Raw genomic sequence first — 57,542 nt, 5'->3', positions numbered from 1 at the left:
GATCGCCGACGCGCTTGACGGCCGGCCGTTGATCGTCCGCACGCTCGACATCGGGGCGGACAAGCCGGCACCGTATCTACCACAAGCTGCCGAGGAAAATCCGGCGCTGGGACTCCGCGGCATCCGCCTCCAGCTCGCGCGCCGCGACTTGCTCGATACGCAACTGCGCGCGTTGTTGCGGGTGAAGGCACCGCTCAAGCTGATGCTGCCGATGGTCGCCGACCGCGCCGAACTCGCCGAAACGCGCAGGGCGCTTGCGAAGCATGCCGCCGATCTCGGCATGGCGGCACCGCAGCTGGGCATCATGGTCGAGACCCCCGCCGCCGCACTCACCGCCGCCAGCCTTGCCGCCGAAGCAGATTTCTTCTCGATCGGCAGCAACGATCTCGCGCAATATACCCTCGCGCGCGACCGCACCAATCCGGCGGTGGCGGCCGGGCTCGACGGGCTGCACCCGGCGGTGTTGCGGCTGATCGACGAGACCGTACGCGGCGGCAACGCGCATAAACGCTGGACCGGCGTGTGCGGCGAGCTTGCCGCCGATCCGCAGGCAGCGCCGTTGCTGATCGGGCTCGGCGTCACCGAACTGTCGGTGCCGGGCGCGGCGGTGGCCGAGACCAAGGCGCTGGTCCGTACGCTCAACCTCGCACAGTGCCAGGCGCTTGCCGCCCGCGCACTGATCGCCGCCGACGCGCATGCCGTCCGCGCCCTCGTTTCGGAGCAAGGCCAATGAAGCTGTCGCTGCAATCGCTCCAGCCGCTCGGCCGCGCGTTGATGCTGCCGATCGCGGTGCTGCCGGTCGCAGGTCTGCTGCTGCGGCTCGGCCAGCCCGATTTGCTCGACATCCCCTTCATCGCCGCCGCCGGCGGGGCGATTTTCGACAATCTCGGGCTGTTGTTCGCGCTCGGTATCGGCGTAGGTATTGCGAAGGACAATAACGGCGCGGCGGGGCTGGCCGGGCTGGTTTGCTTCCTCGTTGCGACGCGCGGGGCGATGACCTTGCTCCACGTACCGCCTGAGACGACCGCAAACCTCGCCAAGGATATCGCCGCCCTCGCCGACGCGGCCTGGCGCGAAAAGGCGATCGCCAAGTTGTCGGTGCCGATCGGCATCGCCTCGGGATTGCTCGCGGGCGCATTCTACAATCGGTACGCGACGATACGCTTGCCCGAGTATCTGTCGTTCTTTGGGGGTCGGCGGTTCGTGCCGATCCTGGCGGGGTTCGCCGGGCTGGCGATCGCCGCGATCGTCGGGTTCGGGTTCGCGCCGATCAACGGCGGAATGGACACGCTGAGCACCGCCGTCGTCAATTCGGGGACGACCGGGCTGTTCATCTACGGCGTGCTCAACCGGTTGCTGATCGTCACCGGGCTTCACCACGTGATCAACAACGTCGCCTGGTTCATCGTCGGCGACTACAACGGCGCGACCGGCGACCTGAAGCGCTTCTTCGCGGGCGATCCCAGCGCGGGCGGGTTCATGTCGGGGTTCTTCCCGGTGATGATGTTCGGCCTGCCCGCCGCGTGCCTCGCCATGTACCGCGCCGCCTTGCCCGAACGGCGCAAAGCGGTGGGCGGGATGCTGAGCTCGATGGCGCTGACGGCATTCCTGACCGGCGTGACCGAGCCGATCGAGTTCAGCTTCATGTTCCTCGCGCCGTTGCTCTACCTGATGCACACGGTGCTGACCGGGGTGGCGATGGCGCTGATGCATGTGCTGGGCGTGCATCTGGGGTTCGGTTTTTCGGCCGGGTTCATCGATTACGTGCTGAACTTCGGCAAATCGACGCGGCCGCTGCTGCTGATCCCGGTCGGGCTTGCTTATTTCGCGGTCTATTATGCGACGTTCCGCTGGGCGATCACGCGGTTCGATCTCAAGACACCGGGCCGCGAGCCGGAGGTAGTGGCGAGCGACGCTGCCGCCTTGCCAGTCGAGCGCGGTAAGGCGTTCGTGATGGCGTTGGGCGGCGCGAGCAATCTGGCGAGTATCGACGCCTGCACGACGCGCTTGCGCTTGGTGGTGCACGACCAGACCAAGGTCAGCGAAGCGCAGCTAAGAACACTGGGCGCCAAGGGATTTATTCGGCCGACCGTACAGGGACTGCAAGTCGTACTCGGCCCGATCGCGGATTCGGTCGCGATGGAAATGCGCGATGCGGCGGGGCCGTTGACCGCCGTTTCGGAGAGTGCCGAAATAACCAAGCCGGGAGGATCCGTCGAGATCGGTCCCTGGCTGGCGGCATTCGGTGGCAGGGACAATCTGGTCGGGGCGGGCGCCGCATCGAGCCGCTTGTGGGTCGATCTCGCCAACCCATCGCTGGCGGACGAAGCGGCATTGCGCGCGCTGGGCGTGCGGATGATCGCGCGGCCGAAGGCGAACGCGTTTCACCTCATCATCGGTGGCGACGTGTCGGGGATCGCGGCGGGGCTTCAGGCCACGTAGCCGCCGCGCGCGATCGCTTCCGCCAGAATCGCACGCGCAGGCGCGAGTTGCTCGGCATAGTTCTGCCACCGTCCGATCGAACGGTCGTTGAGCGGCTCCTGCACCTGCGCATAGCTAGGGGTCGGGGCGAAACGGCGGCTTTCGTGAAAGGCGAGCTGCGCGGGTTCCGCCGCCAAGCCGATATGCGCCATCAGCGCGTCGGTCTCGGCCTGTTGCGCGGCGACGAAGCTTTCGTATCGAACCGTGTGCACATTGTACCGCGTCAGCCACTCGGCTGTCAGTGGGTCCATCGCCGCGAAATGTGTTGCCGCATCCTCCAGCCGGTATCCGCAATCGAAGCCGTGGGTGAAATCGTGGCTCATCGCGGACACCATCACGTCGAGCGGATGTCGCTTCACGACAACGAGCGGGGCGGCGGGGAAGACTAGCCGCAGCAACGGCAGATACAATTCATTGAGCGGCATCTTGTCGGTGAAGAATGCGGCGTCGCGATCGATCAGGCCGAACGCCGCGGCGCGTGCGAGATAATGGTCGCGTAGCTCGGTCGCCGAGCTGATTCCTCGCTCGACGAGGGCGCCGAGTTCAGCGACGAACGGCAGTTCCCCGCCGGCACGAATGCGCGAATGGCTCGCAAGCACCTGTTCGGTCAGCGTTGTGCCTGAGCGCGGGAAGCCGAGCATGAAAATCGGTTGGGGTACGTCGCCCCGCAGCGACGCGGGTTCAAGCGAGGCATCGGAGAACAGCGCTCGCTGCTCGGCAACAAGTCGCGCCACGCCGGCGCGATCGTAGTGACGCCCCGATCGCGCCGCGAGTGCCGCTTTACCCGCCGTGAAATCCACCCAGGCTTCGTCGAACCGGCTCGCCCTGTCGCGCAACCGCCCGCGCTGGAGCAAGGCGGCGCCCGACAAGTCGCGTTCGGCATCGAGCAGAGCCAGTCCCGCGCGCCAATCCACCGTACGCGACAGCAACGTCGCGCGTTGCAACGTCACGTCGCTGCCCTGCGCCTTCGCCAACCGCTCGGCGCGGTCAAGCATGGCGGTCGCTTCGTCATAGCGCCGCGTCTGTTCGAGCAGTTCGGCCAGCCAGGCGATCGGCGGGAGCGTGTCGGGCATCGCGGCGACCGCTTTGCGTAGCAGCGGCTCGGCGGCGTCGAGCGCGCCCTGCCGGTGCAGATTACGACCGAGATTGGCGAGCAATTGGGGGTGCTCGCCAGCAACCGCGATCGCGTGGCGCAGCAACGCGGCGCCCTCCACCAGCTCCTCGCGCTCGGACAGCAGATTGCCCAGCATCATCGCCGCGTTGGCATTGTCGCGATCGGCGGTCAGCGCGGCGCGGCACACCGTCTCGGCTTCTGACAAGCGCCCGGCCTCGAACAGCAATTCGGCGAGGTCGTCATACGGCCAGCGCCGCTCCGGCGCGACGGCGATCGCCCGCCGCAGCCACATTTCGGCACCTTGTTCATCTCCCCCCGAGCGTCGCGCCAGCGCCATGATCTCGATTGCGTCGAGCGTTTCGGCATCCTCGGCCAGCACCGATCCCGCCAGTCGTTCGGCGTCGCCTAGCCGACCGGCGCCGAACGCCGCGCGGGCGTCGGCGATACGGCGATCGGTCTCAGCGCTGGGCAAGCGGCACCATGGCTGAGCGATAGAGCGACGCCACCCGAAAGTCACCGCGAAGTCGCTGGTTGAGAACGTTCACACTACAGCTTGACATGCTCCGTCCGCTGCGCGACCGCCGGGGTTCCGGAAGCGGCGAGACCGATCGGGAGAGGTTGGATGTTCGGGCCGATAGCTGTTGCAATGGCGCAAGTCGCCAGCCTCGCCGCGACCAACTATTCGGTCGATGTGCCGATGTCGGCGCCCGCCGCGAAACCGGATTGGGCCGACGAGTTCGACGCCAAGCGGATCGACGCCGCCAAATGGCGCTTCGACACGTCGCGCAACAAGCAGGGCTGGTTCAACAACGAGAAGCAATATTACGCCGCCGACCGCGCAGAGAATGCGCGGATCGAGGGCGGCGCGCTGGTCATCGAGGCGCGACGCGAGCGTCTGAGCACCAAACGCGACTGGGGCGGGCAAGACTATAGCTCGGCCAAACTGGTCAGTCGTCGGGCGTATGGATACGGCTATTACGAGGTCCGCGCCAAGCTGCCATGCGGGCGTGGGACATGGCCGGCGATCTGGCTGTTGCCATCCACCGGAACGTGGCCCGATCAGGGCGAAATCGACCTGATGGAAATGGTCGGCTGGCAGGCGAACGTCGTGCATGCGACGCCGCACAGCGGCTTGTTCAACCACACCAAAGGGACGCAGCGCGGCGCCGAGGTCACGGTGCCGACGGCGTGCCGCGAATTTCACCTTTATCAACTCGACTGGCGACCTGATGCGATCACGATCGGCGTCGATGGGCGCGGCTATATGCGGGTTGCGAACGATCAGCCGGGCGGGCTCGGCGCGTGGCCCTTCGTGCGGCCGTACAACCTGATCCTCAATGTTGCGGTCGGTGGCGATTGGGGCGGGGCGAAGGGCGTCGACGATACCGTGCTGCCGCAGCGGATGACGATCGACTACGTTCGCTACTGGGCGCGATGAAAATAGGCGTCGAGTACATCGGTAGCGAGCGCGAGCCGCTCGTCATGATCGACGATTTCGCCGCCGATCCCGATGCCTTGCGCAGCATCGCGATCACCGCGCGGTTCGGCCCGGCGGCGCATCACTACCCGGGAATCCGCGCCGATCTGCCGGCCGACTATCCGCCGGTGCAGGTGCCGATCATCGCCGACGTATTGCGGGATGTGTTCGGTCAGCCTGGCGCGGTCGAGGTCATCGATGCGAGCTATTCGATCGTCACCACGCAGCCTGAGGACCTGTCGGTTAACCAGCGTCTGCCGCATTGCGACGCGTTCGATCGTGGCCGAATAGCGTTGGTCCACTACCTTTCGCCGGACGGCGGGGACGGTACTGCGTTCTTCCGTCACCGCTCGACGGGATTCGAGACGGTCGATCGATCGCGTGCGGTCATCTATACCGGACAGCTCGACGCCGAACTGCGCCATGGCGGGCCGCCGCCCATGTCCTATGTCGCTGCCGATACGCCGCTGTTCGAACGGACGATGCTGGCCGAGGCGCGCTACAACCGCGCGCTGATCTATCGCAGTTACGCGCTGCACAGCGGGGCGATTTCGCGGGGCGCATCGTTGTCGCCAGATCCCGAGACCGGGCGGTTGACGATCACCGGCTTCCTGTCGATCGGAGGATAAGGATGGCGTTAAGTCCCACACGGCGATCGGTCGTCGCGGGCATCGCCGGGACGATGATCGCCGGCCGCGCTGGCGCCATCGCGACGCGCGATCCCGATCTCGGCCCCAACGTCCTGATCGTCGATCCGTCGATGCCGCGCGCAGCCGTACAAGCTAGGCTCGACGCGACCTTCAAGGCGATGGAAAGCGCGCATTTCAGCGACGAGCGCCACGCGATCCTGTTCAAGCCCGGCCGCTACGAGCTCGACGTCAATGTCGGGTTCTTCACGCAAGTCGCCGGGCTTGGTGCGCTGCCCGGCGATGTCGAGATTGCGGGGCATGTCCATGTCGAAGCCGATTGGCTGAAGGGCATGGCGCTCGACAATTTCTGGCGTGGTGCGGAGAATCTCAGCATCACGCCGCCCGACGGCATGGATCGCTGGGCGGTGTCGCAGGCGGCGCCGTATCGGCGCATCCACCTGCGCGGCGATCTGGTGCTCGATGACGGTGGCTGGTCGAGCGGCGGATTCATGGCCGATTGCCGGATCGACGGGATCATCCGTTCGGGCAGCCAGCAGCAATGGTTCACCCGCACCAGCGATATTCGCCGCTGGGAGGGGTCGAACTGGAACATGATGTTCATGGGCGTCGATGGCGCGCCCGCGACGAGTTTCCCCAAGCCGCCCTATACCAACATCGCGACAATGCCCGTGATCCGCGACAAGCCGTTCCTGCATGTGACGAAGGCGGGCGACTGGGCGGTGTTCGTGCCGGCGGTGCGTCGCGATGCGCATGGCGTGAGTTGGGGCGACGGTCTGCCGCCGGGCACGTCGATCCCGCTGTCTCGCTTCCTGATCGCGACACCGACCATGACCGCGCGGCAGATCAATGCGGCACTGGCGCGGGGCAAGCATCTGTTGCTGACGCCGGGCATCTACCGGCTCGATGCGCCGCTGCGGATCGAGCGCGCCGACACCGTCATGCTCGGGCTTGGGCTGGCGACGTTGCTGCCGCAGAACGGCAGCAAGGCGATCACCGTCGCCGACGTGCCGGGCGTCGTGCTTGCCGGGATGCTGATCGACGCCGGGCCGGTGATGTCGCCGGTGCTGGTCGAAATCGGCCCGCGCGGATCGAACCGCGATCACCGCGCCAACCCGACGTCGTTGTCCGACGTCTTCTTTCGCGTCGGCGGGGCGGTGCTCGGCACGGCGGACACGTGTCTGGAGGTCAACAGCCACCACGTCATCGGCGACCATATGTGGATATGGCGCGCCGATCACGGCGATCGCGCCAACGGTCGGGTCGCGGTCGGCTGGGACAGGAATGTCGGCAATCAGGGGCTGGTCGTGAATGGCGACGACGTGACGATGTCGGCTTTGTTCGTCGAGCATTTCGAGAAATACCAGACCTTGTGGAATGGCGAGCGCGGGCGGACCTGGTTCTACCAGAACGAACTGCCCTACGATCCGCCCAGCCAGGCCGCCTACATGGCCGGGACGACGCGCGGCTGGGCGGCGTACAAGGTCGCGAACACCGTCTCCGACCACCAGGCGGTGGCGATGGGCATCTATGCGAACTTCACCGCGGACCCGAGCATCGTGCTCGAAAGCGCGGTCGAGGCGCCCAGGAAGCCCGGCATACGCTTCGCCAACCTCACGACGATCTCGCTCGGCGGCGGCAAGGGAACGATCGCGCACCTGGTCAACGATGCCGGCGAGGCGGCGCGACCGGGGGCGATCAAACAAACGTTGGTCAGCTATCCCTAGCGCCGGCCCCGTACGGCGAGGATCGCGAGCCCGCCGCAAAAGGTCAGCACGACCAGCACCAGCATCAGCAATCTGAAATCGCTCGGCGTCGCCAATGCCCACGTCAGAAGCGGTCCGAGCAGCGACGGCAGCGTGTTGGTCAGGTTGAGCAGCCCGAGGTCGCGCCCGCGATGACGCGGGTCTGGGAGCAGCTGGATCGAAAATGCATTGTGGAGCGGTAGGAACACGCCCGCCCCCACCGAATAGATCGCGAACGAGATCGCGCCGCTGGTCCAATCGCCGGCGAAAGCCATGCCCAGCAAACCCAACGCAGCCACGGCCGCCGCGCCGAACAGGAATGGCTTGCGGCGGTCGATCCGGTCGGACAGCCGTCCGATCGCGACGGCCACCGGCAAGGCGATCGCGAAGGATAATGTCAACAGATGCCCGATATTCGGCGGCAAAGCGCCCGTTGGTTGGGATGCCTCGATGCTCTCGAAATAATAGAGCAGATAAAGCTGGAGAATGACGCCCGAAATCTGGACGAGCAACCGCGCCGCCCAGGCGAAGGCGAGATCGCGGCGCGCCCCGACCACTGCGGCGCGCGGGGAATCCACGATCGGTAGCGGTTGGCTGCGCGTGATCAGTAGTGGGGCGATGCAGGTGGTGAAGGCGACGACGACGATCGCCAGCCGCGACCCCTCGCTCAGCGTGCTCATGCTGACGACCACCGCCAGCACCGCCGACGAAATCGGATTGGCCAGCGCGAGCAGCCCGCCGGTCAGGCCGTTCTGCGCATCGGGAATCTCGTCGGCCATGATCGCGTAGAGCGGATTGAGCGTCGCGTTGAGCGCGGCCTGAAACGCGATCGTCGCCAGGATGATCGCGGTCGGCGTCGGCGCGACCGCGATATAGGCGTAGGACAGTGAAGTCGCGACCACGCCGCCCGCTACCCAGCGCCGCCGCCCGCCGCCGCGCGCGACCGATCGATCGCTTAGCCAGCCGAACAGGATGTTGGACAGGCCTGCCGCGGTCGATCCCGCGATGACCGTCGCGGTGATCAACGTGATACGCCCATCGCCCACGACCGCTTCGATCTTCATCGGCAGCAAGAGCGTGAGGAGCGGCAGGAAGCCGATCACCCCGCCGGCATTGGCGATCGCATAGATCAGCAGGAAACCGAGCGAGCGGTTGCCGCCGGTCGGCAAGGGGGCGGCGCGGCGCATCATCGACCCATCGATGATGCGCGCACCCGCAGAAATCGGCAACTAACTTAAGGCTTCATCGTCGCCGGATCGATCTTGACCGTCGTCGTCATCCCACGATCGGTCGCATCGTGCGCCAGCGCGACGCGATACGTTCCGCCCTTGATCCGCCAGCCGGGCAGCGCCGTGTCGAAATCGGCGAGAATGCGCGGCTCGGCGGTCAGCGTCACGCGGCGTCCTTTACCCGGCTTCAGCGTCACGCGCTGGAATCCCGCAAGCCGCATCGGCGTGCTCGATCCGTCGCGCGACACGTAAAGCTGCGGCACGTCGGCGCCGGCGCGCTTGCCGGTGTTCACGACTTCGAACGACACGGTCAGTGTCTTCCCGCCGCTCACCGTCAGGTTGCGATAGGCGAAGTTGGTGTAGCTGAGCCCGTAGCCGAACGGGAATAACGGCGTCTGCTTCTTCTTCTCGTACCAGCGATAGCCGACGTCCGATCCCTCGATATAATCGACCGGATAGCTCTCGCGCTTGTCGAGCCCGACCGGGGCGGAGCGCGGCGCCTGGTCGGGGGTCGCCATGAAGGTGATCGGCAGCCGGCCCGACGGGTTGACCTTGCCGGTCATGATATTGGCGATCGCCTCGCCGCCGCGCTGGCCGGGATACCAGGCCTCGACCACAACCGGCACGCGCGCGAGCCACGGCATTAGCACTGGGCCGCCGGTCTCCAACACGACCGCGGTCTTGGGTTGTGCCGCAGCGACCGCCTCGATCAGTGCGTCCTGGCCGTAGGGCAGCGACAGATCGGGGACGTCCTGCGCCTCGGTCGCCCATTGCGTCGCGAACACGATCGCGAGGTCGGCCTTGCTGGCGGCGTCGGCGGCAGCGGCCTTGTCCTGCCCGTCGACGAAGGTGATCACGGTGCCGGGCATCGCCGCGCGCAACGCCCTGAGCGGCGACGAATTGTGGTACGTGATCCGCGCGAACGAGGCCGCCGCGCCGCTGCTCAGCGGAATCTCGACCGGCACGCCGCCGACCGACCGCACCTGGCTCGACCCGCCGCCCGACAGCACGCCGACGTCGGCGCGCCCGCCGATCACGACGATCCGCTTCACGCCGGCGAGCGGCAGGATGTTGCCCTCGTTCTTGAGCAGGACGATCCCGGCCTCCGCCGCGCGTTCGGCGACCAACGCGTTCTTGGCGTAGGGGATCGGCAACAGCTTTTCGGGGACCGGATTGTCGTACAGCCCGGTCTCGATTAGCCCGGTCAGATAGCGCACGACCATGTCGTCGAGCCGCTTCTCGCTGACCTTGCCCGACGTGACGTCCTCGCGCAGCGGCGCGTCGAAGAAGATTTTGCTGTCGAGCTCCTGGCCCGATTGCTGGTCCAGCCCGTTATTGGCAGCCTTCGCGCTAGAGTGCACCGCGCCCCAATCGCTCATCACCCAGCCGCGATAGCCCCAGTCGCGCTTCAAGACCTTGTTGAGCAGCCAATCGTTCTCGCACGCATAGTCGCCGTTGACCTTGTTGTACGCGCACATCACCGATCCGGGATTGCCCTTCTCGATCGCGATCTGGAACGCGAGCAGGTCGCTTTCGCGCAAGCTCGCTTCGTCGATCCGCGCGTCGAGGATGTGGCGGCCGGTCTCCTGCGAATTGAGCGCGAAATGCTTGATCGTCGATACGATGCGATTCGACTGGACGCCCTGGATGTGCGCGCCGGCCATCAGGCCCGCGAGCAACGGATCCTCGCCCAAATATTCGAAGTTGCGGCCGTTGAACGGGTCGCGCGTCAGGTTGACGCCGCCCGCGAGCAGCACGCTGAACCGCTTGGCGCGCGCTTCGGACCCGATCATCACGCCGCCCGCGCGGGCGATCGCGGGATCGAAGCTCGCCGCGGTCGCGAGGCTGGACGGAAGCGCGGTCGCGACGTCGCCTTTGCGCTGTTCGATCTGGTTGGCGACGCCGAGCGACGCGTCGCTCTCGCGGATCAGCGGTACGCCCAGCCGGGGGATGCCGTCGATATGGCCGGCCGACGGGATCAGTTCGTTGGTCGTCTTGCCCTTGGCGGCAGGCGGGAACAGGCCGTGAACCAGCGCGATTTTCTCGTCGAGCGTCATCTTCGCGACGATCGCCTCGGCGCGCGCGCGAGCGTCTGTCGATCGGGACACGGCCGGGGCACGCTCCGCCTGCAAAGCCTGTGCGCCAGCGACCGCCAGCAACGATGCGCCCAGCAGCATTGCTGCGATCCGATTCGACATCATCCTCTCCCCGTTACGCGGTGACCCCCGTGCGCAGCGTTGCTCGCTTGCCACAGGTTTTCCCAACCTCGCTCATAGACAGCACAGTTTGGGAACGTTCACAATCTATTATGGCCGGACACTTAGCTGCTTGACAAAATTCCGTGTGATTTTATTGTGAACGTTCTCAAACAAGCGCGGGCAGAACCGTGCGACAAAAATGGGGAGGTTCGATGCGCAGCTTCACAGCCGGTTCGCGTCTTTTTCTGAGTGTTTCGGCCATCGCGATCGCGGCGATGCCTCAGCTTGCGGCGGCGCAGGATGCGCCCCAGGCGCAGGACGCCCCGCAGGATCCTTCCACCGCCAGCGACACCAGCGGCGATATCGTCATCAGCGGTATCCGCGCCAGCTTGCGCAACTCGATCGCGATCAAACGCGATGGGCAGGGCGTGGTCGATGCGATCTCCGCCGAAGAAATGGGCAAGTTCCCCGACACCAACCTGGCCGAATCGCTGCAGCGTATTACGGGCGTGTCGATCGATCGGTCGAACGGCGAAGGCCAGTTCGTCACGGTCCGCGGCTTTGGCCCCGAATACAATCTCGTCACGCTGAACGGCCGTGCGATGCCGACTTCGACGATCGGCGACGGCAACAGCGCGCCGTCGTCGCGATCGTTCGACTTCGCCAACCTCGCGTCGGAAGGCGTCGCCGCTCTCGAAGTGTACAAGTCCGGCCGCGCCTCGGTGCCGTCGGGCGGCATCGGCTCGACGATCAACATCCGCACGCCGCGGCCGTTCGACAAGCCCGGCCTGCGCGGGTCGATCTCGGCCAAGGGCGTCTACGACCTGTCGCAGAACGGCAAGAACGACATCACGCCCGAAGTGTCGGGCATCATCAGCGACACGTTCGCCAACGACCGGATCGGCATCCTGCTGACGGGGTCGTATCAGAAGCGCAAGTCTAGCTCCAACACCGCCAATGTCGGCTGGCGCGACGGCTATCTCGGCAACGAGAACAATTGGGGTTCGCTGGCCATGGCGCCGGATCCCCGCGCCGCGAACATCACCAACCGCCCCAAGGCGACCGACGTCTACGAAGTGCCGCAAAACGCGTCGTACGACCTCAACGACATCAACCGCGAGCGGATCAACGGCCAGCTGACGCTGCAATTCCGTCCGGCCGACAATCTGACCGCGACATTCGACTACACCTATGCGCGTGAGACGGTCGAAACGCGCAATGCCAATGTCGGCATCTGGTTCAACCACAACGACACGTCGAGTTCGTGGACCAACGGTCCGGTCGCCGGTCCGATCTTCTACACCGAACGCTTCGGCCAGAACGAGGGCAAGGACCTCTCCTATTCGAGCGCGCTGACCGCGTATCGCAGCATCAACAAGTCGATCGGCGGCAACCTGGAGTGGAAGGCGCCGGGCGGCGTCACGATCATCCTCGACGCGCACCATTCGACCGCTGAATCGAAGCCGAACAACGTCTACGGCAACAGCGTTTCGGTCGGCACCGCGATCTTCGGCATCCAGAGCCAGACGGTGAATTTCGACAAGGACTTCCCTGTCATCTCGGTGACGATGTATCCGGCGAGCGACCGCCTCAACAAGGCGCTGATCACGCCGACCGGCAACGCGTTCCGCAACTCGTACTTCAAGGACGAGATCAACCAGTTCCAGATGCGGGGCAAGTACGAGCACGACCAGGGCTTCTTCGACTCGCTCGATTTCGGCCTGGGCTATCTCGATAACAAGGTTCGCTCGGCCTATAGCGTGTTGCAGAACGACACGTGGGGCGGCTTGCCCAACGGCGCCGCAACGGTGCCCGACGACATCTTCAACCTGGTCACCATTCCCGACAAGTTCACCGGCATCAGCGGTTCCGGCGACCCGGCGGTGATCCCGTCCTTCTACAACTACAATTTCGAACGGCTCGTCGGAATCCTCGACCAGGCGTACGGGATCTGCGGCGGCGACGGGAACTGCCTGACGCCGTTCACGACCGATCGGCGCATCCGCGAAAAGACGATGTCGGCTTATGTCCAGTTCAACGGCAAGTTCGACGCCTTCTCGCGTCCCGGTCACCTGATCGCGGGCCTCCGGTACGAGAATACGGTGATCAAGTCGTCGGCGCTGGTGCCGATCCCGGTCGGATCGCGCCAGAATTCGGCCAACGAATTCAACATCCTGTACGCGACGCAGAACAGCTTCACGACCTTCTCCGGGTCGTACAACGAATGGCTGCCGTCGGTCGATTTCGACATCGAGCCGCTGAACAACGTCAAGTTCCGCGCGTCGTACAGCCACACGATCACCCGGGCCGGTTACGACCAGTTGCAGGGCGGCCGCACGTTCGATCAGCTGTTCCGCATCGGCGGCGGTACCGGCGGTCAGGGCAATCCGGGGCTGGTCCCGTACAAGTCCAAGAATATCGATGCGTCGCTCGAATGGTATTACAAGCCTGACAGCTACATTTCGGCGGGCTTCTTCCACAAGAACGTGTCGAACTATATCGGCACGACGCAAGTCACGGTCACTGCACCGGGCGTGACCAACCCGGCGCTCGGACCGCGGACCGCCGCGGCGCTGGCCGCGCTCGGACAGAACGCGACCTACGCGCAGATCGCCGCCTATATTTCGGCCAATTATCCCGGGACCGTGACGCCGCAGGGCTTCATCCTCGGGACGGCGGCTGACCCGCTCGTACCGTTCGTCATCTCGCAGCCGTTCAACAGCAAGGACACGGCGACGATCAACGGGTTCGAGTTCGCGGTGACTCACACGTTCTGGAACACCGGCTTCGGCACGATCCTGAACTATACGATCGTCAACAGTAACCGCGACTACAACAACACGTTGCCCGCCAGCATTTCGCAGTTCGCGATAAACGGCGTGTCGAACAGCGCCAACGCTGTCCTGTTCTACGACAAGAACGGGTTGCAGGCGCGTGTCGCCTATAACTGGCGCGACAAGTTCCTTGCGGGCGGCGGAACCAACCCGTTCTACATCGAGGCGTACGGCCAAGTGGACGCGAGCGCGAGCTTCGAGGTTGTCAAAGGCGTGACGATCTTCGCCGAAGGCATCAACGTGCTGGGTGCCGACCGTCGCGGCCATCGCCGGTCGGAACGCAACGTCACCTTCGTGACCAGGCAGGATGCCCGTTACGCGGCGGGCCTGCGGTTCTCCTTCTGATCAACCTCTTCACAGTTCGATCCTCCACTAAGCCACCCTCATCGCGAGGGTGGCTTTCTTTTCATCCCGGTGGCAGGTCGCAGAGATAGAGAGTCGGAAATAAGCGCCGCGTGGAAACTCCCGTGAACAGGCCCGTGAACCGGATCGTGATCGTCGGCGGCGGCACCGCCGGCTGGCTTGCGGCCTGCCTGATCGCCGCACGGTCGGATACGGCGGCGGCCATGCCGATCTCGGTGACGCTGATCGAATCTCCCGACGTTCCGACGATCGGCGTGGGCGAAGGCACCTGGCCGACGATGCGCCGGACGCTAGAGCGTATCGGAATCGCCGAGGCCGAGTTCCTGCTCGCCTGTGATGCGTCGTTCAAGCAGGGGTCGCGGTTTGACGGCTGGCTGACGGGCGCGGCGGGTGACCACTATTTTCACCCGTTCACCCCGCCGGTCTCCGGCGATCCGCGCGGCGTCGTGGCGGCGTGGCAAGCCGACGCGGAGCGGCCGTTCGCCGAAGCGGTGTGCGCGCAGCCGGCGATGTGCATGCGAGACTTGGCGCCGCGCCAGCGTGCGATGCCCGATTATGCCGGCGCGCTGAACTACGCTTATCACCTCGATGCGGGGAAGCTTGCTGCCTTGCTCGCGAAGCACGGCGTCGAGCGGCTCGGCGTGCAGCATGTTCGCGACCATGTGACCGCCGTCGAACAAGCCGTGGATGGCGACATCGCCGCGGTGCGGACGCGCGACAACGGCGCGGTTTCGGGCGACCTGTTCATCGATTGCACCGGCCACGCCGCATTGCTGATTGGTGGGACCTACGGCGTCGATTTCATCGACCGCAGCGGCGAATTGTTCAACGACCGCGCGCTCGCGGTGCAGATGCTCGTCGCACCCGGCAGCGCGATCGGATCGCAGACCAACGCGACCGCGCACGAAGCGGGCTGGATCTGGGACATCGGTCTGCCGACGCGGCGCGGCGTGGGGTGCGTCTATTCGTCGCGGCACATGAGCGACGATGACGCGGCGGCGACGCTCCAGGCGTATCTGCGCCGTGCCGGCTTCGACGACATCCCTGCCTTCCGCCGGCTGAGTTTCACCTCCGGGCACCGCGCGCGGTTCTGGGAGCGCAATTGTCTTGCGGTCGGCCTGTCGGCGGGGTTCCTCGAACCGCTCGAGGCGTCGGCGATCGTGATGATCGAATTGTCGCTCAACGAGCTGCTCGATAATTTTCCCGCCACGCGCCCCCTGATGGATGTGCATGCGCGACGCTTCAACGACCTGTTCCGCTATCGCTGGGATCGCGTCGTCGAATTCCTCAAGCTGCACTACGTCCTCAGCCGCCGCGACGAGCCCTATTGGCGCGAGCATCGCGACGCCGCGAGCATCCCGCCGCGGCTCGCCGATCTCCTGCGCGTATGGGCGCACCAGCCACCATCGATCGCCGACTTCCCGGCGGTTGAGGAAATCTTCCCCGCGGCAAGCCATCAATACGTGCTCTACGGCATGGGCTTTCCGCCGCCCGCGGCATCGCCGATCGAGCTCGACGCCGCCGTGCCGTCGCTATCGCAGGTCGATCAGCGCGCCCGGTCCCTGGCCGCCAGCCTGCCCACCAACCGCGCCTATCTCGACGACCTGCGCGCCACCAACCTTCCCGCCGATCTGGATTTGACCGCCTGACATGACCGACCACGCGCTTCTCGATTCGACCACACACCGCGACCTGCGCGTCCGGACCGCGCGCGGCGCCGAACTGGGCGACGCGGTGATGGCATGTATCACCGTGCCCGACGAGTTCCGCCAGGTGCAGGACGACTATCCGATCCTGTTCCGGCTCGACGTCGAACGCGACAATTTCACCGCGCTCGCGATGTTCGGGTTCGAGAATGGCGAGAATCTGTACCTCGACGGCGATCGCTGGGATGCGTCCTACATTCCGCTCGCGATCGGGATTCAGCCGTTCCTGATCGGCGGCACGCCCGACGAGACGGCGGACAAGCAAGTCCATGTCGATACGGCCAGCCCGCGAATCGCCGTCGGCGAAGGCATGCGCGTGTTCGACGAGGACGGGCGACCGACGCCGTATCTCGAATCGATCGCCGAAAAGCTCGGCGCGCTCGATGCCGGCTATCGCGGGACCAACGATTTCTTCGCCGCGCTGCGCCGCCACAATCTGCTCGAGCCGCTGACGCTCGAGATCACGCTCGACGACGGGTCGATCAACCGGCTGGTCGGGTTCCACGTGATCGACGAAGCGCGGTTGTCCGAACTCGATGCCGCGACGCTCGGCGAGTTGAGCGAGGCCGATCATCTGATGCCGATCTTCATGGCGGTGGCGTCGATCGGGCGACTGCGCGATCTGATCGCGCGCAAGAACCGACGGAACGCCAATGGCTGAAGCCGATCCCGGCATCTTCGGCACGCTGGCGCGCATCCCCGAGGTCGCGATCGACGGACCGGCGGCGCTCGACGCGCAACTCCGCGCGGCAAAGGGGCCGTTCGTCGTCCGCGAATTGGTCGCGGACTGGCCCTTGGTGCAAGCCGGTAAGAGTTCGGCCCGCGAGGCGCGCGACTATATCGCCCGTCGCCGCCGCGACCGGCCGTTCACCGTGTCGGTCGGTGAGGCCGGCAGCGACGGGCGGATGTTCTACGACGCCGCGATGGCGATGAATTTCCGCACGATGCGCGCGAAACTGCCCGAGATCTTTGCCAAGATCGATGAGCTCGGCGACGAGGAATTGCCGATCTACCTCGCGTCGATCGATCTGCACGAATATTTCGACGGCCTGCACGAAGCCAACCATGTCGATCTTGGCGACCGGGTCACGCTCGACAGCATCTGGATGGGGACGCGTACGCGGATCGCCGCGCATAACGACATTCCCGACAACCTCGCCTGCGTCGCGGTCGGGCGGCGGCGGTTCACGTTGTTCCCGCACGAACAGTTCCGGAACCTCTACCTCGGTCCGATCGACAACACGCCCGCCGGTCGCGCGGTCAGCATGGTCGATTTCCATGCGCCCGATCTCGGCGCCCACCCCCGCTTCAGTGAAGCGCTGGCGCATGCGCAAGTCGCCGAACTGGCGGCCGGCGACGCGCTCTACATCCCGGCGATGTGGTGGCATCATGTCGAAGGGCTCGATCCGTTCAACGTGCTGGTCAATTACTGGTGGCGCGAAACGCCGCGCTGGCTCGGCCAGCCGCAGGACGCGCTCAACCATGCGATCCTCGCGATCCGCGACTTGCCCGACGATGCGAAAGCGCGATGGCGCGACCTGTTCGACTATTACGTGTTCGGCAATGGCGACGACGTCACCGCCCATATTCCCGAGGAAGGACGCAGCATTCTCGCTCCCTTGAATCCTGAGACGGCGGGTCGGATCCGTGCCTTCCTGTTGCGGCAGCTCAGCCAGTGAGCGAGGGGATGCACCGCCCGCGCCGGATCGTCATCGCCGGCGGAGGCACCGCGGGCTGGATGGCCGCCGCGGCGATCGCGCGAACGATGGGCCGCACTGTCGAGGTGACGTTGGTCGAATCCGATATGATCGGGACGATCGGCGTCGGCGAATCGACCATCCCGCCGCTGCAGGTGTTCAACCGCCTGCTCGGCATCAACGAAGCCGATTTCATGCGCGCGACGAGCGCGACCTTCAAGCTCGGCATCCTGTTCGACAATTGGAAAGAGCAGGGTCACCGCTACTTCCACTCGTTCGGGTTCACCGGAAAGGACCATTGGTCGGCGGGCTTCCAGCACTTCTGGCTGTACGGCCGGGCAAAGGGGCACAGTCAGTCGTACGACGATTATTGCCTCGAAGTGATCGCCGCGCTGGGCGGTAAGTTCGCCCACTTGCCCGACGACGGGATGAATTACGCCTACCAGCTCGATTCGACAGCCTATGCCGCGTTCTTGCGCGCGATGGCCGAAAGCGACGGGACGACGCGCGTCGAGGGTAAGATCGCGCGGGTGGAACTCGACAGTGAAAGCGGCGACATCGCGGCGCTTGTGCTCGACGCCGGGACGCGGATCGAGGGCGACCTGTTCCTCGACTGCACCGGTTTCCGCGCGGTGTTGATCGAGGGTGCGCTGCACGCCGGGTTCGACGACTGGACGCATTGGCTGCCGTGCGATTCCGCGATCGCGCTACAGACCGAAAGCGTCGGGCCGGCGGTGCCCTATACCCGCGCGATCGCGCACGATGCCGGGTGGCAATGGCGCATTCCGCTACAGCATCGCACCGGCAACGGGCTGGTCTATTGCAGCCGGTATCTGAGTCAGGACGAAGCGCTCGCGCGGCTGCTCGGCAATGTCGAGGGCGAAGTGCTTACCAAGCCCAACATCCTGAAATTCGGCGCCGGCGCGCGGCGCAAGCAATGGCACCGCAACTGCATCGCGATCGGCCTGTCGAGCGGGTTCATGGAGCCGCTCGAATCGACCAGCATCCATCTGATCCAGCGCGCCATATTGCGGCTGATCCGGATGATGCCGAACCATTCGATCAGCGACCGCGACATCGCCGAATTCAACGACCAGCAGTTCGAGGACATGCGCCAGATCCTCGATTTCCTGGTGCTGCACTATAAGGCCACCGACCGCCGCGACAGCCCGTTCTGGCGCCAGTGCGCGGCGATGGATATTCCCGACAGCCTCGCGCAGAAGATCGAATTGTTCCGCGAGACGGGCCGAGTATTCCGCAAGAACGAGGAATTGTTCGCCGAGAATAGCTGGGTGCAGGTCATGATGGGGCAGGGGATCGTCCCCAGGACCTATCACCCGGTCGCCGAAAAGCTGACCGACGACGAGCTCGACCGCTTCCTCGGCATGCTGCGCGAAACGGTAAGGAAGACCGTCGCCACGCTGCCCGATCACCCGGCGTATGTCGCGCGATATTGCGGTGTACAGCAGCCCCAGCCTGCCGCTACGGCATAGGGACCTATGGCGCGCCGCAAGCAGAACGTTACGATCAAGCACGTCGCCGCCGATGCGGGCGTGTCGCTGCAAACGGTCAGCCGCGTCATCAACAAGGAACCGAACGTCCGCCCGGAAATGATCGAACGCGTCCAGGCGTCGATCGACAAATTGGGCTATGTCCCCTCGATCGCCGCGCAACGGATGGGCGGGTCGCGCTCGCGGCTGATCCTCGCGCTCAACGACCGCGAGCGGACGATCGAGGCGTGGCGGCTGCGCGAGGGTACGGACTGGGTCGATCAGATGCTGCTCGGCGGGATGCTGACCTGCGCCGAGCATGGCTATCGTATGATCGTCGAACTGGTCGATACGCATAGCGACCATATCGAGCGCGAGTTGCAGGGTGCGATCGCCGCGCTGCAGCCCGACGGCGTCGTCCTGACGCCGCCGCACTCGGAAAACCCGCTGATCGTCGACCTGCTGGTCGATCACAAGATCAGCTTCGCGCGGATCGGATCGATCAAGCCTGGGCCGGGCTTCGCGCTGACGATGGACGACGAGCGCGCGGCGCGGCTGGCGACCGAGCATCTGGTCGAACTCGGCCACAAACGGATCGGATTCATCGCCGGATCGATGGAATACGAATTGAGCGGCTGGCGCGTCGATGGGTGGCGCGAGTCGATGGCCAAGGCTGGGCTGGCGACCGATGGCCTGCTCGCTCAGGGCGACTTCAGCTACGCATCTGGCACGGCCGCAGCGCGCGAATTGCTCGATGTCGCCAACCCGCCGACCGCGATCGTCGCGAGCAACGACCAGATGGCGCTCGCGACGCTCGAATATGCGCGCGAGCGCGGCATCGAGGTGCCGACCGACCTATCGCTGGTCAGCTTCGACGACACGCCGATCGTCCGCTTCACCCATCCGCCGCTGACCGCGATCGTCCAGCCGATCGCGGCCGTCTCCGCGCGCGCGGTCGAACTTATCATCGCCGACCAGGCCGGGGCGGAGAAGATCGACGAGCCGATCGTCGTCCCCGCGACGATCGTTCTACGCGCATCGACCGTGTCGCCACGGAAGGGTCGCGCGTAAGGGGTCGTCGCGGCGCGCGCTCAATACTGAATGCGTCGCGCCTTCACCCAAGCCGAGAACACGTCGAGCCGGCACGAAGCTACCGCGGACCGCGGCGGAGGTGGTCGGGCTGCGATTTGATCGAATGGAAGGCCGGGTGGCGGAGCGGGAGGGATTCGAACCCTCGATACGCTTTTGACGTATACTCACTTTCCAGGCGAGCGCCTTCGACCACTCGGCCACCGCTCCGCATTGCCGGAAGCGCTCGCCTCTAGGGAAGCACGCTCGCCTGCGCAAGCGCTTGCCCGTGCCGGCATCGCGTGGCAGCTTCCGGCCATGCCGATCCTCCTCCCGCTCGCCGCCGCGTTCTTCGCGCAAGCCGCCACCGCCAAGCCGGCCGTGAAGCCGCCGCTGTCGCCGGGGGAGATCGCCAATGCCGCACCGGCGGCGGCGTGGCGGACGATACCAGACGACGACATCGTCGTCTTCACGCTCGCAAACGGGCGCAAGGTGATCATGCAGCTCGCGCCGAGCTTCGCGCCGCGCCACGTCGATCGGATGCGGACGCTGGCGACCAGCAAATGGTGGGACGGCACCAGCGTCTATCGCGTCCAGGACAATTACGTCGCGCAATGGGGCGACGTCAGCGAGAAGAAGAAGCTGCCCGCGGGTGTCGCCGATACCGGGCCGGCTGAGTATGTGCGTACCGGCGGCGTGCCGACCGTGCGCATGACGCGGCCCGACAGCTTCGCCGCGATCGCCGGGTTCGATCCCGCCGGGTGGCCGGTCGCGTCGGACGGCAAGAAAAGCTGGCTGACGCATTGCTACGGCATGGTCGGCGTCGCGCGGGATTTGGCGCCGTCGATCGGGAGTGGGTCGGAGCTTTATACGGTGATCGGCCATGCGCCGCGCGCGCTCGATCGCAACATCGCGTTGGTCGGGCGAATCATCGAGGGGATCGACGCGCTGTCGTCGCTCGAGCGCGGTACCGGCAAGCTCGGTTTCTATGGCGACGCGCAGAAGCCGACGCCGATCGTCAGCGCGCGGCTGGCGAGTGCGCTGTCCGCCGGCGACCGGCCGCGATTCGAGTATCTGATGCCCGGATCGCCTGCCTTCGCGAAGTATCTCCACGCGCGTGAGAACCGCGAGCCGCCGTTCTTTGCGGTACCCGCGGGCGGCGCCGATATCTGCAACGTTCCGGTGCCGATCCGCCGCAAGACTTAAGGCAATCTGGCCCCGTACATACGAATTCTTGCCACGATCCACGCTGGCGATGCCGCATTCGCGCCCCATATCGAGCGCAGACGGCCCAGCCGAAAACGTGGGAATCGAGTAATGGTATCGCGCATCACGATCGCAATCGCGGCGGCCTTGGTCGCTTTCGCCGCCCAATCTGCCTCGGCGCAGGGGCCCGGCGTCGAGGGCGTGTGGAGCAACCCCAAGGGTAGTGTCCAGGTCAAGACCGGCACGTGTGGCGACAAACTGTGCGGCGTTGTCGTCTATGCCAGCCAGAAGGCGCAGGCCGACGCGAAGAAGGCCGGGGCCGAGCCGCTGATCGGTACGACGCTGCTGCGCGGCTATCGCGCGAACGGCACCGCGGAATGGGCCGGGCAGGTGTATGTCCCCGACCGCAAGGCGAGCTATTATTCGACGATCCAGCTGGTCGATGCGCAGACGCTTAAGGTGTCGGGCTGCATCCTGGGCGGCCTGATCTGCAAGAGCCAGCTATGGCACCGCGTGCCGAGCGGCGGCGCGATGGCCACGCGCTAGTTCGTCGTCGTCGCCGCGGCAAAGCTGCGTCGTCAGACCTCGCTGAAGCGATGCTGGCCGGGCTCAGCATTAGAAGGAAAATAGCGGCGCTATTTTCTGTGCTCAGCCTCAATTACCGACCCAGTCGGCGACTTCCCCCGCGACCTGATTGGCGGCCTGGTTCAGCGCCGGTCCGACCGTCGTGTAATCGACTGGGCTAATCGGCACGCGTGCCTCGAAGCGCTTCTTTTCGACCTTGTTGCCGTCGCCGGTGCGGATCAGCGCGCCGTCGAACGTCACCACCGCCTGGCCGGTCGAACCATCGACGCCGAAATTGCGGAGCTCGCCCGACAGCCGCGCGCCGGGGTCGCTGAACGCCTGCGCGCTCGACAGCACGACGCGGCCGGTCTTGGCGGAAATCGTGTCGGACATCAGCCGCGCGAACAGCCGCTGCGGCGCTTCGACCCAGGCAGCGTTGGTGACGTACGCGACCTGGTCGCCGGTCGTCACCGGAATGCGCGCGACCGCCAGGCTTTGCGGCACGGCGGGCACCAGGATGGTGATCGTTTTCGCAGTGGCGGAATTCTGCGTCGATCCGACCGGCAACGTGCTTGTCGCGGTCAGCGTCAGCAGCGCCTTGGGCGGCTTGCCCCCGAAGTTGAGGCAACCGGCGAGCGGCATGGCGAGGAGCAGCGGTAGGTAGCGCTTCATATCACTTGCCCTTGTAATCGGGGAGCTTGGGACTGCCGACGATCGACCCGGCGCCGCCGCGGTCGATCTTCTCGGCGACCGACGACAGCGACGCGGCCATTTCGCGCAGATCGTGGATCAGCTGGCTCATTTCGGGGACGGTCTGCTTCGAGAAACGCTGCAGCCCCGGCCGCGCATCGCCGATTGCACCGTCGAGCGTGTCCATCGACTTCTGCGCCGACGAAACCGCCTTGTTGAGGTTGGCGATGGTCGGCTTGATGTCGTTCGCCAGCACGCCGTTGGTCGTGTCGGCGAGCTTGCCGATCTGCTCGGATGCGACGCCCGCCTTCTGAATAGCTATCCGCGTCTCGGCCAGGGTGGCGGCGATTTCAGGCCCGCGGTCGGCCAGCGCCTTCGACAGTTTGTTCGTATTGTCGAGGATGCCCGCGATCGACACTTGGTTGCGGTCGCTGAGCAGGGCGGTGAGCCGCTCGGTCAGGTTCGTCAGCCGCTCGAGCAATTGCGGCGCGTTCGACAGCAGCGCGCCGAGACCGCCAGGCTTGGCCGGGATGATCGGTACGCCGAGCGGGCATGCGCTATTGTCGCAGCTGATCAGCGGTTTGCCCGTCTGCGCGCCGTCGAGCTGGACGGTGGAGGGGCCGGTGAAGCTACCCTGGATCGACGCGGTTGTACCCAGCAGGATCGGCGTCTTGTCATCGACCGACACGCGCACGCGGACGAATTCGGGCGATTTGGCATCGAGCGCGATGTCCTTGACCTGGCCGCTCGGCACACCCGAGAAGTTGACCGCGGAGCCTTTGGCGAGGCCGTCCACCGACTGTTTGAAGTAAACGTCGTACTCGCGTTTCCCTTCCGCGCCGAAGCGCGAAATCCACACCATGAACAGCGCCAGCACCGCGAGCAGGATCAGAACGACCCCGCCGACCAGCACATGGTTTGACCGCGTCTCCATTACTCAGCCCCTGCTTGTTGCAGCACGTCGCCCTGCGCTTCTTTCGTCGCGATCGCCGCGCGCCCCCGCGGCCCCTTGAAATATTCTTCGATCCACGGATGGTCCAACGCGATCAACTCGTCGATGGTGCCGACCGCGATCACTTTCTTGTCCGCCAACACCGCGACACGGTCGCAGATCGCATAGAGCGAGTCGAGATCGTGGGTGATCAGGAACACCGTCAGCCCCATGGTGCGCTGGAGCGATTTGGTCAGTTCGTCGAATGCCGCGGCGCCGATCGGGTCGAGACCCGCGGTCGGTTCGTCGAGGAACAGCAATTCGGGGTCGAGCGCGAGCGCGCGGGCCAGGCCGGCGCGCTTCTTCATGCCGCCCGACAGTTCGGCCGGGTATTTGGGGCCGGCATCGGGCGGCAGGCCGGTCATCACCACCTTGTACGACGCGATTTCGTCGAGCAGCACGGGGTCAAGATCGGGATAGAATTCCTTGATCGGCACCTCGACATTCTCGGCGACGGTCAAGGTCGAGAACAAGGCGCCGCCCTGGAACAGGATACCCCAGCGCTTGCGGATATTGGTCGCCTCGGTCTCTTCGCGGCCGATCGTCGGCTCGCCGAATACGGTGACCTCGCCCTCGTCGGGGGTCTGGAGGCCGATGATCGATCGCATCAGCACCGACTTGCCCGTGCCCGAGCCACCGACCACGCCGATGATCTCGCCGCGATAGACGTCGAGGTCGAGATCCTCGTGCACGATCTGGTCGCCGAAGCTGTTCTTCAGCCCGCGCACGCTGATGATGACGTCTTTCTTCGTCGCCATCACGGCCACCCGGCGGAGGAAAAGAACACCGCGAAAAAGGCGTCGAGCACGATCACCAGGAAGATGCCCTGGACCACCGCGGCGGTCGTCCGGAGACCGACCTGTTCGGCGTCCGCTTCGACCTGCATGCCCTGGAAACAGCCCGCCATGCCGATGATCGCACCGAACACGGGCGCCTTGATCAGGCCGATATAGACGTCGCTGATCGGCACGACTTCGCGGATCTGCTGGATATAGGTGACCGGCGGAATGCCAAGCGAAAGCCAGCACAACAGCCCGCCGCCGATGATCCCGATCAGCGCCGAATAGAAACCGAGCAGGATCATCATCAGCGTCGAGGCGAGCACGCGCGGCACGACCAACGCCTCCATCGGGGACACGCCGATCGTGCGCATCGCGTCGATTTCCTCGGTCAGCTTCATCGTGCCGATCTGCGCGGCGAATGCGGAGCCGGAGCGGCCCGCGACCATGATAGCGGTCATCAGCACGCCGAGCTCACGGAACGACAGGCGGCCGACCAGGTTGATCGTATAGATTTCGGCGCCGAACTGCCGCAGCTGGACCGCGCCCTGCTGCGCGATGACGATGCCGATCAGGAAGCTCATCAGCCCGATGATGGCGAGCGCGGAGACGCCGACCACTTCGAACTGCTGGACCGTCGCGTTGAAGCGGAACCGGCGGTGCGCGACGACCGCGCCGAACGCGAGCACGGTCCCGCCGAGGAAGCCGAGCAGGCCGTAGAGCGTCTTGCCGGCCTGCACCGTCGCGTCGCCGACCTCGCCGAGCACGCGCTGGAATGCGGGGACGTGTTCGCCGCGGATCCGCACGGGCTGGTCGGCAGCAACGACCTGGTCGAACAGATGCTGGCCGTCGGGCGTCAGCCCCTCGACCGCGGCGCCGTTCTTTTGCGCGAAACGATGGATCGTCCAGGCGCCGATCGTGTCGATCCGCTGGATTCCCGACAGATCGAGCCGCTCCGCCTCACCCTCATACGCCGCTAGCCGATCCGGCAGGTCGCCCAACTTGGCCAGCGACAAACTGCCCGAAAAACGCAGCGTGCCGGCGTTGCCGTCGTCGGTAAAGGCTGCGGCGTCGCTCATTCGACACGGACCATGGAAGATTATGGGTGGATCGGCAATAACATGGCGCGATGCACCGGCTCGCAATCTACGACATGGACAAGACGATCACGCGACGCGCGACGTGGACGCTGTTCCTGACCCACTATGCCCGCAGCCGCCCCTGGGACGGGATCGGCCTTTCGGCGGTGCCGGGACCGGCCCTGCTGTATGCATTCAAGCTGATCGATCGCGCGCGATTGAAGGAGATGACGCAGGCGCTGGTGATGGGCCGGCGCGCCGACCTCAAGACGGCGACCACGATCGCCGAGGACTTCGGGGCGCGGATCGCGGCCGAGGACGTCTACGACGAAGCGCGCGCGCGGATCGCCGCGGACAGGGCGGCGGGCTACCGCGTCGTGCTGGCGACCGCGTCGTACGATTTCTACGTCCGGCCGATCGCCCGCGCGCTTGGGATCGACGATGTCGTCGCGACGCCCTCGACCGTCGACGGCGAGCTCATGATCGCGCGGATCGCGGGCGAGAATTGCTATGCCGACGCCAAATTGCGGATGATCGAGGCATGGATGGCGAAGGAGGGGATCGCGCGGAGCGACGCGCAGATCCGCTTCTATTCGGACCATGTCTCTGACGCCCCGACGCTCGCCTGGGCCGACGAGCCGTTCGCGGTCAATCCGCACGCCAAATTGCGCGCGCTGGCGGTGGAGAAAGGCTGGCCGATCCTCGACTGGCGCTAGAATGCGACGTCGATGGTGTGGATCGCCACGCCGACCAGCCCGCCGACCAATGTCCCGTTGATCCGAATATATTGCAGGTCGCGGCCGACCGCATTCTCCAGCCGCCGCGTGATTGTCTGCGCGTCCCAGCCGCGCACCGTTTCCGACACCAGCCGTACGATCGCGTCGCCGTAATCGGCGGCGGTGCCGACCGCGGCGCGGCGCGCGAAGCGGTTGATCGTCGCAGCCAACTCGGGATCCTCCTGCAACGTTGTGCCGAGTTGGCGCAACGCTTCGCCGAAGCGGCCCGCCATCATCGAATCGGGGTCGCGCGCGATCTTGAGCATCGCGCCGCGCATCTGTTCCCAGATGCCCTGCCACCAATCCGACAGCGCGGGATTGTCGAGCATCTCGGCCTTGAACCCCTCGACCCGTGCCTGCATCGCCGGATCGTGCTGAAGGTCGTGCGCGAGTTGCGCGAGGCCTTCGTCGGCCTTGGCGCGCAGCGGATGGTCGGGGTCGGCCGCCATGTCGCGGATCATGCCGTCGAGCCCGGCGATGATCTTGTTGGCCAGCGTCTCGTCGAGCCCGGTGAAGCGCATCAGCGACCCCGCGCGTTCGTGCACCATCGCGCGGATCACCGGCTCGTTCGCCTCCAGCACCTTGGCCGACCATTTGACGATGCCGTCGAGCAAGGGAATATGGCGGTTCTCGGCGATCGCGGCGGCGAGCGCGTTGCCAAGCAGGGGCGAGACTTCAAGCGCGCGCAGACGTTGCGCGAGTGTCGTCCGCACCATTCCGCCGAGCCGCTCCTGATCGAGCGATTCGAGCATGTCGGCCGCCAGCCGCGACGCGCCCCGGCGCAACCGCCCCTCGGTCGCTCCTTTGGGGTTCGCCAGCCAACGCCCGGCCGCGCCCGCGACGTCCAAGCGCTGCATGCGCCGCGCGACCACACGCGGGATCAGGAAATTGTCGCGCAGGAAATTGGCGAGCGTATCGCCGATCCGATCCTTGTTGCGCGGCACGATCGCGGTGTGCGGGATCGGCAGGCCGAGCGGGTGGCGGAACAGCGCCGTCACCGCGAACCAGTCGGCCAAGCCGCCGACCATCGCGGCTTCCGCGAACGCACGGACGAAGCCCCAGGCGGGATGCTGATCGCCGAGCGCGCGCGCGATCAGGAACAACGCCGCCATCGCCAGTAACAGCGCTGTCGCGACGATGCGCATCCGGCGCAAGGCGGGCGGGATGGCGGACGAACCGGGCAGAGGAAGCGAGAGCTTCACCTGCGGCACAATCGCTCAATCGGGGGAAGGTTCAAGCCCTTCCCCGCGATTGCTTCATTCGGCGGGCTGAGGCCCCTCGCCATGATAGCCGATCGGCCGTGGCCCGGTGGGGCCTTCGATCACCGTCGATCCGTCGTCGCCGGGGCGATAGGTTAGCAGACGGCGGCCGAGTTTCGGCCCCAGCCATTTCTCGACACCCACCGCCAGGCTGAAGCTGGCGGGTACGATCAGCAGCGTGAGCACGGTCGATAGGATCAGGCCCCCGATCACGACGATGCCCATCGGCGCGCGCCACGATGCGTCGCCCGACAACGACACCGCGGTCGGCACCATGCCGGCGACCATCGCGACGGTGGTCATCACGATCGGCTGCGCGCGCTTGTGTCCCGCATCCTCGATTGCGACCAGGCTATCGATGCCCTTCTGCATTTCCTCCAGCGCGAAATCGATCAGCAGGATCGAGTTCTTGGCGACGATGCCGAGCAGCATCAGCAGGCCGATATAGACCGGCATCGAGATCGGCTGGCCGGTGATCCACAACGCGACCAAGCCGCCGAGCGGGGCGAGCAACAGTGACCCCATGTTGACGAACGGCGGCAGGACGCGGCGATAGAGCAGCACCAGCACCGCGAGCACCAGCAGCACCCCGGCCACCACCGCGACCAGGAAGTTGTTGATCATCTCGCCCTGCCACTTGGCCTGGCCGAGCGTCAGCTTCTCCACCCCGCTCGGCAGGTTCTTCATCGTCGGCAACGCGTCGATGTCCTTCCAGGCCTGGCTCGACACCAGCGGCTTGCCGGTCTTGGGATTGAGACCCAGATCGGCGCCGACGGTCAGCTGACGCTGCAGCTGGACGCGCTGGATCTTCGACGGGCTCGCGCCGAAGCCGATGTCGGCGACGGTCGATAGCGGTACCGATCCGCCGGTCGCGGTCGGCACGGGCAGGTTCTGGATCGTCGCCATCCGCGACCGGCTCGATTGCTCGAGCGCGACGGTGATCGGCACCTGGCGATCGCTCAACGAGAACTTCGCCTTGTTCTGCTCGATATCGCCCAAGGTTGCGAGCCGGATCGCGCTCGACAGCGCCTGCGTCGTCACGCCGAGATCGGCGGCGAGGTCGAAGCGCGGACGGATCACGAGTTCGGGCTGCTGGAGGTCGCCCTGGATGCGCGGCGCGACCACGCTCTTCAGCTTGGACATTTCCGCTACGATCTTCTGCCCGGTATCGTTGAGCAGCTTGGGATCGCTGCCGCCGAGCACGATCGTGATGTCGCGCCCGCTGGATCCCCAGCCCTGTTGCGAGCGGAACGACACGCGCGCGTCGGGAATCGCCGCCAGCGTCGTCGCGAGATCGCGCTCGAACTTCACGCTCGTCTTGTTCTTGTCCTTCTTGAAGATCGCGGTGACGCGGCCGTTGCCGACGAAGGCGCGGCTATAGACGTCCGCCACCTGCGGTTGCTTGCGCAGGATGTCGGTGACCTTGTCGACCACCGCCTGCGTTTCCGCCAGCGTCGTACCAGGCACCATTTCGATCGTCGCGGTCGAGGCGTCCTGGTCCTGGTCCGGCTGGAACGATTGCGGCAGGATCGCGAAGAACATCACCGTCAGCAACAGCGCGACCGCGCCGGCGACGATCGACGACCAGCGATGCTTGAGCGTCCAGCGCAGCGCGCCCATGTACGCGTCCATCAACCGGCCTTCGCCATGGCTCGCCTGGCCATGCGCCTTCAGGAAATAGGCCGCGATCATCGGCGTGATCAGGCGCGCGACGGCCAGCGACATCAGCACCGAGGCGACGACGGTCAGGCCGAAATTCTTGAAGAACTGACCCGACACGCCGGGCATCAGCCCGACCGGCAGGAACACCGCGACGATCGACATCGTCGTCGCCAGCACCGCGAGGCCGATTTCGTCCGCGGCGTCGATGGATGCCTGGTACGCCGTCTTGCCCATGCGCATGTGGCGGACGATGTTCTCGATCTCCACGATCGCGTCGTCGACCAGCACGCCCGCGACCAGGCTGAGCGCCAGCAGCGTCATCTGGTTGAGCGTGAAGCCGAGCAACTGCATGATCCAGAAGGTCGGGATCGCCGACAGCGGGATCGCGAGTGCGGAAATCGCCGTCGCGCGCCAGTCGCGCAGGAACAGGAACACGATCAGGACGGCGAGACCGGCGCCTTCCAACATCGCTTCGATCGCCGAATGATACTGCTTTTCGGCATATTCGGTTTCGTTGAAGATCAGCTTGAACTTGACCCGCGGATCCTTCTTTTCGAGGTCCGCCAGCGCCTTTTCGGCGCCGTGGAACACGCTGACGTCGGACGCGCCCTTGGCGCGCTGGAAGTCGAACGTGATCGTCTGGCGCCCGTCATATTGCGAGGCGGAGCGCTGCTCGGCGAACTGGTCCTGTACCGTCGCGATGTCGGACAGCTTGACCATGCGGCCGTTGCCGACCGAAATCTGGGTCTGACTGAGCGCATAGGCGTTCGCGGCGTTGCCGAGCACGCGGACCGACTGTTCGGACCCGGCGATCTCGGCGCGGCCCCCCGAGGCGTTGAGGTTGACCTGCCGGAGCTGCGCGTTGACCTGGCTCGAGGTCAGACCGAGCGATTGCAGCTTGGCGGGGTCGAGCTTGACGCGGATTTCGCGGTCGACGCCGCCGTTGCGGTTGACGGTCGCCATGCCGCTGACCGCCTGCAATTCCTTGGTGACGGTATTGTCGATGTACCAGCTCAATTCCTCGATCGACATGTCGCTGGTGATCGCGGCGTAGCTGGCCAGGTCGTTGCCGGTGGTGTTGGCGCGTTCGACCTGCGGCTCCAGAATGCCGTCGGGCAACGACCCGCGGATCTGCTGCAGCGCGCTGCGCACGTCCTCGACGGCGCGGTCGATGGGGGTGCCGATGTTGAGCTGTACGACCGTCGTCGAATTGCCTTCGGTGACGTTCGAATTGATCTCGTCGATGCCCGACAGGCTGCGGACCGCGGCCTCGACCTTCTGCGTGACCTGGTTCTCGAGCTCGGTCGGCGCGGCGCCGGGCTGCGAGATCGAGATGATGACGACCGGGAAATCGATGTCGGGGTCGTTGTTGACTTTCATCGTGGCGAACGCGACGAGCCCCGCCAGCGTCAGCATCATGAACGCGACGAGGCTGGGCACCGGGTTCCGGATCGACCAGGCGGAGATATTGCGGAAGCTCATGACCTCAGTTCCTCACACTCGCGCCCGTCAGGGCTTACGCAGGATCGGCTTGACCTTCTGGCCGGCGTTCAGGAACGCGCCCGCCGACAGCACGACGCGTTCGCTGCCGGTCAGGCCCGACACCACCGACACACCGCGATCGGACACTTCGCCGGTCTTGATCGCGCGGCGTTCGACCTTGTCGTCCTTGCCGACGATATACACGAAATTGCCGCTCGCGTCGGTCTGAATCGCCGAATTGGGCAGCACCGGCAGCGTGTTCGCGCCGCCATAGATCGATGCCGAGGCGAAGCCGCCCGGGCGCAGCGCCTTGTCGAACGGGATCGCGATTCGTACGATGCCGCGGCGCGACTGCGGGTCGATCACCGGCGAAATCTGCCAGATGGCGCCGTTGAACGTCTGGGTGCTGCCGACCGGGGTCACTTGCGCGCGGGCGCCGACGTTGAGGCTCTGGATATCGCCTTCGGACAGTTCGGCACGCAGCTCCATCTCGCCGCCCTTGGCCATGCGGAACAGCGCGCCCGATCCGGCGCTGACGATCTGGCCGGGCTCTACCGAGCGCGTCAGCACGAGGCCGGCGGCGGGTGCGCGAATCGCGAGCCGGCCGTTCGCCGCGCGCTGCTGCGACAGCGTCGCTTCGGCGACCCGGACGCGCGCATTGGCGGCGTCGCGCGTTGCGATCTTAGTCTCGAGATCGGCCTTGGAGATGAACCCCTTGCCGACCAGCGACTGCGCGCGATCGACATTGGATTGCGCGATCTTTGCATCGGCGCGAGCGACCGCGATCTGCGCTTCCAGGCTGTTCGCCGTCTGCACCTGGACCGAGCTGTCGACCGTCGCCAGCACCTGACCCGCGCCGACCCACTGGCCGGGCTGGACCAGGACGGCGGTCACGCGACCGCCTTCGCCGGCCACGCCGACGGGCATGTCGACGCGCGCCGCCAGGCTGCCGGTGCCGGTGATCGTGCGATCGACGACGTTGTTGCCTGGCGCGGCAACGGTGACGGGGGGCAATTGGTCGCCCTGCTGACCGCCGGCCGCGCCGGCGTCGGACGCGGGCTTGCTCGGCCGCATCATCACGAAAGCGGCGATCAGGACCAGGACGACGATGACGCCGGCGATGATCCACGTCCGGCGGCGCGACGGCTGCTCGGTCTCGTCGGTGAGCGCATATCTGCCGCTCGGCTCGTAGTTCATCTCGGCCACGTCCCCGTATACTCGTTTATCGAGGTTTCTCGGACCCCGGTGGAGCTGTGTTATACAAATAAAGCACCGACCTCAAGAGGCTCGGTGCCGAATGGCGCTCCTTTGCGCTTTTCGGCCATGAATCGCAACCCGCCACGCCCGTTTCGGGGAAGAAACGATTGCAACATTATTGCCTAAGGCAGAGGATCAGGCAGCGGAGTCGAACAAGGACTCGGCCCTGGGAGGGAGAAATCCGATGCCCGAACGATCGATCCTGGCGTGGCTGGCGATCGGCCTTGTGGTTGGCGTAATCGGAAAACTGACCGCGCCCGGACGGAAACCGGGTGGCTGGATGGCAATTATCTTGACCGGGATAGCCGGAGCGCTGCTTGCCGGCTTCGTCGCGGAAACGATGCGATGGACGACGACCGGGACGTGGCGAAATGATGCCGCGGCATCGCTCGGTGCGATAGCGGCGCTGGCGGTCCATCGGTGGCTGAAGAACCGGCAATCCCGATGACCGCCGTTCATCCTGCGTTGCAGGTCGCGATGCCAATGGGTTCGCGACGGACCTTTTCGTCTGCCTTTGGAGAGTAGAATGCGCCTGTTCGCCACCGCTTTGTTGCTGACGCTGTCACCGCTTGCCACGCTGCCCGCCGCGGCGCAGGTTGCGGCCGTGATCCCCGACGGCACGATCCTGGACGTCAGCGCGACCGGTAAGACGACCCGCGTCCCCGACATTGCGACGATCCGGGCCGGCGTGGTGACGCAAAGCGCCACCGCCGCGCAGGCGCTCGCCGATAACGCCAAACGCATGACCGGGGTGCTCGCCGCGCTGAAGGCTGCGGGCGTCCAGCCGCGCGACATCGCGACCTCGAACGTCTCGCTCCAGCCGCAATATCGCTACGAGAACAATCAGCCGCCGGCGATCACCGGATACCAAGCGTCGAACACGGTGTCGGTCCGCTTCCGCGACATCGCGAAGTCGGGGTCGATCCTCGATGCGCTGGTGGCGCAGGGTGCAAATCAGATCGACGGGCCCAACCTGTCGCTCGACCAGCCCGATGCGGCGCTCGACGAAGCGCGCGTCGATGCGGTCAAGCGCGCGAGGGCGCGGGCCGAGCTCTATGCGAAGGCCGCTGGGCTGACCGTCGTGCGCATCGTGTCGATCAGCGAAGGCGGCGAGGTGGCGGGGCCGCAACCGCCGGTGCTTTATATGGCGCGTGCCAAGGCTCAAGCCTCCGCCGACACCACGATCGCGCCGGGCGAAACCGACGTGACCGCATCGGTATCGGTTCGCTTCCTGCTCAAGTGACACGAAAAAGGGGCCGCTCCCGGCTGGGAGCGGCCCCTGATTTTCTCGGCTGACCCGATTAGCGGACGCGGCCGCGATTGATCAGGTTGAGCACCGCCAGCAAGATGATCGCACCGATCACCGAATAGACGAACGTCATCACGGTAATGGCTTCGTTGATCCCGACACCGAAGATCAGGTTGGCGATGACCGCGCCGACGATGCCGACGATGACGTTGAGCAGCAGACCCTGCTGGCCGTCCGTGCGCATAACGACGCTGGCGAGCCAACCGGCCACGCCACCCACGACCAACCAAATGATAATTCCGACCATTGCGACCTCCTGTTACGCGTCCGGCATTCGCCGGATTGTTACGACAGGATACGACTCTTTGTCGGAAATTTTGTTCCGTCAGCGTTCCGAACGACTGATATGGATCAGTACTTTTGCTGACGCTCGTAAAGGCTCTTATAGTGCTGAATGCGCGTCACGCGCAGCCCCGGCATGCCCGAACGATCGATCGCGCGCTGCCAGCCGGCGAATTCCTCGACGGTCAGGCTGTAGCGGTCGCAGACTTCGTCCACCGACAGCAGTCCGCCATTGACCGCGGCGACCACTTCGGCCTTGCGGCGCACGACCCAACGCGTGGTTTCGGGCGGCGGCAACGTATCGAGGGTCAGCGGCTCGCCGAGCGGACCGATGACTTTAGCTGGCCGTATTTTCTGGTTCTCGATCATTCGCTACCTCGATTTGGGTCGGGGGGACCCCAAACATTATTACCAATAACGACCGTTAGCGGCCGGACTTGAACATCCCTTGAAGCGGCTAGGTAAACGCGCCCTTCATTCTTGACTCCACCGCTCGATCCGCACGGCCTGACCCTCGTCGAACGCGCCCGATGCGGGACGGAACGGCAGGTCGGCGATCACCGCCGGCGCGACTTGCGCATGGGCGATCGCGGTCGGCGAGGCCGCCTGGCGCGCCGCCACCCCGACCAGCAGCACGGCGAGGTCGGGCGGCAATACCGCCACCGACGCATCGTGCTCGAATCGGAGATAGCTCAGGTCCACGCGTCACTCGTCGTTCGTCAAACAGACCGACTGTGTAGCGAGACGAGCCTAAAGCCCGGTAAAGATGCAGGTTAGAGTCTGTTAGCGTGCCCTAACAAACCCTGCCCACCGCTAGGCAAGCGCGCGCGGCATCACTATTGACCCAGCATCACCATGACCGTGGATTTCCAATTGGGCCCCGATTTGTCGGGCAAGCGCATCGTCGTCGCGATGTCGGGCGGCGTCGATTCGTCGGTCGTCGCGGCGCTGGCGGCGAAGAGCGGCGCGGAGACGATCGGCATCACGCTCCAGCTCTACGATCACGGCGAGGCGACCGGCCGCGCCGGATCGTGCTGTGCCGGCCGCGACATTCGCGACGCGCGCGCGGTGTGCGATCGGCTGGGCATTGCGCACTACGTCCACGACCATGAAAGCGCGTTTCGCGAAACGGTGATCGACCAGTTCGCCGACGATTACGTCGCGGGCCGTACGCCGATTCCCTGCGTCCGCTGCAACATGGGACCGAAATTCACCGATCTGTTCACGCTCGCGCGCGACCTTGGCGCGGATTGCCTGGCGACTGGGCATTATGTCCGCCGAGTCGAGGGGCCGGACGGTGCGGAGTTGCATCGCGCCGCCGATCCGGCGCGCGACCAGAGCTACTTCCTGTTCGCGACCATGCAGGATCAGCTCGACTTCCTGCGTTTCCCGCTCGGCGGTCTGCCCAAGCCGCGCGTGCGCGAACTGGCGGCGGAGCTCGGCCTGGGCGTCGCGGCCAAGCCGGACAGTCAGGACATCTGCTTCGTCCCCGACGGCGATTATGCGTCGCTGGTCAAGAAACTGCGGCCGGAAGCGGGAACGGGCGGCGACATCGTCGATCTGTCTGGCCGCAAGCTCGGCGAGCATCGCGGGCTGATCCACTTCACGATCGGCCAGCGCCGGGGCCTCGAGATAGGCGGCAGCCCGGAGCCGCTCTACGTCGTCCGCCTCGATCCGACGCGCGGCGAAGTGGTGGTGGGCCCCCGTGCGGCGCTGGCGGTGGCGTCGGCGCGGCTGAGCGACATCAACCGGCTCGGCGCGACCGATGGTGCGCTCAGCGTCAAGGTGCGCAGCCTCGCCAAGCCCGTCCCGGCGCGATTGGTCGGCGACCGCGTGCTGTTCGATATGCCCGAATATGGCGTGTCGCCCGGCCAGGCGGCGGTGCTCTATGCCGGCGACCGTGTGCTCGGGGGCGGCTGGATCGAGGACACGCAAGCCGCGGATAGCGCGCTCGCCGCCTGATTATTGCCCGCCGGTCGCCGCCTTGCACAAGGCGACCAGGTCGCGCTTGATCGACGCCCCGCTCAAATGCGCCTGCACCGATTCGTAGCGTTCGGCGGTCAGCTTGCGGCGGATATCGTCGACGCTGCGGCACGTGCCCGAGCGCGCGAGTTCGTAGGCCCGTTCGACGGTCGATAACTGGCGGTGCGATGGGTCGGTCACGCCGCGCCTCTAGCATCGTTTCGCTTCCGACCCGCACGTTTTCGGCTTGATTCAGGTAAGTAACCGAACCGATCCGGCCGTTCATCTGGCGCACAGCTTCGCGGGCGTAACCGGCGGCGATGATGACGGGCGATGCGACGGTAACGATAGCCGGTGCTGGCCGTCCGCTGCGTGTCGCCTTGTTCTCGGGCAATTACAATTACGTCAAGGACGGCTGCAACCAAGCGCTCAACATGCTCGCGGCGTATCTGCAGGATAACCACGGCGCCGAAGTTCGAGTCTATTCGCCGACCACCGCGACCCCGGCGTTCGATCCGGTCGGGACCTTGGTCTACGCGCCGGCCGTGACGATTCCAGGGCGCTCCGAATTCAAGCTGGCGATCGGCCTGTCGCCCCGGCTGCGGCGGGACCTCGCGGCATTCGCGCCCGATATCGTCCATGTCTCGGCGCCCGACTTCCTGGGCGTCGCCGCGCAGAAATGGGCCAAGGCGCGCGGCATTCCCGTCGTCGCCAGCCTGCACACCCGGTTCGAAACCTATTTCTCCTATTATGGCCTCAGCCTGTTTCGCGGCTGGGCAGAGCGGCACCTCGCGCGCTTTTATGGCCGCAGCGACTACGTCCTGGTCCCCAACCGCCCGATCCTCGACGAGATGGCGTCGGCGCGGTCGGATGGGCATGTGCGGCTATGGGGCCGCGGCGTCGATCGCACGCGGTTCGATCCGGCGCGGCGCGACATGCCCTGGCGGCGCGAGGTTGGGATCGGCGACAACGAGATCGCCGTGTTGTTCTTTGGGCGACTGGTGCTCGAAAAAGGCGTCGATGATTTCGCCGCGATCGTTCGGCGGTTGCAGGAACAAGGCATCCCCGCCCGCGCGCTGGTGGTGGGCGAGGGGCCGGCGCATGCGCGGCTCGCCAAGGCGCTGCCCGACGCCGTCTTCACCGGGCATCTGACCGGCGACGAGCTCGGCCGCGCGGTCGCCAGCGCCGACGTGATGGTCAATCCGAGCGTGACCGAAGCGTTCGGCAACGTCGTGCTGGAAGCGATGGCGGCGGGGCTGCCGGTGGTGAGCGCCGATGCGCCGAGCGCCCGTGCACTGATCGAACCCGGCGCGACCGGCGTGCTGTGTCCGCCCGGCGATATCGGTGCCTATGCCGATATGGTTCGCCAGCTGATCGCGTTGCCCGCCGAAACCCGCAAGCTGTCGATGGCCGCGCGCGCGGCGACCGCCGCCTTCACCTGGAGCGCGGCGCTGGCGGCGGTGGTGGCAGTCTATGCCGAGGCGGTCGACCCGTTCGTCTGATCGGGGAAGAAGCGTTCGATCACGTTCGATGCGAGCCGCGCCGGACGCAGCGTTTCGGCGTCGATGCAGCACCAGCTCGATTTGACCTCGGCCAGCACGTCCTCGCCGCGCTTGATGATCGTCTGGTAGAAAGCCCGCGCCCCCTGGACCTTTTCGAGCAGCACGGTCGCGATCACCTCGTCGTCGAGAAAGGTCGGCTTGCGATAGGTGATCTCGTGCTTCAGCGCGACCCATAACAGGCTCGCCACCGCATCGGCCGGCGCGATCTTGCGCCAATGGCTGAGTACCGCGTCCTGCACCCATTTCAGGTACGACGCATTGTTGACGTGCCCCATGAAATCGATGTCCGCCGGATCGATCGGGATCGGGTAGTCGTGCGGGAGAGCATGGTCGGTCACGCCGCGACCTTAGCAAAATCCCTTGTTTTCCGCCAGTTTTTTACGGGCGTCCGCTGACGCTACGGCATGGCCGTCAAAGCAGGAACGACCCTTCCATCACCGTCACGCAATTGCCGCCCAAGATGACGCGATCGCCATCAAGTCTGCACGTCAGATGCCCGCCGCGCTTGCTTGCCTGATACGCGGTGAAGCCGTCGCGGCCGAGGCGCTTGGCCCAATAGGGCACTGCGACGGCATGGGCGGAACCGGTCACCGGATCCTCGTCGATCCCGCCGCCCGGTGCGAAGGCGCGGCTGATGATGTCGGTCGTGTCGCCCGGCGCGGTCGCGATCGTCAGCAGATCGCCGTCCGCCGCGAGTGCGCGAAAGTCCGGCGTCAGCGCGCGGACCTGATCGGCATTTTCGAGCACGATCAGCGCATAGCGATGCTCATGCCAGAGCGTATCGACCGCATTATCGACACCGAGCGCGGCGACTTGGTCCGGCAGCGGCTTCGGGTTCGGCACCCAGGCAGGTAGTGCGAGGTCGTATCCGGCGCCGGCGCGCGATACTTCCAGCATACCGGCTTTGCGCGTCCGAAACCGCACGCGATCCATGTCGGGCGAAGCCGACAGCACGAAATGCCCGCTCGCCAAGGTCGCGTGGCCGCACATCACCACTTCGACCGCCGGCGTGAACCAGCGCAGGTCGAAATCGACGTCCTCGTCCCCCGATGCGACGATGAAGGCGGTTTCCGACAGATTGTTCTCCGCCGCGATCGCTTGCAGCGTCGCGTCGTCGAGCCAGTCGGCCAGCGGCATGACCGCCGCTGGATTGCCCGTGAACGGCGCGCTCGCGAACGCATCGATCTGCGCGATCGGCAATCTCATTTCATTCTCCCCTCTCGATCCGTTCGCCCTGAGCTTGTCGAAGGGCATGCCAAGGACACGTGCTTCGACAGGCTCAGCACGAACGGCAGCTTGGTTGTACCTAGAGGCGCTTCCCGAACCAATGCGGCGTCACGTCCATCTCCACCAGCGGATTGTCGGTATCGACATGCCCTTCGGGATCGACATGGATCAGCACCTCGACCTTGGGGAACGCACGGCGCAGCGCGCTTTCGACGCCTTCGACGACGTCGTGCGCCTCGCGCACGGTGATGTCGTGCGCGACCTCCATATGGAATTGCGCGAAATCGTGGCTGCCGGCGCGGCGGGTGCGGAAGTCGTGAATGCCCTTGATCCCCGGCTGGCGCGCGGCGACTTCGATGAACGCCTCGCGCTGGCTCTCGGGCCATTCCTTGTCCATCAGCATGTCGATCGCGTGGCTCGACGCCTGGAACGCGCCCCACGCCAGCCACGCCGCGATCAGGATGCCGAAGATCGGGTCGGCGCGGTGCCAGCCGAGGAACTGGTCGAGGGCCAGCGCGACGATCACCGATCCGTTGAGCAAAACGTCGGACTGGTAATGGACATTGTCCGCCATGATCGCGACCGACCCGGTCTTGCGGATGATCCTTCGCTGGTACGCGAGCAATATCATCGTCGCCAGGATCGCCACGACCGACACTCCGATGCCGAATTCGGCGCCCTGCGTCGGCGTGTCGCTGCCGAGCGCCGAGATCGCGCGCCAGGCGATACCGATCGCCGATACCGTGATCAGGACGACCTGGAACAACGCCGCCAGCGCCTCCGCCTTGCCGTGACCGAAGCGGTGGTCGTGATCGGCGGGCTCGGCGGCGAGCTTGACGCCATACAACGTGACGAGGCTCGCGAGCAGGTCGAGGCCAGAATCCGCCAGGCTGCCGAGCATCGCGACCGACCCCGTGCTCCACGCGGCATAAGCCTTGAGCGCGATCAGCCCGCACGCCATCGCCACGCTGGCGAGCGCGGCGCGGACGGCGAAGGGAATGGCGCGGCGTTGGTCTTCGGTCATGGGTACAGCAACCCTTCGGTCCAGCCGCCCTCGGCCCTATCGAATACGCGCCGTTCGTGCAGGCGATAGGCGCGGTCCTGCCAGAATTCGATATGGTCGGGCGTCAGGCGATAACCGCCCCAATGCGGCGGGCGCGGCACGTCGCCGCCCGCGAACTTGGCCTGCATCTCGGCAAAGCGCGCTTCGAACGTCGCGCGGTCGGCGAGCGGGCGCGACTGGTCGGACGCCCAGGCGCCAAGCTGCGAATCACGGCTGCGACTGGCGAAATAGGCGTCGGATTCGATGTCGGAGGCCCAGGTCAGCTCACCCTCGATCCGGATCTGGCGGCGCAGCGATTTCCAGTGGAACAGCAATGCGGCATGCGGATTAGCCGCGATCTCGCCTGCCTTGCGGCTCTCGCGGTTGGTGTAGAACACGAAGCCGTCGGGCCCATGCCCCTTCAACAGCACCATCCGGACCGACGGCCGACCGCGCGCGTCCGACGTCGCCAGCGCCATCGCGTTGGGATCGTTCGGCTCGCTGGCTTGCGCTTCGGCAAACCAGGTATCGAACAGGGCGAAGGGATCGTCGGCCATGCGCCGCCCTTAACGCACGACTCCGCGAAGGGGAACGACTCCCGCGCTGGCGAATTGAATCGCTTCCGCAACGGAGAGTTTCCCAATCATGGCAGCGCGCGCTTATTGGCAGGGACAGATCAGGCTCGCGCTCGTCTCGATCCCCGTCGAAATCTACACCGCGACCAAATCGGGCGCGCAGATCGCGTTCCACCAGGTCCACGAGCCCTCGGGCAAACGCATCAAGTACGAAAAGGTCGTGCCCGGCATCGGCGAGGTCGATCCCGACGACATCGTCAAGGGATACGAGCTGCACAAAGGCGACTATGTCCTGCTCGATCAGGACGAGATCGACGCCGTGAAGCTCGAATCGAAGAAGACGCTCGAGCTCACCCAGTTCGTCGACGCCGACGAGATCGACGTACTCTATTTCGAACGCCCGTATTTCGTCGTCCCTGCCGACGATCTGGCCGAGGAAGCGTTCATCGTGCTGCGCGAGGCGCTGCGCCAGTCGAAGAAGGTCGGGCTGGGTCAGCTCGCGATGCGCGGTCGGGAATATATCGTCAGCCTGAAGCCGTGCGGGCGCGGGATGGTGCTGGAGACGCTGCGGTACGCCGATGAGGTCAACAAGGCCCAGGGCTATTTCCGCGACATCCCCGATTCCAAACCCGACGAGGATCTGCTCGATTTGGCGACGACGCTGATCGAGAAGAAATCGCACAAGTTCGATCCGTCCAAATTCCACGATCGCTATGTCGATGCGCTGAAGGATCTGATCGCGCGCAAGTCGAAACAGAAGACCAACCGCAAGATCATCGAGGACAAGGACGAAGGCGGCGGGCGCTCGGCCTCGAACGTCGTCGATCTGATGGCGGCGCTCAAGAAATCGATCGAGAAACCGGCGGCCAAGGCTACCGCCAGGAAGCCGGCGGCCAAACATGCGCCGGCTAAGAAGGCACCGGCAAAGAAGCGTGCCTAGCCCCACATCGTCATCCCGGCGAAGGCCGGGATCGCTGGCGGCTCCGATGCAGCCGCCGCCGCCTGAGGCCCCGGCCTCCGCCGGGGCGACGATATTATTTGGCGCGACCAATGGCTGAACGCGATCCCCTTTCCACCTACAACAAGAAACGCGACTTCGCGAAGACCGCCGAACCGCGCGGCGAAGTGGCGGGCGCTGGTAACCGCTTCATGGTGCAGAAGCATGACGCGACGCGGCTGCATTGGGATTTGCGGCTGCAGGTCGGGGGCGTGATGAAGAGCTGGGCGGTGACGCGCGGCCCCAGTCTCAATCCCGACGACAAGCGCCTCGCAGTGCAGACCGAGGATCATCCGCTGTCCTATTCGGACTTCGAGGGGACGATTCCCGAGGGCGAATATGGCGGCGGGACGGTGATGCTGTGGGACGACGGCTGGTGGGAGCCGATCCCGGGCAAGTCCGCCGACGATTTGAAAGACGGGCATCTCCATTTCATCCTCCACGGCGAGCGGATGCAGGGCGAGTGGCTGCTGATCCGGCTGAAACCGCGCGGCAAGGAGCGCAACACCAACTGGCTGTTGCGCAAGATCGAGGACGATCATGCCGGCGGGTCGGACGATCTGGTCGAGGGCGCGGTGACGAGCGTGAAGACCGGACGGACGATGCAGGCCATCGCGGCGGGGACGAAGGCCAGGGAACTGGCGAGTTGGAAGAAGCTGCGGAAAGAACAATCGTCGCCCCGGCGTAGGCCGGGGCCGCAAGGTGGCAAGGATAAACCCGCGCAACGCAGCGGCCCCGGCCTGCGCCGGGGCGACGGGAAGCTACCAAAATTCCACGAACCGCAGCTCTGTACCCTGGTCGACAGCGTCCCGACCGGCACCGGCTGGATGCACGAGGTCAAGTATGACGGTTACCGCGCCCTGGTCGCGATCGCGGGCGGCAAGGCCAAGGTATTCACCCGCAGCGGCCTCGACTGGACCGACAAGTTTGCCGGCATCGCCGAAGCCGCGGCCGCGCTGCCGGTCGGATCGGCGCTGATCGACGGGGAAATCGTCGCGTTCAAGGCCGGCAAGCCTGATTTCTCGACGCTGAAGGACGCGATCTCGAACGCGGGCGAGATGACCCTGTTCGCGTTCGACCTGCTCGAACTCGACGGCGAAAAGCTCGACAAGCTCCCCAATATCCAGCGCAAGGAACGCCTGCGCGCGCTGATCGACGGCGAGGACGGGCGCCTGCAATTCGCCGAGCACATCGTCGGCGAGGGTGAGAAGCTGTTCCAGGCGATGTGCCGCGAGGGCTATGAGGGCGTGGTCTCGAAGCGCGCCGAGGCGGCCTATGCGGGCAAGCGGACGCAGAACTGGCTCAAGATCAAATGCCTGCAGCGCCAGGAATTCGTCATCGTCGGCTGGACCGAGAGCGACAAGTCGCGCGGGTTCCGCGCGCTGCTGCTCGGCGTGCATGAGGGCAAGGAGCTCCGTTACGCGGGCAAGGTGGGCACCGGGTTCAGCCAGGAATTGATGAACGACCTCCGCGCGAAACTCGACCGGCTCGAACGCAAGACGCCGACGGTCGAGGCACCGCGCGCGGCGACGCGTGGCGCGCATTGGGTGACCCCTAAACTGGTGGCGGAAATCGCCTATACCGAGGTGACGCCCGATGGCGTGCTGCGGCATCCCAGCTTCCTGGGATTGCGCGGGGACAAGGAAGCGAAGGACGTGGTCGAGGAAAAGCCCAAAGCCGCACCCAAGCCCGCGTCGCGCGTGACGATCACGCACCCCGACCGGCTGATTTTCCCCGATTCGGACGTGACCAAGGGCGACCTCGCCGCCTTTTACGACGCGATGGCGCCCGTCGCGCTGCAATGGATCGCCAACCGCCCGATCAGCCTCGTCCGCTGCCCGCAGGGGCGCGGCAAGCATTGCTTCTTCCAGAAACACGACGCCGGATCGTTCGGCGAGCACGTCAAACATATCGATATCAAGGAGAAGGACGGGTCGGTCGAACCCTATCTCTATATCGACGACGCCGATGGGCTGCTGACCTGCGTCCAGATGGGGACGATCGAGTTCCATGGCTGGGGATCGTCGGTCGGCGATGTCGAGAAACCCGACCGCCTGGTGTTCGATCTCGACCCCGACGAGGGACTCGGGTTCGACGCGGTCAAGAAGGCGGCAATGGATTTGAAGGGGCATCTTGCCGAAATCGGGCTGGTCAGCTTCGCGATGCTGTCGGGCGGGAAGGGCGTGCATGTCGTCGTGCCGCTGACACCGGAGGCCGACTGGCCGGCGATCAAGGACTTCGCCGATCGCTTCAGCCGCGCGCTCGCGCAGGCCGAGCCCGACCGCTTCGTCGCGACGATGTCCAAGGCCAAGCGCAAGGGGAAGATCTTCCTCGACTGGCTACGCAACCAGCGCGGAAGTACCGCGGTGTTGCCCTACGTCGCTCGCGCCCGCAGCGGTGCGCCGGTCGCGGTGCCGGTGACTTGGGCCGAGCTCGAGGATATCGACACCGCCGCGAAATGGCATGTCGGCGACCAGGCCGAACTGTTGGAGCGCGCATCGGGCAAAAGCCTCGCCGGCTGGGGCGTCGCGCGGCAGGTGCTGCCGGACCTGTAGGACATTAATCCATGTTGCCACGCAGCATGGATTCTGTTTCTGAAGCATCCGGGGGTTGCAACCGGATGGCCAGTCAGGCGACCAGCGAAGGATTGTTCGACGCGCGTGCCGAGGCGGCGCGCTGGCTGGCGGACTATCGCGGCCGAGCGGGGACTGGCGATGTCGTTGCGCACGGCGATCCTGCCGCCTGGGAGGCGGCCTTCGAGGAACTCGCGGTCGCGGCGGGCGACGATCTCGGTCACGCGCGCGGCCGCGTCCAGCGCCACGCCGAGGATATCGGCATGGGCTTCCGCGTCGCCGGCGACAGCGACGAACGGCCCTGGCCGGTCTCGCCGATCCCGCTGCTGATCGACGAGCGCGAATGGAGCGGCATCGCGGCGGGCGCCGCACAGCGCGCCGAACTGCTCGAGACATTGCTCGCCGACATTTACGGCGAGGGGAAACTCGTTGCCGACGGCGCGCTGCCCGCGGCGTTGATCAACGGTAGCCCCTTCTTCCTGCGACCGATGGTTGGGCTGACCCTGCCCGGCGGCCATCAACTCCAGTTCGTCGCGTTCGACCTCGGGCGCGGACCCGATGGCGAGTGGCGCGTGCTGACCGATCATGTGCGGACCCCGACCGGGGCGGGCTATGCGCTCGAAAACCGGCTCGCGACCTCGCGGACGTTGGGCGGGCTGCAGGGGCGGCTCAATATCCTGCGCCACGCACCGTTCTTCACCGCGTTCCGCGACGGGCTCGCCGAATCGTGCAAGCGGGTCGAGCCGCGCATCGGGCTACTGACGCCGGGCCGGCTCAACGCGAGTTACGCAGAACAGGCGCACTTGGCGCGCTATCTCGGCTTCCTGCTGGTCGAGGGCGCCGACCTGACCGTGGTCGAGGACAGGCTTTACGTCCGCACCATCGCCGGCCTGAAGCGGGTCGATGCGCTGTGGCAGCGCGCCGACCCACGCCTACTCGATCCGCTGGCGTTCGATTCGCACTCGCAGATCGGGGTGCCGGGGCTGATCGATGCGTTCGCCGCGCACAATGTGCTGATCTCGAACGCGCCGGGCGCGGGCGTGCTGGAGGCGCCGGCGATGCAGGCATTCCTGCCCGCGCTGGTCGAACGGCTGACGGGCGAGAAGCTCAAGCTCCCCAATATCGCGACGTGGTGGTGCGGTGACGATGCGGCGCGGGGGATTGTCGAGAAGCGACTGAGCGACCTTCGCATCGCTCCGGCGTTCGGCGTCAACCCGCTCGGGTTGCCCGACGGCGCAGTCCAGGGCGCGGATCTGTCGCCCGACCAGCGCAACGCGCTGCTTGCCGATATGGCGCGGCGGCCGCAGGATTATGCCGGGCAGGAAATGGTGCGGCTTTCCACCATGCCGGTGGTCGCCGACAGCGATCTCGTCGCGCGGCCGTTTACGCTCCGCGTGTTCGCGGCGCGCAAGGCCGATGGCGGCTGGACCGTCTTGCCGGGCGGGTTCGCACGGATCGGCGAGCATGCCGATGCCCGCGCGGCGGTGATGGGCGATGGGCTGTGGTCGGCCGATGTCGCGGTGCACGGCAAGCGTCCGGTCGCGCCAGACTCCGCGCTGATCGCCACCGACAGCACGCAGATCCGCCGCAACCCGGGGACGCTCCCCAGCCGCGTCGCCGACAATTTCTACTGGCTCGGACGCTATCTCGAGCGTGGCGAGGCGCTGCTGACGATCGTCCGCGTGATGCTCGGCAACTCGATCGACGCCGATGCCGGTGCGGCGCTCGATCACGAGACGGTCGGGCGAATGGCGGGGCTGGTCGTCGCGACCGGCGCCGCGGCGCACCCGGCGCAACTTCGGCGGCCCGATCTCGTCCAGTTGGCCCGCACCGCGCTCGATGCGGTCGAGGGCTGGCACAACATCCCCGCGATCAACCGGCTTGCGCGCAACATCGCCGGCGTGTCGCGCGATCGGCTGTCGGCCGATATGTGCCGCCTGCTCGATGCGCCGCATCCGACGAAGGGCAGCATGTTGGACCGCTGCGGGTCGCTCCAGCGCCGCTATGCCGCGCTGTCGGGGCTCGCCGCCGAACATATGGGCCGCACCGCATCGTGGCGCTTCCACGATCTCGGCCGCCGGGTCGAGCGCGGGGTCGTCGTCGCGCGGCTGGTGCGGACGTTCGGGATGGCGGGGGCGAGCGCCGACGACCTGTCCACGCTGCTCGACCTCGCCGACAGCCAGATTTCATACCGCCAGCGTTACCTGACCGGGATCGCGCGCGTGCCGGTGGTCGATCTCGTCGCGCTCGATCCGGGCAATCCGCGCAGCCTGGCCTATCAGGTCGACTGCATCGCCGCGCATCTCGACCAGTTGCCGGTTCTGCACGACGACGGCCTGCCCGAGGACCAGCAAGCCGAGGCGCTGGCGCTCAAGGCGCTGCTGGCCGCGACCAATGCGGTGAACCTCGACGCCGATCAGCTCGGCGAGGCCGAACGCCAACTCACGCGCCTGTCCGAAGCGATCGCGCGGCGCTATTTCCTGCAGGGCGCGGAACCTCTGCGCGCGGGCGGTCTTACGCTCGCATGAGATTTGGGGCGTGATCTACGACATCCGTCACGTCACGCGGTTCGATTACGGCCAGCCGGTCGCGTTCGCGCGGTGCAACTTGCGCCTCAAGCCGATCCATTGGTCGGGCCAGCGCGTCGAGCGTTACGCGCTGGCGGTCACCCCGGCAGGAGAGACTCGGCCGGCGCTGGCGGAGGCGGGCCTCGCCAACGTAACGCGGCTGGTCGTGCGCGAGCGGGTCCGCAACCTGACGATCGAGAGCGTCGCGCGTGTCGTGGTCGATCGGCTGATCCCGATCCCCGACGCCGGCGATCCTACGCTGGCCGAGGTAGCGAAACTCGCCCGCGCCGACCGCGAACTTGGTCCCGCCGGGCCCACCGCCTATCTCTACCCGTCGCCGCTAATCCCGCTCGACGCCGACATCGCCGCCTGGTGTGCGGAGGAACTCGCGCCCGATCGCGGCGCTCTGGAGGCGGGGATCGCGCTCGCCCAGCGCATCCAGCGCGATTTTGCCTTCGATCCCACCGCGACGCTGGTCGATACGCCGCCGCGCGAGGCGTTCCTTAAGCGTCGCGGGGTGTGCCAGGACCTCACCCAGATCATGATCACGGGTCTCCGCGCCGCCGGCCTGCCCGCGGCCTATGTCTCCGGCTATATCCGCACCATCCCGCCGCCCGGGCAGGAGCGGCTGATCGGCGCCGACGCGACCCACGCCTGGGTGCTGCTTTGGTGCGGGCCGCAGCGCGGCTGGATCGGGCTCGATCCGACCAACGGCATTTGGATGGCGGGCGACCATATCGTCATGGCGATCGGCCGCGACTATGCGGAGATCGCACCGATCGACGGCATCGTGCTCGGTTCGGGCGCGCAGAAAATGGATGTGTCGGTCGATGTCGCACCGGTGGGCGAATAGATTGCGGTTCGCGCGGCAATCCCCCAAATAGCGGGCCAAGATGGCAGCAGATCCCTATACCACCCTTGGCGTCGCGCGCGGGGCCGACGAGGCCGCGATCAAGAAGGCGTATCGCAAGCTCGCGAAGGAGCTTCACCCCGACCGCAACAAGGACAATCCCAAGGCGTCGGAGAAGTTCAGCCAGGTGACGCAGGCGTACGACCTGCTGACCGACAAGGACAAGCGCGCGCGGTTCGACCGCGGCGAGATCGACGCCGACGGCAATCCCAGCATGCCGTTCGGCTATGGCGGTGGGGCGCAGCAGGGCGGGTTCCGGCCCGGCCCGGGTGCGGACTTCGGCGGCGGCGGCGGGGCGGATTTCGAGGATCTGCTCGGCGGGTTGTTCGGGCGCGGTGGCGGTTTTTCCAGCAGCTTCGGGCGGCGTCAGCAGCCCAAAGGCGCCAACGCCGCCTACCGACTGTCGGTGCCGTTCGTCGATGCGGCGACGCTCGCGCCGCAGCGGATCACGCTGGCCGACGGCAAGACGATCGACCTCAAACTGCCCGCCGGGGTCGAAACCGGCACGCAGATGCGCCTCACCGGCAAGGGGCAGCCTGGCCCCGGCGGCGCGGGCGACGCGATCATCACGATCGAGATCCAGTCGCACCGCTTCTTCACCCGCGACGGCGACGATATCCGCATCGACCTGCCGATCAGCCTATCCGAAGCCGTGCTCGGCGCGAGCGTGCGCGTGCCGACCGCCGACAAGGCGGTGATGCTGACGATTCCCAAGGGCTCGACCTCGGGCAAGGTGCTGCGGCTGAAGGGCAAGGGGTTCCACAAGAAGAGCGGCGGGCAGGGCGATCAGCTCGTCACGCTGATGGTCGATCTGCCGGTTGATGACGACGCACTCGTTGAATTCGTCCAAGGCTGGCCGGGCAAGGACAGGAACCCGCGCGGCGGCATGGACGTCTAAGCAAGCGTGTCGCACCTCTCTACCCAGTCTCCGGAAGCGCGCGCCGTCCGCGGCGTCAAGGAGCGGGAGGGCAAGCCGCTCTGGACCCGGGCGTGGATCGTCACCAAGCGCGTCGTCATCGGCATCTTCGACAACGGTTTCATGTATGCCGGGAACCTCGCCTATCTCGCGCTGATGACGGTCTTCCCGTTCTTCATCCTGGCCGCCGCGATCTCGTCGCTGCTCGGCCAGAGCCGCGAGACCAAGCGCGCGGTCGAATCGTTCCTCTACACGCTGCCGCCGAGCGTCGGCGACATTCTGCGCAAGCCGATCGACGACGTGCTGGCGGCGCGCACCGGCGGACTGTTGATCCTGGGCGCGGTGGTCGCGTTGTGGACCGTGGGCAGCTTCGTCGAGACGATCCGCGACGTGTTCCGGCGTGCCTACGGCATCACGCTCGACAAGCCGTTCTGGCGCTATCGGCTGGGGTCGATGGCGGTGATCGTCGCGTCGGTCGTGCTCGCGCTGCTGGCCTTTCTGGTCCAGGGCCTGCTGACCATCGTCGAGCAATTCATCTACCGCGTGCTGCCCTGGGCGCAGGAGATCGGCGGCTGGGTCGGTGCGGCGCGATTGGTGCCCGCGATCGTGATGTTCGCCGCGCTCTACATGCTGTTCGCCGCGGTCACGCCGAGCAAATATCGGGTCAGCAAATGCCCGCGCTGGCCCGGCGCGCTGTTCACGACGATCTGGTGGATGAGCGCCACCGCGTTGCTGCCGCTGATCCTCGGCGGGCTCGGCGGGTACGATCTGACCTATGGCAGCCTGGCGGGCGTGATCGTCACCTTGCTGTTTTTCTGGATCATCGGGTTCGGCATCTCGATCGGCGCGCATTTGAACGCGGCACTAGCCGAGACGCCCCTCGACGACGTAAGGGTGTCGAAGACAAAGGACACGGAGGCTGTCGCAACGTGAACGGACTGATGCAGGGTAAGCGCGGGCTGATCATGGGCCTGGCCAACGACAAGAGCCTCGCCTGGGGCATCGCGCAGAAGCTGGCCGAACAGGGCGCGGAACTCGCGTTCAGCTATCAGGGCGAGACGATGGAGAAGCGCGTCCGTCCGTTGGCCGAACAATTGGGCGTCGCGCGGCTGTTCGATTGCGATGTCGGCGACATGGCGAGCCTCGACAAATGCTTCGCCGATCTGGCGAAGGATTGGCCGAGCATCGACTTCGTCGTCCACGCGATCGGCTTTTCGGATAAGAACGAGCTTCGCGGCCGGTTCGTCGACACGACACTCGACAATTTCCTGATGACGATGAACATCAGCGTCTATTCGTTCGTGGCGGTCGCTCAACGCGCGGCGGCGATGATGCCGAACGGCGGTTCGCTGTTGACGCTCAGCTATTACGGCGCGGAAAAGGTCATTCCGCACTACAACGTGATGGGTCTCGCCAAGGCCGCGCTCGAGACCAGCGTGCAGTATCTGTCGGTCGATCTCGGCCGCGACAATATCCGCGTCAACGCGATCTCTGCCGGGCCGATCAAGACGCTGGCGGCATCGGGGATCGGCGATTTCCGCCTGATCCTGAAATGGAACGAGCTCAACAGTCCGCTCAAGCGCAACGTCACGATCGAGGATGTGGGCGGGGCGGGGCTGTACCTGTGCAGCGACCTGGCGAGCGGCGTGACGGGCGAGGTCCACCATGTCGATGCCGGCTACAACGTGATCGGTATGAAGGCGGAGGACGCGCCGGACATCGCCTTGGTCTGACGGCCGGCAAAAGGGGGAGGGGCATATGTGGGTGACATTCGGCGTGATCGTCGCGGTGGCGGTGTGCATCGCGATCTATCTGATCATCGGGTCGATGCGGCACGGCGCGACGTTTCGCGAAGTCCTGCCGCCTGCCGCGTTGCTCGCGTTCGGGATCGCGCTCGCGGCTGGGCTGCTGACGCTCGAGGGCATCTTGTTCCCGGCGATGACCTACAATGTGGCCGGCGTGACCTATTACATGTCGCTCGGCTTGCCCTCGATCGTCGCGATCGCGGTCTGCATGGGCATCGCCAAGGTGTGGGGCAGGATGTTCGGATCGACCGCGCCCGAGGAAAAGAGAGCCGAGCCGAATGAGTTTCAATAGTTTCGGCCACGTCTTCCGCTTCACGACCTGGGGGGAAAGCCACGGGCCGGCGATCGGCGCGGTGGTCGATGGGTGTCCGCCGGGGTTGAGCCTGAGCGAGGCTGATATCCAGCCGTTTCTCGATGCGCGGCGGCCGGGGCAATCGCGCTTCACGACGCAGCGGCAGGAACCCGACCAGGTCCGCATCCTGTCGGGCGTGTTCGACGGCAGGACGACGGGCACGCCGATCAGCCTGATGATCGAGAATGTCGATCAACGATCGAAGGACTATTCGGAGGTCGCGGCGGCTTATCGGCCCGGTCACGCCGATTACGCGTACGACGCCAAATACGGCTTCCGCGACTATCGCGGCGGCGGGCGATCGTCGGCGCGTGAGACCGCGAGCCGGGTCGCGGCGGGCGCGGTGGCGCGGCTCGTCATCCCGGAGGTGACGATCACCGCCTGGGTCGAAGCGATCGGCGGCGATGCGATCGATCCGGCGAAATTCGATGCGGCCGAGATCGGCAACAACCCGTTCTTCTGCCCCGATCCTCACGCCGCGCAGCGCTGGGAGAAACTGGTCGACGACGCCCGCAAGGCCGGGTCGTCGCTCGGCGCCGTGGTGGCGTGTCGGGCGACCGGCGTCCCCGCCGGCTGGGGCGCGCCGCTCTATGCCAAGCTCGACGCCGAACTCGCGCATGCCTGTATGGGGATCAACGCGGTGAAGGGCGTCGAGATTGGCGGCGGTTTCGGCGCGGCGGCCCTCACCGGCGAGCAGAATGCCGACGCGATGCGCCCCGGTAACGATGGTCCCACCTTCCTCGCCAACCATGCGGGCGGCATCGCGGGCGGCATCTCGACCGGCCAACCCGTCATGCTGCGCGTCGCGTTCAAGCCGACCAGCTCGATCCTGACGCCCGTCGAAACGATCACGCGTGACGGCGAAGCGAGCGACATCCGCACCAAAGGTCGTCACGATCCGTGCGTTGGTATTCGCGGCGTGCCGGTAGTCGAAGCGATGGTCGCCTTAGTATTGACCGACCAGAAATTGCTCCATCGCGCGCAAATCGGCTGATCGCGGGACAGTTAATCGCGGATTCGGCTCGACTGACGGTCAGCCGTTGGAATCCGTCGATGCTTCGACTTCGCGCGGCGGACCTTTTCGGTGCGGAGAGTCTTCCCAATAGGGTCTTTACGAAAACCTAAGGAGAAGATTTCATGAAACTCGTTATTCTCGCCGGCGCGTTGATCGCCAGCACCTCGGGTGTCGCTCTCGCGCAGACCACGACGCCCTCCACGGCGCCGCAGACGACCCTTCCCGCGCCGACTACGCCCTCGGTCGATCCGTCGACGGCGACGCCGGCGCCCGCCACCCCGGACGTCAGCACCAATACGAGCGCCGAAGCCAGCACGGCGACGCCGCCGGCCGACACCTCGACGACTACGACGTCTTCGACGACGACGAGCGATAACGGTGCGACCACCACCGACAGCACGACGACGAAGACCAAGAAAAAGAAGAAGTAACCCGGCCCACCCCTCGCGGGGTTGCTTCTCAGATCAGTCCGCGAACGGGTCGCGCACCAATATGGTGTCGGCCCGTTCCGGGCTGGTTGATACCAACGCTACCGGACAGCGGATCAGCTCCTCGATGCGGCGGATATATTTGATCGCCGCCGCCGGCAGTTCGGCCCAGCTCCGCGCGCCGGCGGTCGATTCCGACCAGCCCGGCACCGTTTCATAGATCGGCTCGACCGCCGCCTGATCCTGCGGATGCGGGGGCAGGTAATCGTACGTCCGGTCGCCCAGCCGATAGCCCGTGCAGATCCTGATCTCGTCGAGCCCGTCGAGGATGTCGAGCTTGGTCAGCGCGATCCCGGTGATGCCGCTGACCGCCGCCGATTGCCGCACCAGCACCGCGTCGAACCACCCGCAGCGCCGCTTGCGTCCGGTGTTGACGCCGAACTCCTTGCCACGCGTGCCGAGATATTCGCCGATCTCGTTATCCTGTTCGGTCGGGAACGGCCCCGACCCGACGCGCGTCGTGTAGGCCTTGACGATCCCCAGCACGAACCCGACCCGGCTCGGGCCTAAACCGGAGCCCGCCGATGCCGTTCCCGCCACCGTATTGGAGGAGGTGACGAACGGATAGGTGCCGTGATCGACGTCGAGCAGCACGCCCTGCGCGCCCTCGAACAGGATGCGCCGTCCGCGCGCCTGCGCTTCGTTGAGCGTCACCCACACCGGCTTGGCGAACGGCAGCACGACGTCGGCGATCTCGCGCAGGTCGGCGAGCAATTTCTCACGGTCGACCGGTGGCTTGCCGAACCCGGCGAGCAGCGCATCGTGGTGCGCGCAGAGGCGATCGATTTGCGGCCCGAGCTCGTCGAGATGCGCCAGGTCGCAAATCCGGATCGCCCGGCGTCCGACCTTGTCCTCATACGCCGGGCCGATCCCGCGGCGGGTGGTGCCGATCTTCTGCCCCGAATTGCCTTCCTCCAGCGCATCCTCGCGCAACGCGTCGAGGTCGCGGTGGAGCGGCAGGATCAGCGGCGCGGTCTCGGCGACATGGAGCACGTCCGGGGTGATCGCGATGCCCTGCTCGGCGATCTTCGCCACTTCGTCGCGGAAGTGCCACGGATCGAACACCACGCCGTTACCGATGACGCTCAACGTGCCGCGCACGACGCCCGACGGCAGCAGCGCGAGCTTGTAGACCTTGCCGTCGATGACGAGCGTGTGCCCGGCATTGTGCCCGCCCTGGAACCGCACGACGACGTCGGCACGCTCCGACAGCCAATCGACGATCTTGCCCTTGCCTTCGTCACCCCATTGGGCGCCGATCACGGCGACGTTTGCCACGTCATGCTCCATTTGCTGCCGGAAAAACGCGAACGCCCTACTGCCCCCGCGCGCTGGGGTCCACCCGATCCTTGACTCCGTCCGGCCGGCGCGGAACGTTGCGTGCCAACATGAGGGGGAACGAATGTCGAAATTTCTCACCGCGTTGATCGCTGTGCTGTTCCTCATGCCGATGCCGGCAATGGCACAAGAGATCGTCGTCACCGGCACGCGTATGCGGAGCAGTGGCGCCGAGGATACGGCGGGGATCGGTATTCGCCGGCGCGCCGATTTCGCGGTCCAGCGGGTGACCGTCTATGGCGACGCGCGCGACAAGGAGGCGCGACGCAAGGAAATCCTCGACACCGTCCGCGCCGCGATTCAGCTCGGCGACAAGCGCGGTATCCAGCTATCCTATGGCGACGCCGTCATCCAACCGCTGACGCTGGCGAACTATGCCGAAAAGCTGACCTTCACCAAGGACGAAGACCGCGACGATGCCGAGCAGGTGACGTTCGTGGTCAAAACCCAGCTCAGCGATGGCAACGCGCTTGCCGCGATCGATCGCCTGACCGCCTTCATCAAGGCGGTGCCGGGGGTTGGACGAGCCGTGATGGCCGCCGATGGTGAGCCGGGCGTCTCGATCGTCGATCCGTCGCAATATCGCCCGCAAATCCTTGCCGCTATCGCTGCAGATGCCAATGCGGCGGCCAAGCTGTTCGGATCGGACTATGCGGTCGAGGCCGATAATCTTGCGACCCCGGTACGATGGGTGCTGGTCAGCCCGACCGAAGTGATGCTGTACATTGGCCACGATCTGAAGATCGTGCCGAAACGTTAGAGCGGGCGGACGCCATCGTCGATCAGCACATGGGTGCAGAGTTGTGCCTCGGGCGTGTCGCCCGCGTCGAGCGCCGCGACGGTGACCCAGCCTTCGCCACGCAACCTGGCCGCGAGCGCCGGGTCGGTTCCCAGCGGCACGAACAGTCGCCGTCGCGCGTCCTCGCCGCCGCCCGCGACGATCGCGTCGGTGTAGAGCGAGAAGCCGATCGCGGCCTCTTCGCTGCCGTCCTCGTGCACGATCGTGTAGCTGCCGCCGCGCCCGATTTCGCCGCGTGCGCCGTCGGCGAACAACGAAAAGCCGAGCCAGGTCTGATATTCGAACCCGTGCCGTTCGGTCGGATCGAGCGTCAGCACGACGCGCCCTCGCACCGCATCCGCGACCTTCCACAATCCGTCGAGCCGGCTGGTCAGCGCACCACCCGCGTCGAACGCGCAGAGTCGGTCATGCGCCGCGTCGAACGGCCCCGCCGCCTCGATCAGCGGGAGGTAGGCGGGCGCGATCGCCGCGACGCCGCCGGCGTCCTTGGCGTCGAGCCGGTCGGCGAGATCGTCGAGCGACGCCTCGCCCAGCGGAAACGGCCCCGCGCTCAGCACCCCGAGCAGGTCGGGCAGGGTGAAATCGACCGAGATGCCGGTGACGCCAGCGGCCTCCAGCGCCTCAACCGCGACGGTCACGATCTCACGCGCCGCTGCCACGGTATCGAGCCCGATCAACTCGCATCCGGCCTGACGCCGTTCGCGTTCGGGCGAGAGTTGCCCGGCGCGCAGCCGTAGTACCGACCCGGCATAGCTCAGCCGCACCGGGCGTGGGTGGTGACCCATCCGCGTCGCCGCGATCCGCCCGACCTGGGCCGTGATGTCCGGCCGGATCGCGAGCGTGCGCTGGCTGACCGGATCGACGAAGCGCACCGCATCCTGCGCGCGCGTCGCCTTGAGCCGGTGCGCGAGCGCCGCCTCAAACTCCGCGAGCGGCGGATCGACGCGCTCGTAACCATGCGCATGCGCCGCCTCCAGCACACGCGCCTCCAACCGCGCCGCCGCATCGGCGACGGGCGGCAATCGGTCGTGGAAACCGGAGGGAAGGAGCGCGTGAGTCACGGCGCGGCTTTACCCTTTCCCGCTCAGAACGACAGCCCCATCACGGTTTTCACGCCCGCAAGCCCGCGCACCTTCGCGATCAGGTCCGGCGTCACCGCTTCGTCGACCGACAGCAGCAGCACCGCCTCGCCGCCCGCATCGCGGCGGCCGAGGTGGAAGGTGCCGATATTGACCCCCTCGGTCCCCAGCAGCGTGCCGAGCCGGCCGATGAACCCTGGCGCGTCCTCGTTGACGACGTAGAGCATGTGTCCTGCCAGATCGGCCTCGACCTTGATCCCGAACAGTTCGACCAGCCGTGGCGCCTCGTTGCCGAACAAAGTCCCCGCGACCGAGCGATCGCCGGCATCGGTCTTGACCGTCACGCGCACCAGCGTGTGGTAGTCGCCCTCGCGGTCGTGGCGCACTTCGCGGACGTCGAGGCCGCGTTCCTTCGCCAGGAACGGCGCGTTGACCATGTTCACCGTGTCGGTGTGGACGCGCATCAGCCCGGCCAGCACGGCGCTGGTGATCGGCTTCTGGTTGAGTTCGGCGGCGGCGCCCTCGACCTCGATCGCGATCCCGGACAGCGCGCCGTGCGACAACTGGCCGACCAGCGACCCGAGCTTTTCCGCCAGCGCCATGTACGGCTTCAGCTTCGGGGCTTCCTCGGCGCTCAGGCTGGGAACGTTCAGCGCGTTGGTGACCCCGCCCGACACGAGGTAATCGGCCATCTGTTCGGCGACCTGGATCGCGACGTTGACCTGCGCTTCCGACGTGGACGCGCCGAGGTGCGGGGTCGAGACGAAGTTGGCCGTGCCGAACAGCGGCGATTCGGTCGCCGGCTCGGTCACGAACACGTCGAGCGCCGCGCCCGCGACATGCCCGCTGTCGAGCAATTCCTTCAGCGCCGCCTCGTCGATCAGCCCGCCGCGCGCACAATTGATGATCCGCACGCCTGCCTTGGTGCGGAGCAGATTGTCGCGGCTCAGGATGTTGCGCGTCTGGTCGGTCAGCGGCGTGTGGAGCGTGATGAAGTCGGCGCGCGCGAGCAACGTGTCGAGATCGACCTTCTCCACCCCCATCTCGATCGCGCGCTCGGGCGTCAGGAACGGATCGAACGCGATCACCTTCATGCGGAGACCCCGTGCGCGGTCGGCGACGATCGAGCCGATATTGCCCGCGCCGATGAGCCCGAGCGTCTTCGAGGTCAATTCGACCCCCATGAAGCGGTTCTTCTCCCACTTGCCGGCCTGGGTCGAGGCATCGGCCTCGGGCAGCTGGCGGGCGAGCGCGAACATCAGCGCGATGGCGTGTTCGGCGGTCGTGATCGAATTGCCGAACGGCGTGTTCATGACCACCACGCCCTTGGCGCTCGCCGACGGGATGTCGACGTTATCGACGCCGATCCCGGCCCGGCCGACGACCTTCAAATTGGTCGCGGCGTCGAGGATCGCCTTGGTCACCTTCGTGGACGAGCGGATCGCGAGCCCGTCATACTGGCCGATCATCGCGGCGAGTTCGTCGGGCGTCTTGCCGGTGATCTCGTCCACCTCGACCCCGCGCTCGCGGAAGATCTGCGCGGCCTTGGGGTCCATTTTGTCGCTGATGAGTACTTTTGGCATGAAGTTTTCTTTCCTGAAAACGTCATCCTGACGAAAGTCAGGATCTCAGGCGGCAAGCGCTCGCTCGCGGCACGAGATCCCAGCTTTCGCTGGGATGACGGGATTAGTTGGCGGCTTTCGCCTGCGAATAGGCCCAGTCGAGCCACGGCCCCAGCGCGACGATATCGGCAGCGTCGACCGTCGCGCCGCACCAGATGCGCAGCCCGGGCGGGGCGTCGCGATAGCCGGCGACGTCGAGTGCCGCGCCCTCCTTTTCGAGCAGGCCGGCGAAGTTCTTTATGAACGCTTCGTCCGCGCCGGCGACGGTCAGGCACACGCTGGTCTTCGACCGGCTCGCCTCGTCGGTCGCAAGATGGCCGAGCCAGTCGCGCGCCGCGACGATCTCGTCGAGCGCCGCTGCATTGGCGTCGCTCCGCGCGATCAGCCCGCCGTTGCCCAGCGACTTCGCCCATTCGAGGCTGAAGATCGCATCCTCGACCGCCAGCATCGACGGCGTGTTGATCGTCTCGCCCTTGAACACGCCCTCGGTCAATGCGCCCTTCGACACCAGACGGAAGACCTTGGGCAACGGCCAGGCCGGCGTGTAGCTTTCGAGCCGCTCGACCGCGCGCGGCCCCAGGATCAGGACGCCGTGCGCGCCTTCGCCGCCCAGCACCTTCTGCCAGGAGAAGGTGGCGACATCGATCTTGTCCCACGGCAGTTCGTAGGCGAACACCGCCGAGGTCGCGTCGGCGAAGCTCAGCCCCTCGCGGTCAGCCGGAATCCAGTCGCCGTTGGGCACGCGCACGCCGCTGGTCGTACCGTTCCAGGTGAACAGGACATCGTCGGACCAGTCGACTTGCGCCAGATCGGGCAGTTGGCCGTAATCGGCGCGAATGACGGTCGGGTCGATCTTGAGCTGCTTGACCGCGTCGGTCACCCAGCCTTCGCCGAAGCTCTCCCAGGCCAAGGTGGTCACGCCCCGCGCGCCGAGCATCGTCCACATCGCCATCTCGAACGCGCCCGTGTCGGAACCGGGGACGATGCCGATGCGATGCGTGTCGGGCAGGCCGAGCAGCTCGCGCATCAGATCGATGGCGTATTGCAGGCGTTGCTTGCCGATCTTCGAGCGGTGCGACCGGCCGAGACTGTCGGTAGCAAGTTTGGCCGCATCCCAGCCCGGGGGCTTGGCGCAAGGGCCACTGGAAAAATAGGGGCGAGCCGGCTTGGTGGCGGGCTTGGCAGTGGACGCAGTTGTGGCGTCGGTAACGGAAGAATCAGTCATGTCAGTCTCTCCTTGCAGAGAGCACGCGCGGCGTTGGGACCGCGTGGCCCGTCGGCCGCCCTAAAGATATTGTGCGGTGCGTCAAGCGGCGATGCTGGACGGC

General features: G+C 66.1%; 51 protein-coding genes and 1 tRNA gene (1 of these 52 only partly in view). 29 read left to right on the top strand and 23 right to left on the bottom strand.

What is annotated here, in order from left to right; genetic code table 11:
• Together ptsP and nagE are read left to right on the top strand one after the other, a co-directional pair.
• Positions 1-733, top strand: the 3' end of a protein-coding gene (ptsP, locus tag FPZ24_RS15855) for a phosphoenolpyruvate--protein phosphotransferase (protein WP_146573617.1). It extends 1,724 nt beyond the left edge of the window; only the last 733 of its 2,457 coding nucleotides appear in the window; its start codon lies beyond the left edge, outside the window; its stop codon occupies positions 731-733.
• Entirely contained in the window at positions 730-2,442 is a 1,713-nt protein-coding gene (nagE, locus tag FPZ24_RS15850) for an N-acetylglucosamine-specific PTS transporter subunit IIBC (RefSeq protein WP_146573615.1), read from the top strand. Before ptsP ends, nagE begins: the two co-directional genes overlap by 4 nt.
• Here nagE and FPZ24_RS15845 read toward each other — a convergent pair.
• Positions 2,430-4,067, bottom strand: a complete 1,638-nt coding sequence (locus FPZ24_RS15845) for a tetratricopeptide repeat-containing sulfotransferase family protein (protein ID WP_146573613.1) — start codon at positions 4,065-4,067, stop codon at positions 2,430-2,432. The genes nagE and FPZ24_RS15845 overlap by 13 nt on opposite strands.
• 150 nt (positions 4,068-4,217) lie before the next feature.
• Here FPZ24_RS15845 and FPZ24_RS15840 point away from each other — a divergent pair, with 150 nt between their 5' ends.
• From FPZ24_RS15840 to FPZ24_RS15830, 3 genes are read left to right on the top strand one after another with little or no spacing between them, the layout of a single operon-like run.
• Entirely contained in the window at positions 4,218-5,033 is an 816-nt protein-coding gene (locus tag FPZ24_RS15840) for a glycoside hydrolase family 16 protein (protein WP_186728911.1), read from the top strand.
• Positions 5,030-5,701, top strand: coding sequence for a DUF6445 family protein (locus FPZ24_RS15835; protein WP_146573609.1), 672 nt, complete (start codon positions 5,030-5,032; stop codon positions 5,699-5,701). The genes FPZ24_RS15840 and FPZ24_RS15835 overlap by 4 nt, the downstream gene beginning before the upstream one ends.
• A 2-nt stretch (positions 5,702-5,703) precedes the next feature.
• A complete protein-coding gene (locus FPZ24_RS15830) occupies positions 5,704-7,446 on the top strand; it encodes an adenylyl cyclase (RefSeq protein ID WP_240047518.1) in 1,743 nt (580 codons plus the stop codon).
• Here FPZ24_RS15830 and FPZ24_RS15825 read toward each other — a convergent pair.
• The gene (locus FPZ24_RS15825; RefSeq protein ID WP_146574633.1) at positions 7,443-8,651 is read right to left on the bottom strand and encodes an MFS transporter; all 1,209 of its coding nucleotides are present in this window, start codon (positions 8,649-8,651) and stop codon (positions 7,443-7,445) included. The two genes, FPZ24_RS15830 and FPZ24_RS15825, sit on opposite strands and share 4 nt — an antisense overlap.
• A 47-nt stretch (positions 8,652-8,698) precedes the next feature.
• A complete protein-coding gene (locus tag FPZ24_RS15820) occupies positions 8,699-10,891 on the bottom strand; it encodes a beta-glucosidase (RefSeq protein ID WP_146573607.1) in 2,193 nt (730 codons plus the stop codon).
• 212 nt (positions 10,892-11,103) lie between these two features.
• Here FPZ24_RS15820 and FPZ24_RS15815 point away from each other — a divergent pair, with 212 nt between their 5' ends.
• The 6 genes from FPZ24_RS15815 (at position 11,104) to FPZ24_RS15790 (ending at position 20,052) form a co-directional block, all read left to right on the top strand.
• Entirely contained in the window at positions 11,104-14,070 is a 2,967-nt protein-coding gene (locus tag FPZ24_RS15815) for a TonB-dependent receptor (RefSeq protein WP_146573605.1), read from the top strand.
• Positions 14,071-14,192: 122 nt separating this feature from the next.
• Positions 14,193-15,737, top strand: coding sequence for a tryptophan halogenase family protein (locus tag FPZ24_RS15810; protein WP_146573603.1), 1,545 nt, complete (start codon positions 14,193-14,195; stop codon positions 15,735-15,737).
• A gap of 1 nt (position 15,738) precedes the next feature.
• Positions 15,739-16,455 (top strand): SapC family protein, encoded by a 717-nt coding sequence (locus FPZ24_RS15805; RefSeq protein ID WP_146573601.1) that lies wholly within the window; start codon positions 15,739-15,741, stop codon positions 16,453-16,455.
• Positions 16,448-17,473, top strand: a complete 1,026-nt coding sequence (locus tag FPZ24_RS15800) for a cupin-like domain-containing protein (RefSeq protein WP_146573599.1) — start codon at positions 16,448-16,450, stop codon at positions 17,471-17,473. The genes FPZ24_RS15805 and FPZ24_RS15800 overlap by 8 nt, the downstream gene beginning before the upstream one ends.
• 8 nt (positions 17,474-17,481) lie before the next feature.
• Positions 17,482-18,984, top strand: coding sequence for a tryptophan halogenase family protein (locus FPZ24_RS15795; protein ID WP_146573597.1), 1,503 nt, complete (start codon positions 17,482-17,484; stop codon positions 18,982-18,984).
• Between the two features lie 6 nt (positions 18,985-18,990).
• Complete coding sequence (locus tag FPZ24_RS15790; RefSeq protein ID WP_146573595.1) at positions 18,991-20,052, top strand: LacI family DNA-binding transcriptional regulator; 1,062 nt, start codon at positions 18,991-18,993, stop codon at positions 20,050-20,052.
• Positions 20,053-20,189: 137 nt separating this feature from the next.
• Here FPZ24_RS15790 and FPZ24_RS15785 read toward each other — a convergent pair.
• Positions 20,190-20,280 (bottom strand) — tRNA-Ser (locus tag FPZ24_RS15785).
• An 87-nt stretch (positions 20,281-20,367) separates the two neighbouring features.
• Between FPZ24_RS15785 and FPZ24_RS15780 the strand changes: the two genes are divergently transcribed.
• On the top strand, positions 20,368-21,255 hold the full coding sequence (locus FPZ24_RS15780; protein ID WP_146573592.1) for a peptidylprolyl isomerase: 888 nt from the start codon (positions 20,368-20,370) through the stop codon (positions 21,253-21,255).
• A gap of 111 nt (positions 21,256-21,366) precedes the next feature.
• A complete protein-coding gene (locus FPZ24_RS15775) occupies positions 21,367-21,801 on the top strand; it encodes a DUF2147 domain-containing protein (RefSeq protein WP_146573590.1) in 435 nt (144 codons plus the stop codon).
• A gap of 108 nt (positions 21,802-21,909) precedes the next feature.
• On the opposite strand, the gene FPZ24_RS15770 is transcribed toward FPZ24_RS15775, so the two are convergent.
• Genes FPZ24_RS15770 through FPZ24_RS15755 form a run of 4 tightly spaced genes read right to left on the bottom strand, consistent with a single transcriptional unit; the run spans position 21,910 to position 25,358 of the window.
• Positions 21,910-22,491, bottom strand: coding sequence for an ABC-type transport auxiliary lipoprotein family protein (locus FPZ24_RS15770; RefSeq protein ID WP_146573588.1), 582 nt, complete (start codon positions 22,489-22,491; stop codon positions 21,910-21,912).
• Between the two features lies 1 nt (position 22,492).
• A complete protein-coding gene (locus FPZ24_RS15765) occupies positions 22,493-23,443 on the bottom strand; it encodes an MlaD family protein (RefSeq protein WP_146573587.1) in 951 nt (316 codons plus the stop codon).
• Positions 23,443-24,258, bottom strand: a complete 816-nt coding sequence (locus FPZ24_RS15760) for an ABC transporter ATP-binding protein (protein ID WP_146573585.1) — start codon at positions 24,256-24,258, stop codon at positions 23,443-23,445. The genes FPZ24_RS15765 and FPZ24_RS15760 overlap by 1 nt, the downstream gene beginning before the upstream one ends.
• A complete protein-coding gene (locus tag FPZ24_RS15755) occupies positions 24,258-25,358 on the bottom strand; it encodes an ABC transporter permease (RefSeq protein WP_146573583.1) in 1,101 nt (366 codons plus the stop codon). The genes FPZ24_RS15760 and FPZ24_RS15755 overlap by 1 nt, the downstream gene beginning before the upstream one ends.
• 50 nt (positions 25,359-25,408) lie before the next feature.
• Here FPZ24_RS15755 and FPZ24_RS15750 point away from each other — a divergent pair, with 50 nt between their 5' ends.
• A complete protein-coding gene (locus FPZ24_RS15750; protein WP_146573581.1) occupies positions 25,409-26,074 on the top strand; it encodes an HAD family hydrolase in 666 nt (221 codons plus the stop codon).
• Here FPZ24_RS15750 and FPZ24_RS15745 read toward each other — a convergent pair.
• The 3 genes from FPZ24_RS15745 to FPZ24_RS15735 all read right to left on the bottom strand — a co-directional run bounded on the left by FPZ24_RS15745 (position 26,071) and on the right by FPZ24_RS15735 (position 31,734).
• Entirely contained in the window at positions 26,071-27,279 is a 1,209-nt protein-coding gene (locus tag FPZ24_RS15745) for a DUF445 domain-containing protein (protein WP_146574631.1), read from the bottom strand. The genes FPZ24_RS15750 and FPZ24_RS15745 overlap by 4 nt on opposite strands.
• 111 nt (positions 27,280-27,390) lie before the next feature.
• Complete coding sequence (locus FPZ24_RS15740) at positions 27,391-30,537, bottom strand: efflux RND transporter permease subunit (RefSeq protein WP_146573579.1); 3,147 nt, start codon at positions 30,535-30,537, stop codon at positions 27,391-27,393.
• A 27-nt stretch (positions 30,538-30,564) separates the two neighbouring features.
• Positions 30,565-31,734 (bottom strand): efflux RND transporter periplasmic adaptor subunit, encoded by a 1,170-nt coding sequence (locus tag FPZ24_RS15735; RefSeq protein ID WP_146574629.1) that lies wholly within the window; start codon positions 31,732-31,734, stop codon positions 30,565-30,567.
• 244 nt (positions 31,735-31,978) lie between these two features.
• Here FPZ24_RS15735 and FPZ24_RS15730 point away from each other — a divergent pair, with 244 nt between their 5' ends.
• Together FPZ24_RS15730 and FPZ24_RS15725 are read left to right on the top strand one after the other, a co-directional pair.
• Positions 31,979-32,242 (top strand): GlsB/YeaQ/YmgE family stress response membrane protein, encoded by a 264-nt coding sequence (locus FPZ24_RS15730; RefSeq protein WP_146573577.1) that lies wholly within the window; start codon positions 31,979-31,981, stop codon positions 32,240-32,242.
• A 78-nt stretch (positions 32,243-32,320) separates the two neighbouring features.
• Positions 32,321-33,037 (top strand): SIMPL domain-containing protein, encoded by a 717-nt coding sequence (locus FPZ24_RS15725; protein WP_146573575.1) that lies wholly within the window; start codon positions 32,321-32,323, stop codon positions 33,035-33,037.
• Between the two features lie 58 nt (positions 33,038-33,095).
• Here FPZ24_RS15725 and FPZ24_RS15720 read toward each other — a convergent pair whose 3' ends face one another.
• The 3 genes from FPZ24_RS15720 to FPZ24_RS15710 all read right to left on the bottom strand — a co-directional run bounded on the left by FPZ24_RS15720 (position 33,096) and on the right by FPZ24_RS15710 (position 34,087).
• The gene (locus FPZ24_RS15720; RefSeq protein WP_146573573.1) at positions 33,096-33,350 is read right to left on the bottom strand and encodes a GlsB/YeaQ/YmgE family stress response membrane protein; all 255 of its coding nucleotides are present in this window, start codon (positions 33,348-33,350) and stop codon (positions 33,096-33,098) included.
• A gap of 104 nt (positions 33,351-33,454) precedes the next feature.
• Positions 33,455-33,754 (bottom strand): CtrA inhibitor SciP, encoded by a 300-nt coding sequence (sciP, locus tag FPZ24_RS15715; RefSeq protein ID WP_146573571.1) that lies wholly within the window; start codon positions 33,752-33,754, stop codon positions 33,455-33,457.
• Positions 33,755-33,859: 105 nt separating this feature from the next.
• Positions 33,860-34,087, bottom strand: coding sequence for a hypothetical protein (locus tag FPZ24_RS15710; RefSeq protein WP_146573569.1), 228 nt, complete (start codon positions 34,085-34,087; stop codon positions 33,860-33,862).
• Between the two features lie 153 nt (positions 34,088-34,240).
• Between FPZ24_RS15710 and mnmA the strand changes: the two genes are divergently transcribed.
• Positions 34,241-35,347, top strand: a complete 1,107-nt coding sequence (mnmA, locus tag FPZ24_RS15705; RefSeq protein WP_146573567.1) for a tRNA 2-thiouridine(34) synthase MnmA — start codon at positions 34,241-34,243, stop codon at positions 35,345-35,347.
• Here mnmA and FPZ24_RS15700 read toward each other — a convergent pair whose 3' ends face one another.
• On the bottom strand, positions 35,348-35,548 hold the full coding sequence (locus tag FPZ24_RS15700; RefSeq protein WP_146573565.1) for a hypothetical protein: 201 nt from the start codon (positions 35,546-35,548) through the stop codon (positions 35,348-35,350).
• A 122-nt stretch (positions 35,549-35,670) separates the two neighbouring features.
• On the opposite strand from FPZ24_RS15700, the gene FPZ24_RS15695 reads away from it, so the two are divergent.
• Positions 35,671-36,849, top strand: a complete 1,179-nt coding sequence (locus FPZ24_RS15695) for a glycosyltransferase family 4 protein (protein ID WP_240047517.1) — start codon at positions 35,671-35,673, stop codon at positions 36,847-36,849.
• On the opposite strand, the gene FPZ24_RS15690 is transcribed toward FPZ24_RS15695, so the two are convergent.
• The 4 genes from FPZ24_RS15690 to pdxH all read right to left on the bottom strand — a co-directional run bounded on the left by FPZ24_RS15690 (position 36,819) and on the right by pdxH (position 39,735).
• The gene (locus tag FPZ24_RS15690; RefSeq protein WP_240047714.1) at positions 36,819-37,184 is read right to left on the bottom strand and encodes an acyl-CoA thioesterase; all 366 of its coding nucleotides are present in this window, start codon (positions 37,182-37,184) and stop codon (positions 36,819-36,821) included. The two genes, FPZ24_RS15695 and FPZ24_RS15690, sit on opposite strands and share 31 nt — an antisense overlap.
• A gap of 136 nt (positions 37,185-37,320) precedes the next feature.
• On the bottom strand, positions 37,321-38,115 hold the full coding sequence (locus tag FPZ24_RS15685; protein ID WP_146573559.1) for a PhzF family phenazine biosynthesis protein: 795 nt from the start codon (positions 38,113-38,115) through the stop codon (positions 37,321-37,323).
• Positions 38,116-38,215: 100 nt separating this feature from the next.
• On the bottom strand, positions 38,216-39,160 hold the full coding sequence (locus tag FPZ24_RS15680) for a cation diffusion facilitator family transporter (protein WP_146573557.1): 945 nt from the start codon (positions 39,158-39,160) through the stop codon (positions 38,216-38,218).
• A complete protein-coding gene (pdxH, locus tag FPZ24_RS15675; protein WP_146573555.1) occupies positions 39,157-39,735 on the bottom strand; it encodes a pyridoxamine 5'-phosphate oxidase in 579 nt (192 codons plus the stop codon). Before pdxH ends, FPZ24_RS15680 begins: the two co-directional genes overlap by 4 nt.
• An 88-nt stretch (positions 39,736-39,823) precedes the next feature.
• On the opposite strand from pdxH, the gene ku reads away from it, so the two are divergent.
• From ku to FPZ24_RS15625, 10 genes are all read left to right on the top strand, one after another.
• On the top strand, positions 39,824-40,693 hold the full coding sequence (gene ku, locus FPZ24_RS15670; RefSeq protein ID WP_146573553.1) for a non-homologous end joining protein Ku: 870 nt from the start codon (positions 39,824-39,826) through the stop codon (positions 40,691-40,693).
• 110 nt (positions 40,694-40,803) lie between these two features.
• Positions 40,804-43,305, top strand: coding sequence for a DNA ligase D (ligD, locus tag FPZ24_RS15665; RefSeq protein ID WP_146573551.1), 2,502 nt, complete (start codon positions 40,804-40,806; stop codon positions 43,303-43,305).
• A 65-nt stretch (positions 43,306-43,370) separates the two neighbouring features.
• Positions 43,371-45,851 carry a circularly permuted type 2 ATP-grasp protein gene (locus tag FPZ24_RS15660; protein WP_146573549.1) on the top strand — a complete coding sequence of 827 codons (2,481 nt, stop codon included), beginning with the start codon at positions 43,371-43,373 and terminating at the stop codon, positions 45,849-45,851.
• 10 nt (positions 45,852-45,861) lie between these two features.
• On the top strand, positions 45,862-46,743 hold the full coding sequence (locus FPZ24_RS15655; protein WP_146573547.1) for a transglutaminase family protein: 882 nt from the start codon (positions 45,862-45,864) through the stop codon (positions 46,741-46,743).
• A 40-nt stretch (positions 46,744-46,783) separates the two neighbouring features.
• Complete coding sequence (locus FPZ24_RS15650) at positions 46,784-47,698, top strand: DnaJ C-terminal domain-containing protein (protein WP_146573545.1); 915 nt, start codon at positions 46,784-46,786, stop codon at positions 47,696-47,698.
• Between the two features lie 6 nt (positions 47,699-47,704).
• Positions 47,705-48,649, top strand: a complete 945-nt coding sequence (locus tag FPZ24_RS15645; RefSeq protein WP_146573543.1) for a YihY/virulence factor BrkB family protein — start codon at positions 47,705-47,707, stop codon at positions 48,647-48,649.
• Complete coding sequence (gene fabI / locus FPZ24_RS15640) at positions 48,646-49,449, top strand: enoyl-ACP reductase FabI (protein ID WP_146573541.1); 804 nt, start codon at positions 48,646-48,648, stop codon at positions 49,447-49,449. The genes FPZ24_RS15645 and fabI overlap by 4 nt, the downstream gene beginning before the upstream one ends.
• 25 nt (positions 49,450-49,474) lie before the next feature.
• Positions 49,475-49,813: a hypothetical protein gene (locus tag FPZ24_RS15635; RefSeq protein ID WP_146573539.1), complete on the top strand. Its 339-nt coding sequence runs from the start codon at positions 49,475-49,477 to the stop codon at positions 49,811-49,813.
• Complete coding sequence (gene aroC, locus FPZ24_RS15630; protein ID WP_146573537.1) at positions 49,800-50,867, top strand: chorismate synthase; 1,068 nt, start codon at positions 49,800-49,802, stop codon at positions 50,865-50,867. Before FPZ24_RS15635 ends, aroC begins: the two co-directional genes overlap by 14 nt.
• Positions 50,868-51,010: 143 nt before the next feature.
• Positions 51,011-51,319 carry a hypothetical protein gene (locus FPZ24_RS15625; RefSeq protein ID WP_146573535.1) on the top strand — a complete coding sequence of 103 codons (309 nt, stop codon included), beginning with the start codon at positions 51,011-51,013 and terminating at the stop codon, positions 51,317-51,319.
• Between the two features lie 33 nt (positions 51,320-51,352).
• Here FPZ24_RS15625 and FPZ24_RS15620 read toward each other — a convergent pair whose 3' ends face one another.
• On the bottom strand, positions 51,353-52,654 hold the full coding sequence (locus FPZ24_RS15620; protein WP_146573533.1) for an adenylosuccinate synthase: 1,302 nt from the start codon (positions 52,652-52,654) through the stop codon (positions 51,353-51,355).
• Between the two features lie 124 nt (positions 52,655-52,778).
• Here FPZ24_RS15620 and FPZ24_RS15615 point away from each other — a divergent pair, with 124 nt between their 5' ends.
• Positions 52,779-53,474, top strand: coding sequence for a TonB-dependent receptor (locus tag FPZ24_RS15615; protein ID WP_146573531.1), 696 nt, complete (start codon positions 52,779-52,781; stop codon positions 53,472-53,474).
• Here FPZ24_RS15615 and FPZ24_RS15610 read toward each other — a convergent pair.
• The 3 genes from FPZ24_RS15610 to FPZ24_RS15600 form a co-directional block, all read right to left on the bottom strand.
• Positions 53,471-54,574: an ATP phosphoribosyltransferase regulatory subunit gene (locus FPZ24_RS15610; RefSeq protein ID WP_146573529.1), complete on the bottom strand. Its 1,104-nt coding sequence runs from the start codon at positions 54,572-54,574 to the stop codon at positions 53,471-53,473. The genes FPZ24_RS15615 and FPZ24_RS15610 overlap by 4 nt on opposite strands.
• Before the next feature lie 23 nt (positions 54,575-54,597).
• Positions 54,598-56,175 (bottom strand): phosphoglycerate dehydrogenase, encoded by a 1,578-nt coding sequence (gene serA / locus FPZ24_RS15605; RefSeq protein WP_146573527.1) that lies wholly within the window; start codon positions 56,173-56,175, stop codon positions 54,598-54,600.
• Positions 56,176-56,278: 103 nt separating this feature from the next.
• Positions 56,279-57,439, bottom strand: coding sequence for a phosphoserine transaminase (locus FPZ24_RS15600; protein WP_146573525.1), 1,161 nt, complete (start codon positions 57,437-57,439; stop codon positions 56,279-56,281).
• Positions 57,440-57,542 lie beyond the last annotated feature (103 nt).

Source organism: Sphingomonas panacisoli (assembly GCF_007859635.1).
Taxonomy (GTDB): domain Bacteria; phylum Pseudomonadota; class Alphaproteobacteria; order Sphingomonadales; family Sphingomonadaceae; genus Sphingomonas; species Sphingomonas panacisoli.
The sequence above is the reverse complement of the archived record's forward strand: the minus strand, read 5'-3'. Positions and strand labels throughout refer to the sequence as shown.

Coding starts and splice junctions, on each gene's coding strand:
- nagE (WP_146573615.1), top strand. CDS start 730: ATGAAGCTGTCGCTGCAATCGCTCCAGCCGCTCGGCCGCGCGTTGATG.
- FPZ24_RS15840 (WP_186728911.1), top strand. CDS start 4,218: ATGTTCGGGCCGATAGCTGTTGCAATGGCGCAAGTCGCCAGCCTCGCC.
- FPZ24_RS15835 (WP_146573609.1), top strand. CDS start 5,030: ATGAAAATAGGCGTCGAGTACATCGGTAGCGAGCGCGAGCCGCTCGTC.
- FPZ24_RS15830 (WP_240047518.1), top strand. CDS start 5,704: ATGGCGTTAAGTCCCACACGGCGATCGGTCGTCGCGGGCATCGCCGGG.
- FPZ24_RS15825 (WP_146574633.1), bottom strand. CDS start 8,651: ATGCGCCGCGCCGCCCCCTTGCCGACCGGCGGCAACCGCTCGCTCGGT.
- FPZ24_RS15820 (WP_146573607.1), bottom strand. CDS start 10,891: ATGTCGAATCGGATCGCAGCAATGCTGCTGGGCGCATCGTTGCTGGCG.
- FPZ24_RS15815 (WP_146573605.1), top strand. CDS start 11,104: ATGCGCAGCTTCACAGCCGGTTCGCGTCTTTTTCTGAGTGTTTCGGCC.
- FPZ24_RS15805 (WP_146573601.1), top strand. CDS start 15,739: ATGACCGACCACGCGCTTCTCGATTCGACCACACACCGCGACCTGCGC.
- FPZ24_RS15800 (WP_146573599.1), top strand. CDS start 16,448: ATGGCTGAAGCCGATCCCGGCATCTTCGGCACGCTGGCGCGCATCCCC.
- FPZ24_RS15795 (WP_146573597.1), top strand. CDS start 17,482: ATGCACCGCCCGCGCCGGATCGTCATCGCCGGCGGAGGCACCGCGGGC.
- FPZ24_RS15790 (WP_146573595.1), top strand. CDS start 18,991: ATGGCGCGCCGCAAGCAGAACGTTACGATCAAGCACGTCGCCGCCGAT.
- FPZ24_RS15780 (WP_146573592.1), top strand. CDS start 20,368: ATGCCGATCCTCCTCCCGCTCGCCGCCGCGTTCTTCGCGCAAGCCGCC.
- FPZ24_RS15775 (WP_146573590.1), top strand. CDS start 21,367: ATGGTATCGCGCATCACGATCGCAATCGCGGCGGCCTTGGTCGCTTTC.
- FPZ24_RS15770 (WP_146573588.1), bottom strand. CDS start 22,491: ATGAAGCGCTACCTACCGCTGCTCCTCGCCATGCCGCTCGCCGGTTGC.
- FPZ24_RS15765 (WP_146573587.1), bottom strand. CDS start 23,443: ATGGAGACGCGGTCAAACCATGTGCTGGTCGGCGGGGTCGTTCTGATC.
- FPZ24_RS15760 (WP_146573585.1), bottom strand. CDS start 24,258: ATGGCGACGAAGAAAGACGTCATCATCAGCGTGCGCGGGCTGAAGAAC.
- FPZ24_RS15755 (WP_146573583.1), bottom strand. CDS start 25,358: ATGAGCGACGCCGCAGCCTTTACCGACGACGGCAACGCCGGCACGCTG.
- FPZ24_RS15750 (WP_146573581.1), top strand. CDS start 25,409: ATGCACCGGCTCGCAATCTACGACATGGACAAGACGATCACGCGACGC.
- FPZ24_RS15745 (WP_146574631.1), bottom strand. CDS start 27,279: ATGCGCATCGTCGCGACAGCGCTGTTACTGGCGATGGCGGCGTTGTTC.
- FPZ24_RS15740 (WP_146573579.1), bottom strand. CDS start 30,537: ATGAGCTTCCGCAATATCTCCGCCTGGTCGATCCGGAACCCGGTGCCC.
- FPZ24_RS15735 (WP_146574629.1), bottom strand. CDS start 31,734: ATGAACTACGAGCCGAGCGGCAGATATGCGCTCACCGACGAGACCGAG.
- FPZ24_RS15730 (WP_146573577.1), top strand. CDS start 31,979: ATGCCCGAACGATCGATCCTGGCGTGGCTGGCGATCGGCCTTGTGGTT.
- FPZ24_RS15725 (WP_146573575.1), top strand. CDS start 32,321: ATGCGCCTGTTCGCCACCGCTTTGTTGCTGACGCTGTCACCGCTTGCC.
- FPZ24_RS15720 (WP_146573573.1), bottom strand. CDS start 33,350: ATGGTCGGAATTATCATTTGGTTGGTCGTGGGTGGCGTGGCCGGTTGG.
- sciP (WP_146573571.1), bottom strand. CDS start 33,754: ATGATCGAGAACCAGAAAATACGGCCAGCTAAAGTCATCGGTCCGCTC.
- mnmA (WP_146573567.1), top strand. CDS start 34,241: ATGACCGTGGATTTCCAATTGGGCCCCGATTTGTCGGGCAAGCGCATC.
- FPZ24_RS15695 (WP_240047517.1), top strand. CDS start 35,671: ATGACGGGCGATGCGACGGTAACGATAGCCGGTGCTGGCCGTCCGCTG.
- FPZ24_RS15690 (WP_240047714.1), bottom strand. CDS start 37,184: ATGGGGCACGTCAACAATGCGTCGTACCTGAAATGGGTGCAGGACGCG.
- FPZ24_RS15685 (WP_146573559.1), bottom strand. CDS start 38,115: ATGAGATTGCCGATCGCGCAGATCGATGCGTTCGCGAGCGCGCCGTTC.
- FPZ24_RS15680 (WP_146573557.1), bottom strand. CDS start 39,160: ATGACCGAAGACCAACGCCGCGCCATTCCCTTCGCCGTCCGCGCCGCG.
- pdxH (WP_146573555.1), bottom strand. CDS start 39,735: ATGGCCGACGATCCCTTCGCCCTGTTCGATACCTGGTTTGCCGAAGCG.
- ku (WP_146573553.1), top strand. CDS start 39,824: ATGGCAGCGCGCGCTTATTGGCAGGGACAGATCAGGCTCGCGCTCGTC.
- ligD (WP_146573551.1), top strand. CDS start 40,804: ATGGCTGAACGCGATCCCCTTTCCACCTACAACAAGAAACGCGACTTC.
- FPZ24_RS15660 (WP_146573549.1), top strand. CDS start 43,371: ATGGCCAGTCAGGCGACCAGCGAAGGATTGTTCGACGCGCGTGCCGAG.
- FPZ24_RS15650 (WP_146573545.1), top strand. CDS start 46,784: ATGGCAGCAGATCCCTATACCACCCTTGGCGTCGCGCGCGGGGCCGAC.
- FPZ24_RS15635 (WP_146573539.1), top strand. CDS start 49,475: ATGTGGGTGACATTCGGCGTGATCGTCGCGGTGGCGGTGTGCATCGCG.
- aroC (WP_146573537.1), top strand. CDS start 49,800: ATGAGTTTCAATAGTTTCGGCCACGTCTTCCGCTTCACGACCTGGGGG.
- FPZ24_RS15625 (WP_146573535.1), top strand. CDS start 51,011: ATGAAACTCGTTATTCTCGCCGGCGCGTTGATCGCCAGCACCTCGGGT.
- FPZ24_RS15615 (WP_146573531.1), top strand. CDS start 52,779: ATGTCGAAATTTCTCACCGCGTTGATCGCTGTGCTGTTCCTCATGCCG.
- serA (WP_146573527.1), bottom strand. CDS start 56,175: ATGCCAAAAGTACTCATCAGCGACAAAATGGACCCCAAGGCCGCGCAG.
- FPZ24_RS15600 (WP_146573525.1), bottom strand. CDS start 57,439: ATGACTGATTCTTCCGTTACCGACGCCACAACTGCGTCCACTGCCAAG.